The following is a 57671-nucleotide window of genomic DNA, read 5'->3' as shown; positions in this document are numbered from 1 at the left end:
CATCGGTCGGGTCGATTTGCTGCCAAAATACATCCAGCAATTTATCATAGGAAAAAACGGATGGATTATATGTGATTTCGACGACCTCTAAATGACCAGAGTCGCCCTTTTTGACATCTTCATATGTAGGATTCACAACATGTCCTCCCATATAACCGGATACGACGTCGTGGATACCGTCCCACTCTTTAAATGGTTTCACCATACACCAAAAACAACCACCAGCAAATGTGGCTTTTTCAACTATTTCTTTAGTCATCGTTACCAACACCCTTTCATTGCATATAAGTAAATTGTATCATAATTAGAATAGTAGAAAATAGTTGTTTGCCTCTGTTTAGTACAATAGCAAAAAGAGCGCCTACTAAGCGCTCTTACAGTTGAGAGATGCTAATGAGCGGTTGAGATTGGATTATTTTTTATATTAATAGATGAAGCTTGCGCCAATGATTATCAATAGTATAAAAAGCACAACAAGCAAAGCAAACGAGCTACCTTCTCCACCACCATGTTCACGTCCCATATCTTACACCACCTTTCTTCACCAACATCTATGTAACATATGCAGGGATGTAATGGGGGGAGTGGGGAACTGTTGTAAATCGACCATTATAGAATAAATATTAATGGATATAACTACATTAACAGACCTAGATCCGCGCAAAAAATAGTTAAGGTTAACCTCAAGGGCCCATCGTGTTATAATTGAAATAATTAGACGCAACCAAGAGACTTCCTGTTCGTCCTAATGGAGATATCACTTTTTGGAGGAATCAATAATGGAAGAACATTATGAAGGGCCAGTACCGAAAAGAAGAAGAAAGAAAAAACTTCGCATCGGCAGGGTCATCTTTTTAATAGTCACACTCTGTTTTATCGGAGCTGGGTTGTATTCATATACTGAATACAATGCGGGGAAATCGTTGGCAAAAAACAATGGGATTGACCCGGGTCCGTTTAAAGGGGATGCTACAGATCCGAAGTATACATCCGTTGAAAATTACTTACTGCTCGGTGTGGACGATGATGGCAGTGGGAAATCGCGGACAGATACGATGATGGTGCTATCTTGGGATAAGGGTGCTGGGAAGATACGGGTGATTTCATTTATGCGTGATATTTATGCGGAGATTCCAGCATACAAGTCGTATAAGTTAAATACCGCCTATTATCTCGGCAAACTGCAGACTACGAAAGACACGATAACAGGGATGTTTGGTGTCCCTATTCATCACTATGCAATCGTTGATTTTGCTAACTTTGAATCGATTGTTGATATTGCGTTTCCAGGCGGAGTAGAGATTGATGTTAAAAAAGAAATGTCAGAAAAGATTGGCGTTACACTTATGCCAGGAAAAAAACAGTTGAACGGCAAGGAATTACTTGGCTATGCGCGTTTTCGTGCAGATGAAGAAGGTGATTTTGGTCGAGTTGCACGACAACAAGAAGTAATCTCTGCGATGAAGGACGAAGCGATGCGACCAGGAATGATTGCAAATGTGCCGAAGCTTGCAGGAGCGTTATCAGGTTTCATCAATACGGACTTAACGTCAAAAGACGAAATTTCACGTGCAATCTCCCTTATAATGAAAAAAGGTGCAGAAGTTGAAACGATGACTGTTCCAATAGAGGGATCCTATTCATTTAATTCGTATCCACACGCTGGATCTGTTATTGAAGTGGATAAAGTGAAAAATAAAGAGGCGATCTCAAAATTCCTTAATATGAAGTTGGATTAATAGCACAAACTTGACGAGAGTAGAGGATGCCCATGGAAGCTGATGAGAATAGAAATAAACCGATTTCGAATATAATTCGTTTTTTAGGTGGGCGTAGCACGTTGTTTGTTCTCATTTCACTATTATTGATTGGCTTAATCATACTTATTTTTAATCGGATTTCTTTCATTTTTTATCCGATTACTGTCTTTTTCTCGACGGTAGTATTGCCAGTCATTCTTGCAACAATTGCTTATTACTTACTAAGGCCCATCTTACGTTTATTAGAAAAAATCAAAATACCACGAATCTGGGGTATATTAATTCTATTCATCGGAGCCGTGGGTCTTATCACCTTGCTGGTCTTTATGGTATTTCCATTCTTGAAAATACAGTTTAATAACCTTGTCGAAGACTTCCCTACATATTTCAGCCAGATGGTGCTGAAAATCGATGAGTTTTTAAGAACATCGATTTTCGCTTCTTATTATGAAAGTTTGGATATTAACGTAAAAAATATCCTTGAATCTGGGCAAGGGGATATCGGAAAGTATTTCACGGATGCGGTCGGTGGAATTGCAAGTGGTCTTAGTTCTTTCATTTCTGCTTTAACTGGTTTTGTTCTTGCAATTATTACGGTGCCCTTTATTCTCTTCTATTTATTGAAAGATGGGGAGAAGCTGCCACGTTACTTTGTTCAGATGCTGCCTCCGCACATGCGTAATGACGCTAAAACCATTCTTCGCGATGCGGATCACCAAATTAGTTCTTATATCCAGGGGCAAATTCTTGTCGCGATTTGCATTGGTGTCATGGTTTCAATTGGGTTTCTTATCATCGGAATGAAATACGCGTTACTGCTCGGTGTCATTGCAATGTTTACAAGTGTCGTCCCGTACCTAGGACCGCTTATCGCAATTACTCCTGCAGTCATTATCGCTGTGGCATCGCCCTTCATGCTTATCAAGTTAGCAATCGTTTGGACAATTGTTCAACTCATCGAAGGGAAGTTTATTTCACCGCAAATTATGGGGAAATCATTGCATACACATCCGGTCACTATCATTTTTGTTTTACTCACTGCAGGATCGTTGTTCGGTGTGCCCGGTGTCGTTCTCGGAATCCCGGGATATGCACTCATTAAAGTTGGGGTAACACATTTATTTAAATTGTTCAAAATACGGTATAATAAACATGTAGCTGCTGAAGGCTTATATTATGAAGATCCGGATGGTCGAAGATTGGGGGAATAGAACATGGTAAGGCAGTTTTTATCAACGATTGAATATGGAGAAATGACCGTTAATACAAACGTCGATGGACCGAATGTCGCTTTTGGTGAAACACTTTCCGGCACGGTTTATATCGATGGGGATGCCAGTGATGAACTCGTCGATTTTATTGTGATTGAGTTGTTGAAACGGTCGGAAATTGATGAAGTGATTATTGCAAAACAATCTATTGAAATAATGAGTGACATCAAATCAAAAGAAACATGGATGATTTCGTTTGAAATGGTACCTGACGAGCGATGGGAGAGCGAATCGGAAACTCGAATCCAAACGCTTATTTTAAAGACCACTGTTCATCTGAAAAATGGAATTGATATCCAAGATGAAGGCGAAATTACATATACATGATATCCAACGCGTCCAACTATATGGACGCGTTTTTGCATTTCGCCAAAGCCACTCATATGCAAGGGATTGAATTTTCTATCAATACAGTTACTTATACTTTTCTTGCTGTATAATTGTAGAAAGAGTTGGTGGGGGGAATTCATTAATGGAAAAAATTATTCCTATTTTTCACTCGTTATCTAAAAGCATGCGTGGCATTCATAAGTCGAGCTGCAATGTGATTTCAATCGTTCAAAGTTCAATACTTTATGAGATTTCATTAATGAATAAACCGTCCATGCAAATGGTGGCTGAAGCTGTCGGTATGGACATCACGACGTTTTCCAGACAGATTGGTACGTTGGAGAAGAAAGAGCTGGTCGTCCGAACTCCTTATGAAGGAGACCGGAGAATATATTTATTGTCGTTAACTGGAAAGGGCAGTGACATGGTGGTGGCCATCAATGGAATCATTGCTTCCAAAATGGAGAATGCCTTGGCTTCTATGAATGATTTTGAACGTGAAACAGTCCTTCGCTCTATGCATGTATTGGAGGTAAAGCTGCGAGGGAACTAAGTAGTAATCAGGGATGAGGGGATTACTATGTGTGAAATTTGCATATTGCAAGTGATTAAATTGTCGATAAATTGCGGCATGTAAATAGATGAGGTAAATAATTTGCAAAATGCAAGTGAATAACTTCGCTTTTTTCGTGAGGGTAGGTTGGTTTTGCTAATTATTTGTAGAGTGCAACTATTCTTTATATGTATACGAGTTACTAACTACTTGGTGTTTACGTATTAAGAATAATTTATGGACAGGCCTTTTTAATAAGATTGATAAAGGAAAGGGTTCATACAGCTCTAGCCGTTCATTCATGGTCTTTTTATTAACGAAATGTGTTTAAGTGACGGTTTGAATAGCTGTCACCAAACACTATTATAAGGTTTTTATAGCTTTTGCTTTAAATCTCGCTTGCTGAATTTCGTAATAAGTTTGTGAAGAAAGAATTCGCGATTAATTTACCAGTAGTAAAAAAAGAGGGACTTCAAAAAGAATAGTAAGGGACAAATCAAGAACGTCTAATCGGGCGTTCTTTTTATTTACCCAAAATAAGGAGTGATGGAATGGCTGACGGAGACGTTAAAATGATCATCTAACGGGCATTAAGACTTTTTTAGCACAATGGTTAAAAAATGACATGACTGAAGCTTTAGAATCCGCTAATTCGGCTTATTACAAGTTCGATAAGGGGGTAAGACGATATTGTATGTTGAACGGCACAGTGACTGTAGGAGTCCACATTGTAGTAATGGTAGCTTTGTTGTGGCAAAACCTTCAATGGAAATACAGGAAATAGGCCGTTACCGAAAGGACGAGTAGTTCATAAAATAGTAGAAGGGAAAGAGGTGATTAAATGTTTGAAGTTTACGATGTAGTCTTAATTCCTCTGATATTGGGGATTGTGGAGTTGTTTAAAAGGGCTGGCGTGAGTAAAAAAGTGTTGCCGTTTATCGCTTTAGTAATCGGTATTGCTGTAGGTGTGATTTATGTGGCTGACTTTGATTTAAAACAGGGTATATTAGTTGGTGCAATGTTAGGGTTATCAGCCTCAGGATTGTATTCAAGTGCTAAAAACACTGTAGAGAAGAGTGACGAGTAATCGTTACTCTTTTTTAGGTGTAGCTTTGTTAAAATCTGATGAGAACGTACGCCCTTGCTTTGCTGGGATAAACAATAGAGAACGGAATTGTTTTGGATGATTTCCAAGGTAATGAATGTAGAAATCAGAAAGCTACTTATAGCGGGGCAATATAGGTTAAAAGAGTTTTTTTTCTTACATCATGGGCGGCATGATGTAATAAGTGCCACCAACCCTTGATATGTATGGGTTTGTGAGTAAGATAAAAGTGGTTTGCTAACAATTTGCTAACATAGAGGATTTTAATCGAGGCTTCTCATCAGTTCAGTGAACTTTTGGGAGGCTTCTTTTTTCATTTCTTGCGTGACATGGAGGTAAACATTTTTGGTGATTTGATCATCCGTATGGCCAAGACGGTCCATGATTTGTTCAAGGGAAACGCCTGCTTCAGCGAGTAGCGAGGTATGCGTATGCCTTAGTGAATGTGGTGTAAGTTTTTTATTGAGACCGGCAATTTTCAATAACCTTCCCATTCTGTTTTGACAATTTTTAATGACTATTGGATAGCCATATTGGCGTTTTGTTTTTGCGAAAATAAAATCCTTGTTGTAATAAGCATCCCCTAGCCGTTCAATTACCCGATTCTGGGCTTCTTTATGGCTTTTCAATGTGTTGATTACTTCTGCATCCACAATAATCTTTCTCCGTGATCTTTTTGTTTTTGGTGGCAGCAGTTGATATTGAAATGTATTATTTTTCTCATTGTAATAGGTTTTCGTAATACTTATTGTGTGGTTCACAAAGTCAATATCTTTCCATTTTAAAGCGACTAACTCACCGGCGCGGATGCCCGTGTAGGAAAAGATCAGAAACATCAAATAGTCAGGCTCCAGGCCATGTTCCTTGGCCGTTTTTAAAAATAGGGCCAACTCTTCTTTCTCTAGATATTTTGGAAGTTCCTCTTCCTCCAACTGTTCAATTGTTTTCTTATCCTTTTTCAGATAAGCGAATTCGGTTGGATCCTTTTTGATCATCTCCAATTCCAAAGCCTTTCGGAATATCATCCTCCCAGTACGATTCACACCACTCATTGTGCTTTCGGAGTATCCAAGGTCCTTCAGATCGTTTAAGGCATCTTGATAGCCCCGTCTGGTGATATCCTTTAGCTTGAGCCGTGCAAAGTAAGGCAATAATTTGCTGATCTCATGACGCCTTACACGAATCGTACCCGGCTTTACGTCTTTTGAGTCCGTGTAGATTTTAAGCCATTCGTTTGCAAACTCACAAAACGTTTGATCCGTTTCCTCCAAATATGTTGCTTGGTTTACCTCATGGATGAGAGCGGTTGCTGCTTCTTCCGCCTCCTGTTTAGTTTGAAAACCGCTTCTAACCTTTTGCTTTCTTTTGCCGGTGACTGGATGTATCCCAATGTCCACGGTGAAAGCCCATTTGGAACCACAAGTACACTTTTTCTTCTTGCACTTGCAACCTCTCCTGTAAAAATGTCCTTTCATTGAATGCCCTCACTTTCTTTAATATTTTTTATTGCAATATCTATTCTCTCCATTTTGAAAGCTAACAATTCAAAAGACTTGGGGTATTTGGTTTAATAAATCTAGAAAGGTAGAAGGAGAATTAGAAAGAACATGTTTAAATTCAAACACCCTTCCCGTTATTCATACTTTTCCAATACCCTTTAATGTTCTTCTGCTGGATTCAAACCAAAAATGCATTTAGGGTAATATAAGTCGCAATTGATAACGACTGCCCCACATTTCGTAGTTTGAATTCATTTATGATTTTGATTCGATAATATTACTACAATGTAGGTGTGATGGATTCAGCTTCTTCTTAGTTTCCTCGTCATTAATACTGCTCATTCCCTTTCTATAAATAAATGCAGATGTGAAATAATTTTATTGATTGTGAAAGCAGGTACATAAACTAGCGCAACAGTTTAAATCAATAATAAAATTGACCTTTAAGAAATCCTACATGGAAAGATTACTTGAACTTGAAACTTTGACTAATTTCGAACGTATTAAAGTTTAGGGAAGGGTATTGAAGGGCGTTGTTTAACTAATGTTCAACAAACAGGCTGTATTGTTGATTGATTCATAATTGTATATAAATTAGGGCCTTGAATGTGGTATAATTTGGCGAACTAGAACAAACATTAGCTAATTAATGTTAATTTGAATAACAAAGGAGGAAATTGATATGGGGATATTTGATATATTTAAAGGGAAACAGGGGGAAGAAGAGGATGTATATACAGGTGAGACTCCACCTTGTCCACAATGTGGTGAGTCATTAACTAAAAGATATGTTTATAGTGAAATGTACTGTTTAAATTGTCGCTATGGATTAGATGACGATGACGACGACAATGATGAATCTTTAAGCGTTTACGAAGCCGCAGATATATGGGTTTCACACGGAAAAGATGAAGAATACATGTTTGGGTATACTGAAAAAGAATTAGAAGATGCTCTATAAATAATAGATACTCTCCCGGCCAAAACGGCCTGGGGGTATCTATTTGTCTTGTTTTTGGAATGACGAAAAACCAATATTTTATTTAATGCGTAGTACGACCATACTATTCAATAGAAAAATGATATTCAACAATCGGATGCAATTGTGGTAGAGACTTAGATATAATTATTCACTAAAAAAACCTTTAGTTGAAAAACAGTATTTATTAGCACCGCAATTTAAAGAGTCCTTATATTTGATAGGTAGTTGGAATAAGTAATCTCGATGAAAAGTGACAGCAAAATAATATTATTTTGCTGTCACTCCTTTTATCATGCAATGCTTCTCATCAATTCACTAAACTTGTTTGAAGCTTCCTTTTTCATTTCATTTGTTACATGCAGATATACATTTCTTGTTACTTCATCATCCTGATGTCCCAAGCGGTCCATAATTTCTTCTAGTCCTACCCCAGCTTCAGCAAGAAGCGATGTATGTGTGTGGCGAAAGGAATGGGGAGTAACCCCAAGATTTAAATCAACCTTTTTTAATAACCTAGCCATCCTTGTCTCCACTAGTTTGATCAAAATAGGATAGCCCGGGTAACGATGATAATTAGCGAATACAAATTCTTCGTTGTAGTAGCTGTTACCAAAGCGTTTAATGAGTTTTTCCTGTTCCCCTTTATGTTTTCTAAATGCATCTATTACTAATTCATCCACAACGAGCCTACGTCTAGACTATTTAGTTTTAGGTGGGCCTAACTCATACTTTTTCGTATTATTTTTGGGATTGCAATACGTCTTCGTGATACTAATCATTTGTTTTTCAAAATTAATATCTTTCCATTTTAGAGCAACTAATTCGCCCACGCGGATACCTGTATAAGCTAATGTATGGAAAATCAGTGTATCCATAAAAAGACCTTTTTCTTTAACTGTATCCAAAAATAATGCGAGTTCTTCTTTTTCAAAGTAAATGGGTAGTTCGTCTTCATCGAATTCTATAATGGTCCGCGGATCACGCTTAATATAGGCACTTTCTGTTACATTTAATTTGATTATTCTCTTATCCATAGCCAATTTAAAAATCATTTTACCAGTAGTATGAACACCTTCAATTGTACTTTTGGAAAAATCCAGATCTTTTAGATCATCAAGTGCTACTTGATACATTTCCATTGTAATATCCTTGAGTTTCATATGATCAAAGTAATTTAATAATTTATTGATACTGTATTTCCTTAACCTTATAGTTCCGGGTTGAGGGGCGTTTCTTTCAGTATATGCGTGTAACCACTCATCAGCGAAATCCCTGAATAGAATATCTGATTCTTTGATGTAGGTCCCTTGATTTATTTCCGTAAATAGGGCGGCAGCTGCAACTTGAGCATCATGCTCTGTTTTAAAGCCCGCCTTAGTTGCTTGTTTCCTCTTTCCCGTTTTTGTGTCCTTCCCTGCAGGAATAACGAACGACCATGTCTTATCGCAAGTGCATTGCTTCGGATTACATGTGCAGCCTCTTTTTGTGAAATGACCTTTCATATTGTTTTCACCTTTCTAATTTAGTATTTTTTTATGAATTCAACGATTGTATTTTTCTTCTTTTTTCTGTGTAATCCAATTCTTAAAATCGGATTTTTCGACTCTTTTAGATGTACCAATTTCGAAATTTGGGATACCCCCGTGTTCTATATGAGCCTGAAATAATTCGTAGACTCTTCTTCTAGAAATCCCAAGGAATTGAGAAATATGCTGTGCTGTTAGTGTGTCAGGTAATGATTCCCAAGTTGTGTATTTGTGTGTGTTAGCCATTGTATTAGTTTCCACTCCCGGTAATTTTTTTGGATTCAAAACAAAAAACCGCAACTGAACTAACTCCACAATAAAGTAAAGTGGAATAGTTCCCGCTGCGGTTTTCGCTTGTTTTGGGGTTTATGATTGGATTCGATATTACTTAAATCATTATATCCTTGTATTTTTGTATTCGAAGGCCTTTAATAAAAAAAATTGAGTTTAATTGTTCGGTTCTTTGACCATAATTAAATTATAACATTCGGTTTCTCAACCATCGAGGAATTCCAAGATGGTTGAGAAACCGAATGACTTAGCTCTAAATCCCTTGGTATCAAGGGATTCGAGTTAAGGAGCGTTTAGGAAACTGGACTTTGGGCAATCCACTTCGGTTTCCTAACCAGTCAAATTTCCATTTCAGTTGAATTGTTCGGTAATGTAACCAATCGAATTCTCCAATGAAACAAACGGAGAAAGACGATAATTGATACTGATCTCGTTATTCTTATCAAAATTAATTGTAACCTCTTCAAAGTACATTAGGAAAAATACTCTTAGTTCAGTATCAGTGAAATTCAAAAAGCTTTGTTGCATCAGTACCCTTAGAATTTTGTCGAGATAATCATCTTCGAGTAGAGAAGCTATTTCTTCTAGCGTCCCATTCGTATAACTTAATTCATTTCTTAAATGCTGTAGGCTTGTGTCAAAAACCTCTGCCAAAAGAGTGTCATTCTGAATGTCTGTCTCCAGACTAATTTGGTTAAATTGTGTTTTTTGAAGCAGTTGTTTTATGTTGCTTTTGGTAGTAGCTAGTTTAGCAGACCAACTTCGAAGCTGTTTTTTAGATGTAGCCAAAAAGCTTGAAAGCTGTGTACTCCATTTTTTCTGCAGATCATTCAATACAGCATGATGAATGGGTATTATTGGTGCAGAACTATTGCAACCTGTGCATTTGTAAATCATGTATTGACCTTTTTTCCCTTTTGGAGAGTTATCTTTTGCAACCAAAACATCATTGCATTTTTTACACTTAATAATCGAGCGGAGGTAATAGGGTGTTTTCATGATCCCGTATTGGTTTTTCAAATCATTTACTTGTTTAGCCAAGTAAAATACGGTTGAACTGATAATTGGTTCATGTGTATGTTCAAATAAATCAATCTCTGCTTCATCCTTTGGTTTACTAGAGCTATAGCTAGTCCTAACATTCCAAGCTAGATTTCCCGAGTAAACCTTATTTGAAAGGATATAACCTACCGTGCTACTGTTCCAATACTTCACTTTTTTAGATGTAACGCCGCTCTTGTTCAGATAATCAGCTATTATTCCATGAGAGTGTCCCCAGCAAGCAAGATGGAATATTAATTGAACAACTGGGGCGTCTTCATTGGGATATAAAACCCCGTCAATCATGTCATAGCCAATAGGCGTGCGACTCCCAGGTCTTGTCGGTTGCTGACGTTCAAGTAAACTTTTTTGAGCATCTTTTGTGCGATCAGATTTTATTTCCGATTCCGCTGCAGCAAAGGTAAGCTTCGCTTGTGTCATCGGATTATCTGGATCCCATTCTGATTCAGAGTGGGTACTAAAAAATTTTACATGTGGAAATTCCTCTTTAATCGGCAAGTAAACTTCATTGTAAAAATCAGAAATGCTTCTAGTTAAACGAGACTCTTCGTAGAAGCAGACAGCCTCGGCGCCATTTTTAATATCTTCAAAAATAAGTCGAATTCCTTTTCGTTTACTAACATTACTATGAAAAGCACTAGTAGCCTTATCGGCTCTCCATTCAACGATTTCAAGATTTTCTCTATCCGCTAAAGATTGGATATGGCTCTTTTGAATTTCTAAAGAGTGATTCCCATGCTGTTTCTGGTCAGAATAACGTAAATAGCCTGTAGCTTTTAGTTTATTCATGATACGCTTTCCTCTTTTACAAATGATGAAAGAAATAACTCAGCATGTACAAAACTTTCGTGAACGATCACTTTATCGATAAGCAATTTTGAAAGTCGCTGAAGGTCATCTTGTACGAAATCTATAGTAAGATCAGATAAGAGAAATTGTAATTCTGCAATTTCTTTAGTTAGATTCTGGAGGCTTCGTAAATCCTGTTCCAGGTCGTTGCATCTTTCCCTTACTGATAGGATCTTTGCTAATAATTTTGGTATAGCTGTTTTTCCTTTTACACCAATAGTACTTAGTGTTAGTGAATCATCTAGAATTTCATGCTTTGCAATCTCCAATTCTTTTTGTAGCCTTTTATTTTCCGCTAGGATGCGTTTGGAGACGATATTTTTTAGTTGTTTGCTTGATATCGATTGGATGTGTTCCAATAATAGTTGCGTAACCAAACTATTTAACTCGTCAACTGTGATGGAAAGGCGTTTATGGCCCTGTCTGCACACAAAATAGCCAATATCGAGTGCATTTTCTTTTCGATGCTTCATTTCACATCCACACTTCTCGCAATAGGGTACAACTAATAATGAGTTGCTGGTATCATCCAAGGCTTTTAGATAATAGGTGTAATACTCATCTAGTTTATCTTTGCATGTTTGGAATAGATCCCAATCTATTATGGGTGTTACATATGCTAATTTCTGATAACCATTTTTTGATTCGGAGTGTCCAGCGTAAAATGGATTTGCCAAAATACGAAATACCTTTTCAGGATTAGTAAGATCCGGACGCTTTACCAATATGAAGCTTAAAAACTCCTTGTTATTTTGGATTTTACTAAAATCCTCAAATAACGAATGTATTACATCCTCTTTATCCTCATTAATGTCGTAACGAACTTGTTCATCTTCTTTTATTTTTGTGTAGCCAAAAAGTTTTGATGGATATTGTTTGCGGGCATCATCCGTACGTGTACGAATATTTTTACCCTCAATTTGACCAAATATCCCGTAGAATGATTCTATGGATAGTTTTTTATTAAAAGGTGATTCATCACCGCCTGTATAGACAACTTCCACATTATTTTCAATAAAAACATTCGCTATATCCACATATTCATAAAAGTTCCGCGCTAAGCGATCACGTTTATAAATGATTACCTTTTCTACATTTCCTTCTTCAATTAGGTTAATTAATTTAACCAAATTGGGTCGCTCATCCATTTTTAATTTTGTTGCGGATACATCGTGATCAGACAGAAAAATGACTGTTTCCTCGTCACCGCTTAAATTAATCGATTCAAGGCATCTTTTTGCAGCACTTTCTTGTAATTCGAGACTTTGCGCTGCCGAACTGACTCGTGTATATACAACGGTTAATTTGTTTGTGTATGTCATTGCCGAAATCCTTCCTTATCTATTAGTAAAGCATGTATTCTAAAATCATCTTTCGCTACTTGGTCTAATAGCAATTTTTCAATAAAAAGCCTAAACCATAGCTCTGATTCCGATGACAGCTCCTCAGAGTAACTCACTTTGACAACCCGATATTGTTCTTTCAATTTGTCTCCCTCCAGTGCGATATTGTAATAATCATTGACTGGATGGGAACTTTTTATACTTTAATTCTTCGACTCTAACTTTTCGTACCTATTAAAATCTAATGATAATTGCACACCAGCTGCTACTTTCGAAGATTTATTCTTTCTTGGAATCAAAACCGCCTTCGTTTGATACCCTGGAATTTGTAGTTTTCTCATTATCTTGTTCATGGCTTTCTCCCTGAAGGTGGAACAATAAATTAATAATATTACTAGAAATACCGAAGGATTCACAATGGTTTAAGCATTGTTCATGCCATGTAGCCTTTATAAGATAATCTATGTCCTCCACCCGAAGGACCTCCTTTCTAATCTAAGATGTGTTGTTAAAAAATACTCTTGGTTTTGAGTAGAAACAGTTTAGCTAGTGATGGGTATTATTCTAATAGGTATAAGTACTTATTTTATGGATAACTTAAATTTTTTTTTTGAAAGGAGTGGAGTAAATCCCAATTCCGATGGCAATTCTTCCGAGTAACTAACCTTTACGACGAGATACAGTTCGGCCATACATTCCCACCCAATTAGAAAAAAGGTCAGACTGTAATTAATCGAACATACGCACATGAAATATATGGCTTCAAATGACCGATTTGCGTCTCCGTGATAAGGTGGGAGGTAGATAAAAGAAAAACATTTTTCATTCGTAGAAAATACGATGGAGTTTCAGTATGAAAGGTCATTTTAATTTGAATGATGGTAGGGGGACGATTAAGCAAGCTTGGTAAGATTGCGCTTGGGCGAGCGTTTAAGGGATTGAGTGTGGAAAGTTAGCAAGGATTAGGGAACTAATGGAGAATTGAAAGGGTTGATACTAATGGCTTGCTAACTTTATGAGCAAGCCTAGGTTGTTAAAAAATATGCTGTTTAGCCATGTCAGCTTGCTCACGGGGAACGGCGGTGATTCAGGGGACAAGCTTGATGCTTTATAGACAAAAAAAAGCAGATAAGGATAAATTTCAAAACTATTAAATTGATTGTCTTTCATAAATGGTTTAAAACAGATATAGTGAATGTTAAAACTATTGGATCAGATTAATAAGGTAATATCAAAAATTTAAATGAAATGAGGTGGAAGGTAATGGCGGATACTATAAATTCTACCGAATTATTAACTCCGTATACGACCGATGCTAGTCCAAGTTGGAATGGTTACAATCATCAAGGAAAAGTTGGTATTTATGTGGTTTTGCAGATGATGAAGGATATAAAAAAAGAGGATATGACCCAATATGAATTGGAATTAGAGTGGTTTGAGGACTTTTCTATTAAAAAGAATGGGGAATATAAGTCGATACATCAGGTTAAAACATATGCAGACACAGCTACTTCCAAATATAAGGATGCAATATGGCTTTTATTAGCGAAACTATTGGATTTTAAAGAATTAGAATCTGCTCATCTGCATGTAACCCAAAAGCTTACCAATATCAAGGACTTAGAGACAAATTTATTAACATACGTCATGGGGAATGCGGAAAAGGAAGAAGAAAAAGATTTAAAAAGTCATAAAATAAAAAAATACGCCACTCCCAAAGAATGCCATGATCATGTTAAGGCATCTGGAGAATACCACGAGTTATTTTTGAAATTTTCGTTATATAATTATGATACGCTACAATGTTGGTGTTCACAGGAAGACATCGAGGAAAAAATAAAAAGACAATTAAAGGCGTTAATTAATGAAGAGGCAACTACGGATGTAAGGATAGACAGGGCCTACTATCATCTACTTGGTCTCGTGGATAATAATATTAGAAGAAGGCACTTGGATATTCAGGAAGGTAACAAGGAAGTTAAGGTTCCTATTAACTTTCAAGCCATTTATAATGTAGTTTATCAAAACTTTGAATTAATGAGTAAGGAATATGCTGCTTACTTTTTGAGAAATGAATTTCATAGAATTTCCTTGGCCCTTTTGGAGGATTTGAAATTTGAGTCTGCGGAAGGGCTAATATCGGAAGAAGCAATTTGGGGAGTAAACAATACCCTTGGATACATTAATGAGTTAAATGAATCCGAGTTTATAGAGTTCTGCCTAAAGATTACACCAGATAATGAAGTCAGTCAGGAAATACCGGAACACATTCTGAAAACAATCAAGAAATGTTTAAATGAAACTGGCTTAAATGAAAGTTTTTTTGAAGCAATCAAACAAATAGGTAGAGAATTGGAATACAAAAAGTTTACTTACAGTAAAAGGGGACAAGACGGGGTGAATACCACATATTTACCCTCGACTATTATAGAATCCCAACATCCTTCTAGAACAAGAAGATTGGTAAATAGAATTCTTGATAATGCCCAACCAGATATGTTAAGTGAGGTTGATAAAATTATCACTAAGTCCATAAACTTATCGACTTTAGGAGATTACAAAGTGTATTCTGACGTTCCGGAACCCGAAGAAGATAATAGTAAAGAAAGTACAGATTACTATAATAGGATTACAAAAATCAAAAGAATTAGTTTGATTGACATAGAAGCCGCGAAAGGAGATTTATCGAATTGAGGAACATAATACAAAGGATATTCACAGACAATGGATTTGTGGAACTTACGATCCAGGATGATTTTCAAGGTGGTAAAATTGCGTTCTATGCCAATTACAGTAGCAATGCGACCAATTTTTATTTAGTTGTTTACCCGGAATATATAAATACGGATTTTTTGTCTGAACATGTCCCATCCTACTTTAGGGCGATAAAAGAAATTGAAATTGGATATGATGAAAGAATGGATAAAAACCTTTCTATGCTTGTTTGCGTTAAAGCTGATAACTTTGATGAAGAAAGTCTGTCCGGGATAACCTTTGAAATTGAAGAGGATCCGTATTTCTTTAAAAAGTATGTCATCGTGTATAATGACAACAATTTAACAGAACTAAATAAAAAGTTCATTACGAAAGAGAAAGACTCCAATACTATTTTAAATGAGATAGTGAATGATACCGAAAGTTTTCTAAGCTATAAAAATGGCGAAAGTAAAAATGAAAGCCTCTTATATGAGATTGGCTCCAATTTGATGATAAAAATTCCTTTTTTGAGATTGGAAAAAAAGACAGAAAAGATGGAGGATCTTTCAAAGGAAATTGCCGAAAGATTAATAGTAGAAGGAATTCAGGAATTTAATAAATCATTGCTTGGGTTGGATAATGATCTTAAGAAGTTATCGATTGAAGAAATCATGTTTGTAATGGATGGTGAAACTATTGAGTAGTAATATTAAAATAGGTAGAATCCAAATACAAAACTTTAAACATATCGAAAACCTGATTTTGGATTTCTCGAATAAGGAATTAGTAGTATTAGATGGTCCAAATGGTTTTGGAAAAACAACTATATTCGATGCGGTTGAACTGGTATTAACGGGTAAGATAAGTAGGATTAAGAATACTGCAGATGGGCGTTATGGATATAGTGATATACTGTTTTCCAATAAAAGCGATAGTGATACTGAAATTAGGGTAGAATTTATTGGAGATAGTGATAAATTTGCAATTGTCAAAAGGATCAATTCCCAAAAGGAATTAACCTCTTCTGAAAGGAAACCGGATAACTGGGAAATATTTGATACATATATTTTGTCTGATTTTGATACGCCTATAAATAAGGGGAAATCTATTACGGTGGAGGAAATAGGTCAAAGGTTATCCTTAGACAACTTAAACAGATACTTTAGTCTTTTTTATTATGTGCAACAAGAAGAAAACACTTTATTCCTAAAACAATCTGCCAAAGAAAGAATGGATGAGATATCACAACTTTTTGATACATACAATGAAGAAGTTGAATTAAAAAAGCTAAAGGATATTAAGTCAAAAGTAGATGTTGAAACTAGGCGGTTGGGTGGCCAAACGGGCGTAATAGCCGAAAAAAGGAAAATTTTAAATACTTTTACTGCTGGAATTAAGGATATTAATCAGAAGGATTTGAAAGAAGCGGAGTATTTCCGCCTTATCCCAAAGGAAAATAATGTGGAAGAGTGGGACAAACAGGAAGTTAGTTTAAATAAGGATAGTAGGGATAAGTTTTTAAAGGAACTTCGTGAGATATATGTCTTGGTAAGAGATTTAAAAAGTTTCACCAATACTAATTTTAACGACGCCTTGTATAAATATATTGAAAATAGGGATCTGATATATAATACTGTTTTGACGTATAAGTTAATCGGGGATTATGAACGAATTAAAAGGTTAAAGGATAAAGAAAAGAAACTAGTAAAAATGCAAAAGACAATTTCTAAAGATAATCTGGGAAAAAGTTTAACTGTAACCCATTTCAAGGAAATTGAAAAACTATTGGATGTAAATTTAGATATTTCTACCATGGAAAAATTTCTGGACGACCTTGTCAGCTATAAAATGAGAATGGGAGAAGTTTCGGAGATTGTACAAAATTTAAATTCAACGAGAGAAACGTTTGTTTCCCAATTTAATAAAATAAAAGGCGAATCAGATGAGGGAGACTGTCCGCTATGCGGTACACACTTCAAATCGTACGTAGAATTGATAGAAGCCATCGATCAAAAGAGCAAAAAGTTTTCGACGATGTACGATGAAACTACTAAAAGGTATGAAACTTTATATAATAGCTTTTTTTCTTCCCACGTTAATATTATATTACTAGAAATTGAAAAATACTTGGCTAATGGCGAAAATATAATTGATGATGTTTTTTATAAAAGGTTTATTAGTGCGATGGAAAATAAGAACGCAATTCTTGAATTTTTTAAATGGTGTACAGATAGTAAATTGAATATTGACCCCTTTTTAAACAGTGGGATTGAAATGGCGGATGGGTTGGATAACAGGGTGCAAGGTATTGTGGAATATTTGCTATTACAAATAAGACCTGTTGATGAAACCTATTTAAATCATGAAATCAATAATTCAACTTTTAACAGGATATTTAATAGTGATTTAAATAAAGTAAGTAAAATTACGTTGGAGCAGATTGTAAACAAGGTTGGGTATATAAATTACAAATATTATTATCGAAGTTCCGAAAATATAAAAGCCTTAGAAAAAGAAATTCATGACCTGGCTATAAAGTTGGATAAAATGAAACTCTTTACTAAAAAGATTAAAATATCAATTGATGTATATGAGCAGGAAATAATTGACCATTGGAAAAAAATAATTACGGATATAGAAATACCGTTTTTTATATACAGCGGGAAAATACTTCAGGCATATCAAAGGGGATGCGGACTTTTTATATATGAAAATGAAAGTTTCGGGCAGAAGAGTATAAGGTTCGTATCTGATATAAAATCGAATCATGATGCAATAAATTATCTTTCTTCTGGTCAACTTTCTGGGCTAGTAATCGCATTTACGTTAGCCTTAAATAAAGTATATGAAGAAAGTTCCATTGATGTACTAATGATTGATGACCCTGTACAAACGATGGATGAAATAAATATAGCCTCATTGGTCGAGTTATTAAGAAACGAATTTGGGCAAAAGCAGATTATCTTGTCTACACATGAGCAGGAAACATCAAGATACATCCGCTATAAATTTTCAAAGTACAATTTGAATACGATGAAGGTTAACATGAAAGATGCAGTATACCGTAATGCTCTTGATAAATAATCATGCATTTTTAACTGTATAAACATATGATTGGTTACCAGTTGGGGGAATAGGGATCACTTTTTTACATTGCAAACAAAACATAAAAATGGGTAAGGCAAATGTTAATGGTATTGCATAATTCCAGCTCATGAGTAATGGAATGCGCGAAGAGAATTATATGAGCTAATCGCTACATGGAAATAGGTAAGGTAAACACTGCCACACCCATATTTCACTGCCATCACTATCCAGCCCATATGGTGTGTTGAATATTATTAGTTAGATGCTAACACTTTGCTAACGCAATCCCATAAAAAGCGGTAAATCCCCGTTAAAGATGTTACAGTAAGAAACATCCAAAACGTTGATTTACCGCGCTTTTTGCACCTCTCGTTAACGATGTTACACACTTTCAACTCACGGGCGGCATGATGTTAATGAACCCGTATTTAAAGAAGTACCCAAAAGAAAACCTACGAACGGATATACTCACCGTTTTAATGGTGTCGCTAGGTAAACTTAGACTATCGTAGCTTTAGAAAATCAATAAACGCTTTTCATCAAACGGAGAGTTAGCCTCAGAGTTAGTTGAAGCATGGATAATAAATGAATAAGAAGATAGCGAATCTATTTGTTTTAAAGAAGGGGACAAGAAAGAGCAATGATGATTGTAAGTTTTCTTTTAATCGTTTGATATTAAGTTAGTTTAAGTTTAATTCGTTGTTTATTCAGGCATCCAAAGAACTGTTTAACAATGAAATCACGATTGCAAGTTATTATGTTGTGTTTTTTTGTTGGTACACTTGGCGATTTGATTTTATTTTTTAATGGAGCCTATAATGTTTATTTTTACAAATCGTATCTTCAACTAATAAGGAACTTTAGTTGAAGGTGGGCGTGAGATCATATACGGGCCATCTATTCGCATTGAAATCCGGTGGTCCAAAATATTCCGCAGCTGTAACTGTATGGGTGTTAGCGGTTAATATACTTGTTGGGATAAATAAGTAAGATAAAGTAAAAGCGACCCATCCACAGATTAGCGGATAGGTCGCATTTTGATTAATTACAGTCATCTATTTAATATAAACATGAACTACTCGTTTTGCTAAGCTTTCCGTACCATTTCCAGTAACATATGCGCTAATGTGTGTTGCGCTTCTTTAGAACCGGAATTCCAAAGTTCCATTAGCATTTTTTCCTCCCTATTGCGGGGCTCTTCGTGTTTGGCGAGATAATTTGCAACTAATTCTGTAGTTTTGGCAAGTTTTTCTTCACTCAAGCCCATGTTTTCCCCTAACTCAACTTTCTCCGAAAGATACTGTTTGAATCGATTAAAGTTTTCTAAAATTTCGTCCTTTTTCTCGACGTCAATTTGAGATAATTCTTTTTGTACTTTATCCTTCATATCCACTAAAAACACTCCCTTTTTTGTTTGAACTTATAGTGTTCACTTAAACTCAGTGCTATAAACAGGAAAATAATTACTTCGATTTCTTAGTGGAAATGAGTTTTTTATTTATAATACAAACAATAACTCGGTATGGTGAATCAAAAGGGGAAGCAAGTGTGTGCAATTAATAAGTTACGTCTGTTGAATATAACGAGTCATTGTAAAGGATGTACATGGCGAAAGACTATTTAATCGGTAAATTGAATATGAAGTTTTTATAGAAGAATCCGAAGACGTGTGGGATAAAGTCAGCAATATACTTGGAAATAAAAGCAGTCACCTTCTCAATCGAGATGGTAGCTGTTTTTTCGTTATGGGTTGTGCGCCTATCAGCGTTTTTAAAAATCCTCCCCAACCATCCTGTTTTATATCACTTCTTTTACAAAGCTGTATAATGTGAAGAAGCGCTAAACGCTGATATTACTGGGTTAGTAATTAATAAATACCTTCATTTGATAACCGTTGTTTATATTGAGTTTACATGTATCTATTAAAATGAATTAATTGTTGAGCAAAGAAAGAAGGTGTTCAAGCATGGCAAAGGTATTAATTGTAGATGATGATCCACATATGCGCGAGTTGGTGGGACTTTTCTTACGTCCAGACGGCCTTGAAATTGTTGAAGCATGTGATGGTGTTGAAGCTTTGGCAGCACTGGAGTCATTTAAGGCAGACCTAGTTATATTAGATATAATGATGCCAAACATGGATGGATGGGAGTTATGCCGAGAAATTAGAAAGCAGTATGATATCCCGTTGCTGATGCTGACAGCCAAAGGAGATACGACACAGAAAGTCAAAGGGTTTGAGTTGGGTACAGACGATTATCTTGTGAAACCATTTGAGCCAGCTGAACTTGTTGCACGGGTAAAAGCGCTACTTAAACGCTATCGAATTGCAATTTCGCAGACGGTTCAGGTAGGCGAACTGATGATGAATCGCAAAACATATGAAGTGTTCTTGGAAAATCGAAACGTGGAGCTACCGCTGAAAGAATTTGAATTGCTGTTTAAATTAGCGAGCTATCCAGGTAAAACCTTTTCGCGGGAGCAGTTGATTGAGGATATATGGGGGTATGATTACGAAGGTACAGATCGAACGGTTGACGTGCATATTAATCGATTGCGCGAGCGTTTTTCCGATCACTGTGATTCCTTTAAGATTAGCACCATTCGCGGATTAGGTTATCGCCTAGAGGTAGAAGGTTGAGAAAAGTGCTGCGTATTGGAACGGCTGTAATTGCGTGGTTAATCGTCACTGTTTGCTACTGGTCGCTAGCTTACTTAGGAACTTCGTTCATTCATAAGAAATGGGATTTGCATATCAGTGACTTCTCAAGAGGGTTGATTACATTGTTTGCGATGATTTTTCTGTTCATTGTCACTAGCTGGATTTTTTCGAGGTTTGTTTCTCCACGCCGAATGGATTTTTTCACAATGATGATAGATGCCATGCGAAGAATTTCCAAGGGCGATTATGATGTCAAGTTGGCGAATCAATTTAAACATAAAAAGAATCATCCTTTTGGAAAAATAGTAGAGAGCATTAATGAGATGGCGGTAGAGCTGAATCAAATAGAGCAAATGCGTCAAGAGTTTATCTCCAATGTCTCGCATGAAATTCAATCGCCACTTGCCTCGATTAGTGGTTTTGCTACTGTCTTAAAGCAAAGCGATTTAACGTTAAAGGAACGGGAACATTATCTTGGGATTATTGAAACCGAGAGTAGGCGATTAGCCAATCTAAGCGATAATTTACTGAAGCTAACATCCATAGAATCTCAACATCACCCTTTTGAGCCAGTAGCGTATCGTTTGGATAAACAAATTCGTGAAATCATTCTATCTTGTGAACCTCAATGGGTTGCTAAATCGTTGGAGTTGGATATTTCATTAGATGAAGTGGAAATCATCGCTGACGAAGAGCTGATGAGTCAGGTATGGATTAATCTCATTAACAATAGTATCAAGTTCACACCTAGTGGTAGTAGTCTGAAAATAGTTCTATATCAGCGTGCGCAGGAAGCAGTTGTGACCATTGCGGATACAGGAATGGGTATAGCTGAGGAAGATCAAGCGCATATATTTGAGCGCTTCTATAAAGTGGATAAATCACGTAATCGTATGCTAGGTGGAAGCGGTTTAGGTTTGTCCATTACGAAGAAAATCATCGACATGCATGATGGTTCTATTCAAGTACAAAGTAAATTGAATGAAGGCACCATTTTTACAGTTACTTTGCTAATTTAAGAAAGTGATTGTCAGGAAGTCTATAGAACAAGGAGAATCTGTGGAATGTTAAAATTGTTAAAAAATTTATCCGTCTACAAATGGATTGTACTAGCGATATTAGGACTTGTTTTCATTCAATCGATGTCGGATCTATTTTTGCCGACGCTAATGGCGGATATTATCGACAAAGGAGTCGTTATTGGTGATATCCCGTATATTTGGAAGATTGGAGGAATCATGCTCTTGGTTGCTGCACTTGGGGCGATTGCATCTATTGTTGCAAGTTACTACTCTTCAAAAGCGGCAATGGGATTAGGTCGGGATATTCGCCGAAAAGTATTTGATCATGTGGAGAACTTTTCACTTCAAGATTTTGATGAAATTGGTACGGCATCACTGATTACAAGAACGACAAATGATATTACGCAAGTGCAGCAAGTGGTCATTATGATGCTTCGGATGGTAGTAAGTGCCCCGCTTATGTTGGTTGGCGGTATAATTATGGCTGTTTCAAAGGATGCAAAGTTATCGTTAATTATTGTTGCGGCGATGCCTATATTAATCGGTTCAGTGTTACTTATTCTTTATAAAGGAGTACCTCTGTTCCAAACAGTGCAAACGCGATTGGACCGGCTAAACCTTGTTTTACGTGAGAACTTAACAGGCATTCGTGTGATTCGTGCGTTTAACCGTGAAAAACAAGAGCAGGTTCGCCTAAAGAAAGCGAATAAAGATTTGACTGATGTATCAATCAAGGTTAACAAGATGATGGCATTTTTAATGCCTGTCATGATGCTCGTTATGAACCTAACCGTTGTTGGTGTAATTTGGTTTGGTGGACTTCGAATTGATAATGGTGCCATGCAAATTGGGGATTTGATGGCATTTATACAATACGTCATGCAGATTATGTTCGCACTTGTTATGGCATCGATGATGTTTGTTATGATACCTCGAGCCGCTGTTTCAGCAAAACGGATTAACGAAGTTCTTGCGATGCAACCAACGTTTCTGGATGAAGGTACTAAAAAAGCGGACAAAGAGCCGGGAACACTTGAATTTGACAGTGTATCATTTAGCTACCCGGGTGCCGAGGCGCTAGCATTATCGGATATTAGCTTTACGGCAAAATCGGGTAAAGTGACCGCTATTATTGGCGGAACAGGCGCGGGAAAAACAACGCTTATTAACTTGATTCCACGCTTTTATGACGTTACTTCCGGTACGATTCGCGTCAATGGTGTTGATATTCGCGAATCATCACAAGAAGAAGTACGATCGAAAATCGGCTTCGTTCCACAAAAAGCGCTGCTCTTTTCCGGTACGATTGCTGAAAACATTCGTTTCGGCAAACAAGATGCAACGCAAGCTGAAATCGAGCATGCTGCTCGTATTGCGCAAGCTGAAGATTTCATTTCTAGGATGGATGACGGCTACGATGCTGTTATATCCCAAGGTGGATCGAATGTGTCAGGAGGTCAGAAGCAGCGGTTATCCATTGCACGTGCGTTAATTCGTAAACCAGATATTTATATTTTCGATGATAGTTTCTCCGCACTTGATTACAAAACGGATGCAAATTTACGTGCTGCTTTAAAAGATGAAACGGGGCAAGCGACTGTCCTCATCGTTGCACAACGTGTTAGTACCGTTATCGATGCGGATCAGATCATCGTTATAGACAACGGTGGAATTGCCGGCATTGGTACGCACGAGGAACTTCTTGAACATAATCAGGTCTATCGTGAAATTGTCGAATCACAGATCTCGGAGGAGGAAATCGCATGAGTGAACAAAAACAGTCACGACCTCAAGGCGGAGCCCCAATGGGACCTGGCGGAGGAAATATGATGATGATGACAGGGAAAAAGGCCAAGGACTTTAAAGGTACATTACGCCGCCTGATAGGTTATTTAAAACCCCGTCGCAATTCATTAATCGCTGTATTTTTTGCAGCAATTTTAAGTACAGTCTTTATGATTGTAGGACCTAAAATAATGGGGAATGCGATTACCGAATTATTTGAAGGTGCTTATGGCAAGGCCACAGGTGTGCCTGGAGCAGGAATCGATTTTGAGGCAATCGGTAAGTTACTCCTTTTACTCGCAGGTTTATATATCATCAGTAGCCTATTTAGCTATATTCAACAATACATCATGTCGAGTGTGGCACAAAAAACGGTGTATGATTTACGGGAAGATGTCAACGGCAAGCTTAAGAAACTACCGCTTAAATATTACGACGGCCGCCCGGTTGGCGAAACACTTAGCCGGGTAACGAATGATATTGATACAATTGGAAGCACATTGCAACAGAGTTTGACGCAATTTATCACATCAGTTGTTACAATTGTTGGGATTCTTATCATGATGTTAACGATCAGCCCTGTGTTAACACTTATTGCGCTCGTCAGTTTACCCCTATCGCTGTTTGGCATTCGGCCAATTTTGAAGAGGTCACAAAAGCATTTTGCTGCCCAACAACGTACGCTTGGTCAATTGAATAGCCATGTTGAAGAGATGTACACAGGCCACCAAGTCGTCAAAGCATTCGGCCACGAGCGAAAGTCCGTTGCCGAATTTGATGAGGTGAATGAACAATTATATGATGCTGGCCGTAAAGCCCAATTCATTTCCGGGATTATCATGCCAGTGATGTCTTTGATTGGCAACCTCAGCTATGTCGTTATCTGTGTAGTTGGTGGTATTTTAGTAACACAGCGTGCTATTTCAATCGGGGATATTCAAGCGTTCATTACGTATACACGTCAATTCACACAACCGATTATGCAAACGGCAAATATCGCGAACATCATTCAGTCGACTGTCGCTGCAGCGGAGCGGGTCTTTGAACTACTTGATGAGGAAGAAGAAATAAAAGAAGTGACGATAGCGAGTTTAACGCGTGCAGAAGGTACAGTGACATTTGAACACGTCGACTTTGGTTACGGGGACGATTTGTTAATTGAAGATATGAACATTGACGTGAGTCCAGGTCAAACAGTCGCCATTGTAGGGCCAACTGGTGCCGGGAAAACGACATTGATTAATGTATTAATGCGTTTTTACGAACTGAACGGCGGGAAGATTACAATTGACGGACTCGACACACGTGATATGTCACGTGAAGATCTTCGAACGACTTTTGGAATGGTTCTCCAAGATACATGGCTCTTTAATGGGACGATTAAAGACAATATCGCTTTCGGAAAAGAGGGCGCAACGGATGATGAGATTTTCGCTGCATCCAAAATGGCTCATGCCGATCACTTTATTCGAACATTGCCGGAGGGCTATGATACAGTCTTGAATGAGGAAGCATCTAACATTTCACAAGGACAAAAGCAACTTATTACGATAGCTCGTGCCGTTCTGGCAAATCCTCCTGTTATGATTTTGGATGAAGCGACTTCGAGTGTAGATACACGGACAGAGCTCCTCATTCAACAGGCGATGAACCGCTTAATGGAAGGGAGAACGAGCTTCGTCATTGCTCACCGACTTTCAACGATCCGGGATGCTGATCTAATCATCGTAATGGATCAAGGGAAGGTAATTGAACAAGGAACACATAACGAGCTGTTGGAAGAGAACGGCTTTTACGCAGATTTGTACAACAGCCAGTTTTCCAATAAACCTGCAATGTAACAGCAAAAGCGGAAGCGCCTGTTCTGCCCCGACAAGCACTGGAAGGCTTGAAGATAAAGGCGCCCTTTGCCTTTATCAGCAAGACTGAAGTGACTCGAGGGGCAAGGCGTTGGAGTCTGGACGAGACAGGCGCTTTAGTCTAGACAAGTTAGGTAAACCCCATCCACGAGTTGGTTTCTTGGATGGGGTATTTTTTATGCCTTGCGAAAGGTCCGCTTGAGGTGCATACTATTTTAGTAGCTTATTATACGTATAGGAGTTAATAAAAAATGAAAACTGATGTAGCAACACTCAAAAAAATGACGCCTGCTTACGATCCATGGGAAGCATACTTGGATGTACAGGAGCATGGCAAACTGACATTGTCGAGCATTGAATTCACGACGACGTATTTATGCAATATGCGTTGTGAACATTGTGCAGTCGGGTATATGTTACAGCATAAAGATCCTGACGCATTACAAGTAGCATTGCTACTGTCTCGCCTAGATGAAATTCCACAATTAAGAACTATAAGTATCACAGGCGGAGAGCCGATGTTCTCTAAAAAGTCGGTAGAGAACTATGTTCTACCGTTATTGAAGTATGCGCATGAACGTGGAGTCCGTACACAAATGAATTCGAACTTAACGATGCCACTCGACCGCTATATGGCAATTGCACCCTATTTGGACGTCTTACATATTTCACATAACTGGGGCACAGTCGACGACTTCGTGGACGGTGGATTCGCCAATATGGAACGTAAACCACCTCGGGAACGCCGAGCTGAGCAATTCCAGCGGATGATCGATAACAGCCGAGCATTGGCTGAAGCAGGTGTCATGGTTTCAGCGGAAACGATGTTGAATAAACGAACGTTGCCGCATCTAGAACATATTCACCGACAAGTCGTAGAGGAAATGAAATGTGCGCGCCACGAGGTGCACCCAATGTATCCAAGTGATTTCGCTTCTCAGCTTGAAGTGCTTTCATTAGATGAAACGCGGAAAGCGATTCATGAGTTACTGGATCATCGTGACGAAGATGTCTGGATGCTGTTTGGTACATTGCCATTTTATGCGTGCAGTGATAACGAAGAGGATTTGGTGCTGTTAAAACGAATTTACAACAGTAAAAACGTATCAGTACGTAATGACCCAGATGGCAGATCCCGTCTGAACGTCAATATTTTCACTGGCGATGTGATTGTCACGGATTTTGGTGATACACCGCCAATGGGCAATATTCAGACTGAATCGCTTCCTGTAATGCTCGACCGCTGGCTTGAGCGCCCACTTGCAAAAACGATTGGTTGCCATTGTCCCGCGGTTAACTGCTTAGGGCCGAATCTATTGGTTAAAGAAGCGTATTATCCTGAGGTGGACTTCACGAAAAAGAAAGCAAATATATCGATATAAAACAAATTTAAAACGACATCGCTATGAGAAATTAAGTTCTCATGGTGGTGTCGTTTTTACGTTTTAGTTTTGTTAATTCAATAATGAGGTTGAATTGGACAAAAATGAAGCATCGTAGAATGTAGTCTTTCGTAATCCTTTATAGTTAATAGATTCAAGTTTATGTCGATTTCTTTTTCGTTTTTTAATATCAAGATCAGTTTGCTTGCGCTAACACGCCCTTGTTCAATTTCTGATAGATCTACTCTTTTTCTTCGAAAAACTAACCCTTTATGAATAGAAAGCGAGTTGTCTTTTAACCTGAGATAATCGATTGTTTGTAATTTGAAGTAATATACGGCCAGCATAGTAGACAATAAAATGTTCAATAGGAGTATAGGGCCCACTACTAAACCAAATGCACCATTACTACCATTCAAAAGAAAAAATATCAAACCTACGTTCAATACAGCAACTATCGACCATATAAACCCAGTGATAGTCCACATGTGATTATTTTTATATGTAAGCTTCAGTTAAATCATCCCCTATCAGATAGATTGCTTTTATATCGCAAGTGTTTATTCACCAAAATCAACCAGTAAATTACTAGTTACTCTTGTGATTAAATCCCAGGCGCTCTATGTATAGGTACTTTTGAATCGCTTTGGACTGAACGGCTACTACACCATTAGCGAGGTTTCTCACTACACAGTTTTTTCGAAAACGTATGTGTGGTCTTTCGTCCGCCGCTCTCCGCTGTTACAGATACACTAAGTGCTAAAGCACCTGGGAAAGAAGTGATTTTATATCTCTCTATGTGATTGTTTTCGCCACTAAAGCTCCTTATTCCTCTATCTTGGTACCACTATGTAAATTGATGAATAGTTTTCTTATGAAGTGCATGATAATGCTAATATAAGAGGGAGTTAAGCAACGAATTCACTAAATTTAGTTGAACTCGTTTTTTATTGAAAAAAATAAAATGAACGATTTACCAGTTTGAACTGTCTAATAGGTAACAGGGGGTGGGAGTATGGAGCTGGATTTGGCGAAAAGGACCATTGCGGGTGATGAACGGGCGTTGGTGAAGCTGTTGGCACAACATGAAGATACGCTCTATCGTACGGCTTATGCGTATTTGAAAAATGAGCATGATGCTATTGAAGCTATGCAAGAGCTGACGTATCGAGCTTTAAAAAAGATACATACCGTCAAAGAACCAACGTACATAGCAACCTGGCTTGTCCGAATTATCATCAATATTTGCCTAGATATGAAAAAGAAACAAGAGAAATTAGTCTACAATCATGAAATTGAACTAGCGTCGACAGATCATCAACCATTTGAAATGGCCGATATTATCACAAGTCTGCCAACAGAACAACAAGAACTTATCTATTTAAAATACTTCCAGGATTTGAAGAACGGAGAAATTGCACACTTGAAGCAAATTCCCGAAGGTACTGTGAAATCGAGGCTACATAAGACGTTAAAAAGATTACGCGTACTCATTGCAAAGGAGGAACTATAATGACCAACTTGAATGAGCAGGACTGGCAGAAGTTGACGGAGGAATTAGAAGCGGTTGAAATCCCAAAAGAAGAATTGCATCAAGCACGTGTAACTGCCGTGCATCAGCATCGGTTGACTAAGAAGAGAAAGCGCGGTCTGTATTCAGTCGCCAGTGTAGCTGCTATTGTACTGCTACTATTTGTGACGTCGATTCGCGTTTCCCCTGTGTTTGCACAAGCTGTGGCCAAAATTCCAGGGTTTTCTCCTATCGTTGGCATGATTGCTTATGATAAAGGAATCAGCGACATTGTTGAAAATAATTACTATGAAGAACTCGGAATTGTAGTAACGCAGGGCGACTATACCTTGACTTTACAGAATGTCGTAGCTGATCATTCGGGCATGACGATATTTTATAAGCTTGAATCCCCCTTTGATCTTTCCAAAGTGAGTATAACTTCTTTAGAGGTGTCTCAACAAGGTATTCCATTTGGTGTCGCAAGTTCATACAATGTCTCTAGATCGGGTGAAAGAACTGTACAGGAAGACAAAGTTGAAATTACGTCTGCTGATGAATTATCGTATGCTAATATGTCATTTGAATTTAATTTGTTCTTGAGTGATCCAGCAGAGACAAAGTTCGCCGTGCCATTCACACTCACCAAGCCCATTAAACAACCAAAAGTATATGAAGTGAACCAATCTGTTGTCGTAGATGGTCAAAAAATTGACATTAAACAGTTGAAAATTTCGCCGTTACGCGCAGAAATCCGACTAACTACTGACGAACAAAACACAATGCATTTACTAAAGTTTACATCGGTTCGTTTGATTGATGAGAATGGTGAAGATTGGGGTCAACCGAGAAATGGAGATGGCGGTCTATTGCGTGATGGCGAAGTAAGTCTATTCATGCAGAGCAATTACTTCAGGCAGCCGAAAAAACTAACGTTAGTGATGGAGAGGATCGAAGCACTTCCAAAAGGCTCGGATTATATCGAGGTCGATTTTGAGCAACAGAAAGTGCTGTATGTGCCGAGTGGACTGGATATTGCTGTGCAAGTGCCATCCCGCAATACATTGGAAGTCACTTATCGACCTGGCGGTTGGCTACTATTGGCTGGAATATTTGACAAAGAAGGCGATGATTTAAGTAATAGTTTAATCGAAATGCATGCTAGCAGAGAAGCACCTTATGTCACAACAGTCTCTACATTTGATTTTGAGAATGAAGTGAATCCAATTCGTCTGAATATTAATAGCTATCCTCTGTATTTAGACGGCAAGGTAGAAGTGGATATTCCACTTGAGTAATAAGTTTTCGAATCCTACCTTTCAATTGAATATTGGCTATCAATTCATCAGGTTTTAAAAAATAATGAAAACGATGTCTCTATGAGTAAATGAAATCTCATAAAGGCATCGTTTTTAATTTTCAATTAATGAAATGAATAGGTTGTTAGTAACGTATTAATGATAAAAGATACTTTTAGCAGAGTTAGTTATCTGAACAGAAATAAACCACTATTATTACAAGGAGTGCTGATGTGAAAAAGCGATTATCGTTAATTGTTCTGATCCTTCTATTAACTGGGTGTAATTCGGATTTTTCATTTTCAGAAATAAGCATAGGTAATGCAAATGATGCTGTACAGGAATTTATTGAATATGCTGAAGTGAAGAATGGTAATTATCTCTACCTTGATGGTGAAAAAAATATGTATGTATTTATAAATGGAATTTACGTTAATCAAGGAAATGATGCCGTTTATTTTAGTGACTTTAACGTAAGTGCTCAACAAGACACATTGAACGTGTTTATCAATCAAGAATATGATTCTGACTACTCAAACACCAAATTAAAATATCAAGTATTATATAAAATCAAAACGGTAGAGAAATATGATACGATAAACCTTTTTATCAATGGAAAACCCGTTTCGTTCGATGAAATATTCGGCAATGAACAGTTAATCGTGTATGGAATGTAGATACGCGTAATTGCTAACGACAATATGAACGGCCCAATTTTGAAAGCTATTCATAAGAGTCAAAAAAACATATTGAAGGATCCGGAGAAGTCTTTGGATACATGAATGCTACGCCTAGCATTCAACTTGCAACTTCGAGTATTTCAATGGTTTTCCTGTCGACATAAAGGTATCTTGCATAAAGATAGCCTATCCGGAATCAGCAAAAACGTATAAAATGGATAATAAGGTCGGGAAAGTGGATATTGTTTATAAATCAAGATAAAAGGACTTACAGAAACGGGGTACAAGGATGGCTGGCTATAGTGAACCTTCCTTCTTATTATTTTCAATGGAGCATGTGGCGGCAATAGGCGTGTTGTGCCTATCCATCTTATTGTTATTTATTTTAAGAAGGCGATGGTCGGTGTCGTCGAAGTATGAACGCCTTTTTGCGTTGACTTTATTGGTAATGGAAGTCCTTTATCATGTTGGGATGATTGTAACTGGGAGATGGGGACTTAGCGATTCGTTGCCGCTAGAATTATGCAGCATTAGTTTACTTGTTGCGATTGTTCTCTTATGGACAGGGAATAGGCATTTGTATGATTTCATCTTTTTTGCAGGTATTGGAGGGGCGCTTCAAGCGATGGCGACTCCTGTATTAGATGTTGGATTCCCGCATTTCAGGTATTTCCACTTTTTTTACACGCATATTGGAATCATAATAACGGCACTATACTTTACGTGGATGAAAGGATACAGACCTACTTTTATAGGAATCATCAAGACAATGATTATTTTAAACTTGTTGTTGCCACTTATATTTGCGGTTAATGTGTTTTTCCAAGGCAACTATATGTTCTTAAGGGAAAAACCAGTCAACGGAAGTTTGCTTGACTACTTAGGACCCTATCCGTGGTACATTTTAGCGCTCGAAGGAGTAGCATTTTTGATCTTCGTCTGTTTGTGGCTACTATTTAGAAAGTGGCATTTTCGTGATGGGTCACGTTAACTACATCTTAAGACTGAGTTGCAATCACTTCTCAGGTCCATTTGAATTAAAATCCTATCCATTATACTAAATTGTAATCAGTGAATTGATTGCAACAGAGAGAAGGGTACAGAATTATGGTTGACTATACGATGAAAGTTCAAGAGGAGTTGCATTTTTGGAAGCGGAAAATGACAAAGCGATCAGGCATTATTAGCCGTACGTCAAAAAAAGCGCAAATGAAAGTGAATGGTCTTATTCCAGAAAAGTTTCATCAGGTAATGACAGAGAGCATAAAAAACATGGTGAAAGCCACTTTGGTCGGCTCTACTATCACGACGAAAAAAAGGCAATCAACCGTGCTAAGTCTATATGAGAGGGATGAGTTATTTAAGGAAAAGCTTTCGTCATTCCGCAAAACTGCTGTTATTGAAGGTGCAGGAACTGGAGCAGGGGGAATAATGCTAGGCCTTGTCGACTTTCCGCTTCTATTATCCATTAAAATGAAGTTTCTGTTTGAAGCCGCTGCGGTTTATGGATTTGATACGAATGAATATGAAGAGCGATTGTTCATTTTACATGTGTTCCAGCTTGCATTTTCAAGTGAGGAAACAAGGAAAGAGACATTATCTATTATTGAGAATTGGGAAGAAGAGAAACTTCTGATTGCTGATATGGATTGGAGGGACTTTCAGCAAGAATACCGAGATTACATTGATTTAGTGAAAATGTTTCAATTAATTCCTGGCTTCGGCGCGATTGTCGGCGCGTTTGCCAACTATAATCTGCTTGACCAGCTCGGGGAAGCGGCTATGAATTCATATCGGCTTCGTTTAATGCAAAGAATCTCGGATACAGAAAAAACTTGAAATCATAAATAAGGAGGTTTGGCATAAAATGTTTATTAGAAATAAAGTGTTCATTATCGTAGCGTTGGTATTGCTTATTGTTGGTGGAATTGCATTGATGTTCAATTCCGGGAATCACTTTGAAAATAACGCCAAGAAAAAAGTGATTGATGATCAATCATTTACCAGTATTGAAATTTTGACGACCAATGCAATGGTCGAGATTGTGCCAACCAAAGATTCGATAACGACAGTGTCGTATTCAGGGAAGACAAAGAAAAGGTCGAAATTCATTTTCGAGGCTGTTGTAAAAGAAAACACACTATCTGTTCAGTTCAAAGAAAAGCGGCGAAGTTTCATTAACTTTGGCTTATCCTCGTTAAACTTAAAGCTAATCGTGAAAGTGCCTGAAAAACAGTATGATCGAATTCAAGCGGAAAGCAATAACGGGCGGATCAAAGTGGAGAATATTCAAACGAAAGAGTTGGCACTGGAGACAGACAATGGCACGATTGAGTTAAAAACCATTGATGCTACAGCTGTCAATGTTAAAACTGATAACGGAGCAATTATACTAGATCATGTTGATGGTACGATTGTCGGAAGAACAGATAACGGGAGAATTTCCCTTGTAACAAACAATTTAGATCGACCGATTGAATTAACGACAGATAACGGTAAAATCGAGATTCAAACTGAAAAGGAACCGACGAATGCTACGATTGACGTTAAAACGGACAACGGAAGAATCAATGTTTTTGGATATGAAAACAAACATACGAAGTTCGGAAATGGTGAGAATTTAATTAAATTAAGAACGGATAATGGAAGAATAACGATAACGAAATGATAGGATACATTCTATCATTTCGTTTTTTCTATTAATTGGAGTGCTTCGTAATCAGCCTCTGTATCGACATCGAATACTAGCCTCTTATCAGCACAGGGTAATAGCTTTCCCTTTTGGAGAAAATCACCTTGTAAAATTGCTTTTGCTCCTTTATCTCCACGTAACTCCATCAGTTCGTTGTACATGGAAGACGAAAAAAGGACAGGCGGCATGATTGTCTGTTCATATGTGGTAGCGACGAATCTGCACATCTGGTTGTTCTTCGTGCACGCAATCATTTCTTCGAGCATTTGGACGGTGATAAAAGGTTGATCCGCCAATATGACGATGATGGCATCCATGCGATCAGTTTGTGCCTGTTGAATGCCGTAGCGCAATGATTCGGATTGGCCATGATGTGCAGTTGGACATTTTATGAATGAACATTTCGCATCTAGTTTCATTTCAGCGGGAAGCCAATCTGCATCGTCCTTATCCTTTGTAATGATATAGACTTTATCGAGCGATGATTTCAAAGCTGTTTCAAGCGCTAAGCTACCTACTGTCATGGTTCCAACAGGTAGTGCTAATTTATTACTCCCCATACGGCTGCTGTTTCCAGCGGCAAGATAAATACCTGCGATTTTCATGAAATTCCCCCGCGTCTAACTGCTATAAGTTCTGCTACAATACTAACAGCAATTTCCTCAGGTCCATCTGCACCAATAGAAAGCCCTATAGGTGAATGAATCCAATTGGGAATTTCTTCGCCTAGTAAACGTTCAGTTCGTTTTTTTGACCCTAAAATACCAAGGTACAATAATTGATGGTCGCGGAGTCTATGCATTAGTTTCGCATCCAACTGGAAATCATGCGTCATAATGACAACTGAATCGAGTGGACTTAAAGAGATATTGTCAATTAGTTTCTCGGTGTCGCCAACCTGAAAAGATACTGCAGTAGGAAAATGAATTTCATTACAAAGTGCACTCCGAGAATCAAGCAGATGAACCGCATACCCAACGTTTCCAGCAAGTCGTGCAAGCGGCCGTGCATCAACGCCTGCACCGATTATATAAAGGGCAGGTTGAGGCCATATAAGTTGAAAATACATCATTTCGTCTTCGTCGTCCTTACTTTTTTGTCCTACTTTGTTTTGAAACGGAGTGAAGGCATCTAGTTCGAAGGGGATTTCACTTTGCCAGTGGTCGAGGCAGTTTTTGCTTTCATTTAAAAATGCATAGTTGTCAAACTCACTTATTGATTGGATAAATAAAACGGGTTCCATGGCCAAGAACTGTTTGTGCATTAAGGTTAGAAAGTGCCGGAAATCATTATCGATATCGCGCACAAATATTGAGACAACTCCATTGCATCCCGCACCACGCCCCCAACCAAGGTCATCTTTAGCACTTAAGTCATAGTGAACAATTTCTACTTTTCCTGTATTAAACATTTCTATGGCACGATTATGTAAATCACTTTCAAGACAACCACCGCTGATGATACCTGTATGTGTACCATCCTCTTGAATGAGCATCCAAGTACCTTCTTTCCGGTAAGCTGATCCTTCCACCTGAATAATCATCGCAAGTACAACGGGTTGGGTATCAATCAAAACAATTTCAATCATTTGCTGAATCGATTGCAAATCCACACCTCATTTCTTTCCACCCACTGTCGCCATTTAGCTAACCTTCTATTCATTCTCTAATATCGTTACCACATTATAATCTGTCGTTGTTTTGGTTAGAATGCGAGAGAAGTATATAACTTTTCGGGGGTGTAGTATTTGGATAACTATTTACTTCCGGTCGTAGTCGGAATTGTTTTTGGATTTGTGGCACGAACACTCTTGTTACGTACTGATTTTCGGCAATACCCAACGTATCCGACAGGGCGAATCATTCACCTTTCCTTTGGTTTCATTGCGGCATTCATCGGTGCCGTAGCGATTCCAGCAGTGTTGGAATCTGATTGGACTGCCGTGACATTCCTTGGTCTTGCTGCTACACAGTTTCGTGAAGTTCGGAAGATGGAAAGGGAGTCACTTCAAAATATCGATAACTTCGAACTTGTAGAGCGTGGGACGCCATTTATTGAGGGGATGGCACAAGCGTTTGAAAGTCGGAATTATTTAGTGATGTTCACGGCTCTTATCACAACATTGTGTGCTGTGTTTTCCTTCTGGTTGGGAATTATCGGTGGGATTGTCATGCTAGTCATGGTGAAGTTCAATATGTCAGGACAGTTATTGAATGCAATCGCGGATGTTACAGAAGCAGAGATTCGTTTTGAAGGTCCGACGCTTTTTGTGGGTGATATCCTTATTAAAAATGTAGGACTGGAAGATACAAGAAAAATAATTACCGAAAAGGCAGTTGGTGCAATTATCATCCCGAAAAATCAAAACAGTATTGTCACTTTGTCCTTCCTAGGGCAGCGACAAGCAATGTTGCACCATGTTGCTACTGTACTGGGCAGTTATCTAGATTCCGGTGAACCGGCATTGATTCCACTTACGAAAAGAGATATGGAGGACGGGCGAATCGCATTGTTCTTTTTGCCGCGGGAAAAAGATTTCCATCAAATCAAGGCCGTATTAGACAATGTCCCCGTATTGGATAGTGCAATCCGGATGCCTAAAGAAGCGGATAAAGGAAAATAGGGGAACTAAATCTAAAATGCGTGACGTTTAAAGGACAGTAATCTGGAGTCTGTACTATAAGGAGTTGAGTGGTTTGGAAAATCAGCATGCAAAGATTGTCGCTATCATCACGATAAAACCAGAATCACTACAGGGCGGCGGCGCGCCTGTTTTCATTGTGAAAGATCAAAAGGAATTACAGAAAATCAGCATGACACTAGAGAAGATAATGGATGCTTCAGCGCATGAAGTTGACACGGATACACTTGTTATTGTTGCACGTTAAATTTTGTCCAGGAGGCGTTTGTGAATGACGAATAAAATATGGACAACGGTTGGCAAGTCTGAACAACGAATTGATGTGGTAGAAAAATCGACGGGCAAAGTTAGATATGTTGGGGATTATTCGGTACCTGGCCTAATGCACGCGAAACTTGTGAAAAGCACTCAAGCACATGCCTTGATCAAATCCATTGACACGACTGAAGCGTGGAAAATGCCTGGCGTGCGTGCAATCGTGACAGGAGAGGTTTTCCCATTTCATATTGGCCCGATTCTTGCAGACCGCCCACCATTGGCATTCGGCAAGGTGCGGTATTATGGGGAGCCGATAGCAATTGTTGTGGCGGATTCTGAACATCAAGGAAAACTGGCGGCAAACAAGGTAAAAGTAGAATACGAACCGCTCCCCGTCGTGAATTCAGTCCAGCAGGCATTCCAAGCTGACGCACCATTAGTACATGACAATTCCGGAGACTATACAAAAATAATCGATAACGTCTATCCTGTTCCTGGTACAAATATCGGCAGTCACATTAAAATCCGTAAAGGAGATATCGGACCTATCTGGGCGAATTGTGCAGAAACGATATCGGCTTCTTATTCAATCATCCTTTCCGATCATGCCGCGATGGAAACACGAAGTACCCGGGTGGAGATCAATCCGGACGGGAAAGTGATTATCCATTCCTGTTCTCAATCCCCCTATATGATTAAAAAGGTATTTAACCAGTTTTTTAATATTGAAGTAGGCAATGTTATCGTCCACATCCCGTTGATTGGTGGTGCTTTCGGTGGAAAAGGAGCTATTCAATTAGAGCCACTTGCTTATTTGGCATCGAAAGCTGTCGGTGGGAAAATGGTCAAGCTACAGTATGAGCGGGAAGAGGATATGATAACCGCCCCGTGTCATATCGGACTTGATGCAACGATAAAACTGGGTGTGACGAAAGAAGGGAAATTGATGGCGGGGCAGTATACCTTCCTCGTTGATTCAGGTGCTTATACAGACCATGGGGCGGGTATAACGCAGGCGATTGCACTCGATTGCACGGGGCCATATAATGTTCCAAATGTATGGTGTGACTCCTACTGCATGTATACGAATCATCCGTTCGCAACGTCATACCGAGGCTATGGGCATCCCGAGCTGACTTTTGCTGTTGAGAGAACGATGGACATATTAGCTAAGCAATTGAATATGGATCCGATTGAATTACGAATATTGAATGTGATTAAACCTGGAGACACAACACCTACCCAAACAGTACTCACTACAAATAATATAGGGGATACTGAAAAATGTATTATTCGAGTAAAAGAATTGATTGGTTGGGATGAAGGGCAAAGAATCGCAGTTGGTGAAAATTTAGTGCGCGCAAAGGGAATCAGTTTGTTTTGGAAAACGTCGAAGACTGCGACGAATGCCCAAGCAGGAGCAGTTATCACATTTGAACCAGATGGAGCTGTGAATTTAAACTGTGCTGCGATTGAGCTTGGACAAGGAACGAAAACCACCCTTGCACAGATTCTTGCTGAAAAGTTGAATATGCCGATGGATAAAATTCACGTGATCATGGAAGTGAATACACAGTATGATCCACATCAATGGAGCACCGTAGCGAGCAGCACGACATTCTTGGCGGGACGTGCAGTACTAGCTGCCGCTGAAAGTGCAATTAAGCAAATGAAAAAAACGGCTTCCATCGTATTGCAATGTTCTGAAGAGGATTTGGAAGTGGGAGGCGGACGCGTCTATTTAGTACCTGACCCCGCTTACGGAGTCGAAATAAAGGACATTGCTTTAGGTTACACATTACCTAGCGGCCATGCGGTAGGCGCGCAGATTATAGGAACTGGTTCTTATATTCAGCGCCATTTGACACCGATGGATAAGGAGACTGGTTTCGGGAAACCGGGGTCATGGTGGTCTGTCGGTTCACAGGCGGTAGAAGTCGAATTGGATGAACGTAATTTCACGTACAAAATACTTAAAGCTGTCACGGTGCTTGACGGCGGTACCATTATTAATCCCATGATGGCGACGCAGCAAATGCGGGGCGGCATGTATTTAGGGTTAAGTTTTGCTAGCAGTGAATCGTTTCATTTTGATGAAAATGGGGTAGTAGAAAACGCGGATCTGCGCACTTATCATATGCTTCGTTACGGGGAACAGCCGGTAGAGTATTTGGTCGATTTTATCGAAACACCATTTGCGGACGGACCGTATGGTGCACGGGGAATCGGGGAACACGGAGTAATCGGTATGGCACCGGCGTTAGCGAATGGACTTTCCGAGGCTGCGCAAGTTGAATTGAACGAACTACCGCTCATTCCAGAATTAATATGGAAAACAAAGAAGGAGAGCGGACAGTGATTGCATTCGATTTTAACTACTATAAGCCTTCAACCATTGCGGAAGCTATAGAGACGTATATTACAGCGACTAGTCTCCGGAAAAAAGTTATCTATTATTCAGGAGGAACAGAATTCATTACGTTCGCACGGACGAATAAAATGCATGCCGATGTGGTAATTGATATTAAAGGGATTCCTGAATGCAATATATGTGAAATCCAGGGAGGGCAGCTTATTATTGGTGCGGCGATTTCGTTAAATAAACTGGTGGAAACAAATCTGTTTCCCTTATTAAGCCAAACTGTTAAGCAAATTGCCAATCATTCTTCACGAAACAAAATTACGATAGGCGGTAATATAAATAGTCAATTGATATATCGGGAAGGCGTTTTACCATTTCTATTAGCGGATGCAAAGGTGAAGATCGCCTCACAGGGAGAAGAAAAAGTTGTTTCATTGAAAAAAATATTCGATCGAAAGATGACTTTAGATGAAGGCACATTCCTTGTTCAAATTATCGTCGATGCATCATTTATCGATTTGCCTTATCTTAGTTTGAAACGGACTCAAATGACTAAAGTGGGTTATCCTGTCGTCACTTTGGCGGCTTTGTTGAAAGAGAACCAAATCCGAGTCGCTTTTAGCGGGTTGTGTAGTTTTCCATTTCGTTCAAAGAAGATAGAAGCGATTGTTAATGATGATTCATTATCTGAGAGGGAGAGAATAGAACAAATAGCCTCTCATCTTCCAGCATCAATTGTGGATGACTCGCATGCATCCGCAGCTTACTGTGGATTCGTGTTAAAAAACCTGTTAGTAGATACGTTTGAAGTTTTGGAGGGGAAAAAGTGATCAATTCCATTGATACAACAAAAACAATTATTCAACTTCTTGTGAATGGTGAAACCCATGACGCGGTCATCCGGTCTGCCGATACGCTTTTGCATACATTACGCGAGCAACTTGGCTTAACTGGTGCAAAAAAAGCATGTGAAAACGGCGATTGTGGGGCTTGTACAGTCCTTGTAAACGGGGAACCAATGCATTCATGTCTATCCTTGTCAGTTGAAGCGGTAAATGAACCAATTATAACAATCGAGGGGTTGTTGGATTCTCCGGTTCAAAAAGCATTCATTGAGAAATGGGCCATTCAATGCGGCTACTGCACGTCAGGGGTTATCGTCAATGCACATGCCCTTATTGAAAAGCATCCTGACGCTGAAGATGAGACGATTGAAGAGTGGCTTCAGTCGAATTTATGCAGGTGTACGGGCTATCAGGAGATTAAAGAAGCAGTAAAAGCGGCGTTACTTGAAAAGAAAAACCTGCCTTCGACTGGTTGAATGAGTCGATGGCAGGTTTTTAACCTTTTTTGAAGCTATTATTTCCACTATTTAGCGAGTGGATAAGCTGTAAGGTTTGCGCAGCCTGTTCGATTTGTTGCCGAACTTGCTCCAATTGTTGCTGAACTGCGGTAGTCGATTTGGTAACCGCAGTCCCTTGCATTTGATCCAGCAGCTGTGATGCTTGTTGAAGTTGATGCTGTGCTTGTTGCAACAATTGGAAGTCAGTCGTAGAAGTGCTCAACTGAATCGTTTGCATTGCCTGTTGCATTGCTTGTAGTGCTTGTTTCTTTTGACCTTGGAATTGTTGCTCCGTATGTGCTTGGTTCTTATCAGACTGTTGTTTCAAGAGGAAGACTCCTTTCGTTTGAAATAGACTTGTCCTCGTTAGTGTTAGTGAAATCAGTCCTTTTTAATCAATGATTATAGGGACAGATTTGACAATTCAAAACGATATAAAAATAACCCATCCCTGAGTAAATAGCTCATTAGGATGGGTTATTTAAGCTTATTGGTAAGCAGTTGTTACGCTGATTGAGTGGTCTTTTTTATTCTAATCAATCTAATTTCGCGTGAATTATGTCCGGAATACAAAAAAGATTCCTCAACCTTACCACTTTAATGTCATTAGTAAATGACAACATTCACCTGGATTTTCATCGTTGTTTAATTCAATACGAATTCCAGTTGGACTAAAATATGTTTTGATTTTTAATGTGATGCCTGTTGATACAATTAATTCATCTACCTTTTTTGTATTTGATAGTTGTGCTGCTTCCATTAACTCATGTGCGAATTCTTTAGAGTTAACGATCTTGCTTGCTAATAAATCCGCTTGTTTCAATAGATCTTGAAATCTTAGGGCCGAAGTATTCAACACTTGCGTATTTATAGATGGAAAAGGACTTGGCGGTCTTAAAATGGTCTGTGGTTGAACATGCTCGTTGTACAGCCACCGTGGATTAGAATAAGGATTGGCCCAGTGTGGATAAGGGTTATAGTGCATAAGAGTGCCTCCATTCCAAGTATCGGGTATCCTATCCTATGTTCAGTGACTCTGTACGGTTAAGGTTATTGGAAGTATCGATAATGAAAACTAGCGTATTTTTCGGATAGTAAAGTTGTCTTCCAGTAACAACCAATTTTGTGGGAATGGGTAACCAAGAACCCAGTAACTAATTCCGCGTAAATTATAGTCCTTTACCACATCAAACTTTGCCTGTGCACTGCGGGCATCTTCGAACCAGACTTCGTGGTTACGCCCCTCTGCATCCGTGTAGCGATAAAATGGTGACTGCGCTATTGGGTCATATTGAATGGCCACCCCATATTGAATAGCCCGGCGAATTGCTTCCTGTTGGCTAAATGTTTCTGCCTCTTGTCCTTGCACATGAGGAAGTAACCAGTCGCGCGCATAGATTTGAAAACCAAACAAGATTTTGTTTCTTGGTATTACGGTAACAGCGTAATCCAGCACCCTTTTTATTTCATTTAGCGGTGAAATTGCCTGTGGAGGACCTAATCGATAACCCCATTCATAGGTCATCAATACGACGAAATCGACAATTCTTCCGTGTTCTGCGTAATCATGTGCTTCATATAACAACCCTTTTTGCTCATCGCTAATCTTTGGAGCAAGGGCTGTTGAGACGGAATAACCTTCCGGATGCAAGCGATCCACTGCACGCTGCAAAAATTGGTTATAGTTTTCACGGTCGGCCGGCAACACATTTTCAAAGTCAATATTTAATCCTTGAAAGCCTTTTTCTTTCATGACTTTTAAAATATTTGTTAATAAAACATCCTGAATATCAGTACTTGCAAGGACTGAATGCGCCAGACTAGATCCAGCGGCCGTGGCACTGAAATTTGTAATGGCCATCACAGGAACAACTCTTTCGGCAGCGGCAGATTGAAGCATAGCGGTATCGTCGATGGTACTTAGCCCACCATCTTCACGAATCGTATAAACAAAAGGCATCCAATAGGTTAAATATTGGCCTACTTCTTGAATTTCCCTAGCGCCTGTTTCCCCAGTATTGATTGTGTAGGCATTCACATCAATAACTGGTTTATGGGCGGGGATGGTTAAAATAGTTTCGGATAAAATCATATTGGGATTTTGAACTTGATTTATCTTACTAATTTCTTCGACAGTTGTACCATAACGCTGTGCAATTTGTGTTAAATTCTCACCAGGTTGTACAGTATGTGTCTGAGTAGGTGTTGGAACGACTAGAGCCAGCCCACTTACTAGTTTGCTTGGACTTTCCAACTGGTTGGCTGTCACGATTTGAGTTACGGTGACGCCGTAACGTTGTGCAATCAACCATAATGTTTCCCCTGGATGTACTACATGAATTTGCATATAGTTCTCTCCTCATATATTCATCTCTTTTATGATATTCAAAAGGGACGGGGGATAGTATTGCAAGAGTGTGAAATACCTCTTTTTGTATTTTTGCAGGTATTATTCCCGCTGTTAAATGATTGAATATATATATGTCACTACTTGTAGATAATCTCAGTAAAAAAGGACGGACTATGGCAATTAACGGACTTCCTAATCATGATATCTAATTACCAAGAATAGTTTTTCATAAATAAATTATTAAAATACCCATAAGATCTCCCCATGCCATCATTAGATAAAGAGAAAGAAGAATTTTCATTCTGGAGGTGGATGGTCATGGCGAAAAGAAACCGAGGAAAAGCAATAAAAAAGCTCCCTTCAAAAGGAAGAGGAGACTGTCCGTTGTGTACTCGAAATAGAATTAAGTTATTATACAATCATAAAACGGAAGCGAAAGAACTCATTAAAGTATGTAAAAACTGCAGGGATAGATAAGCTTACAAGGCTACTTTAAACGACTTTTTCATTTTAAATGTAAGGCATCTTTTTAGATGCCTTTATATTTACATAAAAATGATGATAGAGGTATAAATCTTTCATACAGGAATTGTGGAATTTGGGTTTGGAGGAACGTATGTATGGTATAATAGAAGAGTAATAGAATAGGTGACTCAAGGGTGGTCGGCTCACTTCCGTACGAAAGGGGGTGGTGCCAATGACAGTATTCGAATCGTTAATGTTTGCAATTTCTTTTGCAACATTGATCGTATTGGTACTTGCATTTAACCATAAAAAATAACCCATCCTTGAGTTAAAGGCTCGATGGGTTATCCCTGTCATTTTGCCAATCCCCTTGTAGGGAACCTGCTTATTACATTGACCGTTTGGTGTTAGCGCACCAAGCGGTCTTTTTTATTGTATTCTAATCTTATTCTTATTATACGTTTGAGGGGTTTAACTTTCAAGTGTTTGATTCGAATAAGCTTTTGGATATTTGTATTCTCGAATGAGCTCGGCAAACAATTTAATCATGTTGCGATGAAACCGCATGGTATATTAATGAAAAAGGGGTTGCTGTGTGTGAGGAATGAATTAACGATTAAGGAGCTTCAAACACGTAATGAAATTGTTGAAGCATATCCGATTATGAGGCAGTTGCGAACACATTTGGATGAAGATACCTACTTGGAATTAGTCTGTGAAGCACAGAGAAAGATCGTTACCAACTGTCTGTGTACAAAGTGAAAGGGATATCGTTGCAGTAATCGGTTTCAAGCCAATAATCACACTTTATTATGGTCGATTCATTTGGATTTGTGATTTGGTGACGGATACCACGAAACGGTCTAGTGGGTATGGGGAGAAGTTACTTACCTATGTCCATAAGTGGGCAAAAGACAACGGCTATGAAAGTGTTGCGCTGTCATCAGGCTTGCAACGAACAGCGCACATAGGTTCTATGAAGAGAAAATGGAGTATGACAAAGTGAGTTATGTATTAAAAAAGTCGTTAGAATAGATATTTAAGATAAACAGGGAAGTTAGGTGGTGTATTACTTGGATAACGAATGGTTAGTCAACTGGTTTAATAACAGCGGGACGGTATGAAGTATGAAATCTGAAGAGACTATCGTTGGGGAAGTACTGGCAGACAAAAGTGGAAGAGTTATTTCATCATGAACTATTAGTTAATCTAAGAACGTCTGTATGGTATAATTAAGAGGTAATAGAATAGGTGACTCAAGGGTGGTCGGCTCACTCCCCATGAAAGGGGGTGATGTCGATGTCAGTTTTTGAAACGTTAATGTTTGCTGTAGCTTTCGCAACTTTAATTGTGTTGATTCTGTCATTTAACCATAAAAAATAACCCATCCTTGAGTTAACGGCTCATAGGGATGGGTTATTCTCACTCCGTAAGTGCTGATCCCCTTGTAGGGAACCGACTATTGCATTGATTGATGCGACAACATCGATCAATCTTTTTTTATTCTAGTCAAGCTATATCCTCATTATACGTTTGAATTGCGCCCCTGACAACTTATTAGTATATTTGGATTTAAGTAAATAGCTTAAAGGGAATAGTTCCGATCTTTACCACCCTAGAAACTCACTTATTATTTTACATCGCTTACTAGCCGACTTCCAAATTTTTCTATACTCGAATTGGCTTCTTGTTAAAATCTACTTGAGTTTTCAGCTTCACGCAAGTTGACGAGGCAGGCGGTGTTATCACCCATGAATCAATGAAAAAATAAGGAGTGATTTAATTGAAGGTCGCATTTTTTGATAGGGATGGGACTATTATTGAAGACTATCCTGACCACAAGTGGACGGATATAAAGAATCCTGTGTTTTTAGCCGATTCAGTTCAGACTTTAAAGAGCGTTGACCAAAGAGGCTATGAAATAATTATCATCACGAACCAATATCTAATAAACGAAGGATTTATATCATTAGAGCAGTACCATGACATTACAGCAAAGATGCTATATGAATTATCATGTCATAAAATAAAAATCCTGGATGTATTTCACTGTCCTCACAGTAGGGATGAAGGTTGTGATTGTATAAAACCTCAAACCGGGATGATTATGAATGCAATACTGAAATACCCAAATATAAATATTGATCAATCATTTATGATTGGCGACTCAATCGTTGATGTAGAACTAGCTATCAACATGAAGATGAAGGGGTTTGGAATAGGGGTAGGTTCATCTTCCAATATGAAAAACATTTACGTTCTGGACAATCTCAAAGAGGTACTCGCTTATATATAAATTCACTCCTTATAAGATATGTAATCGCTTATCCTCTTTATCAGCCATCATTTCGTATTCTTAACCAGTGATGACTCTAAGAGGCGAGACGAAACTACAACTTCGAGTGAGGAAATTGTATAATTAGACAAAAGCGTAGGAAAGCATTTTAGGAATTGTCTATTGGAATAATAATAATCCTATCTGATCCAACGGGAAAAGGGGTTATAAAATTGAACGCTATGAATAATGAATCAATTCCAATCAACTTAGTAGCTGATTTTGATGAGTTTGTTAGCTATATAAGCGGACATGTAGTTCAGCTAACAAAGGCAAAAGAGTACATATCAAGAAAGCATCTGCCCGCGATTAATGAACGTATGACCATAAGAACCAAGGATTGTACATCGTATACTGAACAGGCCTATTATTCTTTCATCCATTTCATCTATCACTTGGCTTTAAGCGGATGTTTGCTGGAAAAGGTGTCGGTAAAATCGGGACCGCTCCAACTGAAAGTAACAGAAAGAATGGATTTGTATAAAGAATTAACAGATGTAGAAAAATACTTTTTTTACTCGAAACGTTCTGGGTCGATGTGAATTGGGCGAGACTTCAGGATAAACAACATAATTCAATAGCTTTAACGCTCCCCGAAGTGTTTTCTATATTAAGTCGGGATGAGCCAGGACGAACTTGGGTAGTGAAGAACCCAAAACCGATGTCGGGCGGATACTAGCAAGTTGTACATATGATTGGTATTACTTCAATCTCTATTTTGAGTGGTTGGGTTTATGGATTTGCGAAGAGGATGTAGAACGTAAAGAACAACGTGATAGCAAAAGTGTATATTACGCCAAAAAGATTGAGGTTACGCAGTTCGGTACTCAAATGATGCCTATTTTACTTATTTCGCGAAACGTATGTGCATGGAATATCGCGTTGCGTCGGGAAGATGGAGAGTTCAATGTTATACCAGGTTCAATATTAGATGGGAGATTCGGTGCGTATTTATCCGATGAAGACCAAAGCGCCCAGCCATTTTTTCAACCTTTTATAAATTTATTTTCAAAAGATGAATTGATGCATACCTTGCCTAGAAACCGAAAGCAATTCATTGATGGTCGTTACACGTTTAAGGTTTCACTAACAAATAAAATATGGAGAAAACTAACTTTTTCAGCTAAGCATACAATGGACGATTTCCATCAAATCATTATCAAAGCATTTGAATTTGACGATGATCATCTGTATTCTTTTTTCATGGATGGTGAAAAATGGTCACATGATTGTATCGCATCTCCTAATGATGACTTTGGTCATGCGGATGCTTCTAAAATACAAATTGGTGCTGTTGGTTTTATCACGAGGCAAAAGTTTCTGTATATTTACGATTATGGTGACGAATGGACATTTTTAATAGAAGTAGATGACATAAACGAGAATGCTGAACAAATACTTAATCCTTATGTGCAAGAGACAAGGGGAGAGGCACCAGAGCAATACAGTGACTTCTACTAATTAAAGTAATTAATGAGTAATCACTAACACCATGGAGAAAGGCGAGTGTTTTCAAATGACTATACCAATTAACCAAAGAAAATCAGAGCATATTCAAATCACGTTGAATGAGCAAGTAACGGGTGACACTATCACAACCGGCTTCGAGAAGGTTAAATTTATCCATAATGCGTTGCCTGAAATCAATTTCAATGATATCGCAATCGATACGACATTTTTAGGTCATGATTGCAAAACACCATTTATTATCAGTTCGATGACGGGCGGGGCTGCATTTGCAGAAACAATTAATCGGAATCTTGCCGAAGCTGCAGAACAAAGAGGCTGGGGATTAGCTTTGGGTTCGACACGAGCGCTGATAGAAAGTGCGGAACATCGAGCTTCTTTTCAAGTAAGGAAATATGCACCGAGCATCCCGATAATCGCTAATTTAGGCGCGGTTCAGCTTAACTATGGCTTTGGCGTAGATGAATGTCGCCGAATCATTGACATAACAGAGGCGAATGCACTTGTCCTCCATTTGAACAGTATTCAGGAAGTGATTCAACCAGAAGGAAATACGGATTTCAAAGATTTATTGGAGAAAATTGAACGACTTTGCAGTGAGTTGGGAGTGCCAGTTGGTGTGAAGGAAGTTGGGTGGGGAATTGACGGGGCCACAGCTAAACGTTTATGCGATGCAGGCATTTCCTTTATCGACGTAGCGGGGGCAGGCGGCACATCATGGAGTCAGGTCGAAAAGTTTCGTTCAACATCTACAGTAAAGAGAAAAGCAGCTGAAGCGTTCAGTGATTGGGGCATCCCAACAGTCGAATGCATTACTTCGGTAAGGGGTAAAATTGTGGAGCAACCAATAATCGCAAGCGGTGGAATGCATACTGGCCTAGATGGAGCCAAAGCCATTGCACTTGGTGCAGACATGGTCGGATTCGGCAGATCGATTCTGAAGGAAGCCACGCAGTCTATGGAGGATGTCTTGGAAGTGATGGAAACGAGGGAATTGGAACTACGGATGGCAATGTTCGGTATAGGGTCGGCTTCGCTGGCTGAGTTGAAAGAGACGGATAGAGTCAGTTACCAGATCCGTTAACATCTAGAATACTATGTGGATAGTGAGTTATGGCAGACTTCGATGCGCTGTGGGATTACAATCACCCTGAAGAAACCGAGCGGGAAATTTGCCAAATAATCTACTGAATACATTGCAGGTGATTTTCAAAGAAGAAGACATGGTCAATGAGTGTATATGCAGAAGAGGCACTGTGAGAGAAGATTGAAAGGCAAGAGAAGACAGAATGATAGTTACCCTATAAAGAAAAAGAGCTGAATTTAAGCTCTTTTTTTGCTTTAATGAGATTAAAGCGAAGAAATGTCTCAAAATCCATAGGTATTCCAATTGAATCTAATAATTTATTACTAAAATGTTTAGCTGTGATAGGACTTGGAGTCATTACTTATAGTATATCTGTTTTACGAGATGGGTTACTCGACTAATTATATATGCTATAATTTTCTGAAATGTTAAATGTAGGAATGATTAATTGTCTAAAGAGGATAAATTTATAGCTATTGACGGACAAGCAGCTTACATTAAATAACCAAAAAATCCGAATTATATGCGTTATTTTTTAAGTGGTTGTTGTGCTTTTGTGTTGGAGAATAGTAGTGAATGGGATGAGAATATAAAAAAAGAATTATTTAGTGATTTATTAGACGGAAGGTATAACTAGTAGACTAATAGAGCCCAGTAGTAATCAAATTGAGGAAGGGTGTGTCAGGTGTGAATCTTATATTGACTAAAGGACTAGCTGAAAAAATAGAACAATCCGAAGTTGATGCACTGCTTTCAAGGCTGACTGCTGTACAAGAAATAAAAGGTAACCCTATGGGAGTCGACATACAAAGGTTTGGAAATGCCACAGCATTTTCAGTCAAAAATATTCCAGGGCCATCTTTTAATACGATTAAAGGGTTAAAAGATGGCGATGAGCAGTTTGTAGATCAACTAATCGAATTTTATAATGACAGAGAAATTCCTGTGCGTTTTGAGTTGACTCCTGCACACGTTTCTTCAGATTTCCTTACTTATCTCAATAAGGCAGGATTTTATCAGTCAGACTTTCATACAACTCTATATGCTTCGCTGTCCCAAGACTTAGCGCCAATTAATCCAAAGATTTTAATCCGCAGGTTGGAGAAAAATGAATTTGATACGTTTGCAGAAATTTATGCAAAAGGATTTCAAATGCCTGGATTTTTACAAAGTGGGATTGCTCAAAATAATGAAATCTTATATGACAATGAAGATTGGACTTTTTATCTTGCAATTGTTGAAAATGAACCCGCTGGAATTGGTGTGTTGTTCATTAAAGACGGGATAGCTACTCTTGCGGCGGCAGCTACTGTTCCACACTTAAGATATAAAGGAGTACAAAATGCTTTGATTAGAGAACGTATTCGTCATGCTAATACACTAAACAGCAAGTTAGTTGTAGGGCAAGCCAGATTCGGTTCCATTAGTCAAAACAATATGGAAAGAGTAGGAATGAAAATTGTCTATACAAAGGCAATTTGGGTAAAACAATAGTCTTCTTTCTTGAGTCGACATTCGGTGAATATGCTTGTAAACGATTGTTGGTACACACAGTTAGTGCTAAATAGGGGGGACTTGATAACTTAGACTCTATCTACGGAATGACTCAGCTATTTTGATTAAAGGAGAGGTTTTTATGTTTACTTATAAAATTGATGAAAAAACAAAATTGAAAATGCTAAATCTAAATGACACAGAGCCATTATTTATGTTAACAAATCAATCCAAAGATAGTTTGAGAGAATGGTTACCATTCATTGATAGTACTAAATCCTCGGCAGATACGGAGGCCTTTATCAGGGGAACCATGAAACAATTTAGTGATAATAATGGGTTTCAAGCAGGAATTTGGTTTGAAGAACAAATTGCTGGTGTAATTGGATTTCACAAAATTGATTGGAACAACAAATCGACGAGTTTGGGGTACTGGTTAGGAAAAGGGTATGAAGGCTCAGGATTAATGACTAAATCGGTTAGGGCTTTTGTGAATCATGCGATCGGTGAGTTGGGTTTAAACAGAGTCGAGATCCGGGCGGCTGAAGAAAACACGAAGAGTAGAGCTATTCCAGAGAGATTGAATTTCACAGAGGAAGGCCGTGTTCGAGAAGCCGAATGGCTATGTGACCATTACGTGGACCATATTATTTATGGAATGCTAGCTAAGGATTGGAACAAGAGTAATAAATAATGAGGTTTTATTTGAACAGTTGAAAATCTTTAAGGGTTCTTATAGTAAAAGAACCCTTAAAGAATGGATGATAGGTTTCAATGTGATAAAACTTGAGTGGAGGTTAATTTAATGGGAAAAGAATTTCCAATAATTGGAACTAGAAGATTAATCTTAAGAGAAGTAACAGCGAAGGATGCTAATGATGTGTTTAAATATCTATCGGATAAAGAGGTTGTGACACCTATGGGGTTAGCACCTTGCCAAACAGTAGAAGATGCTCAGGATGAAATAAGGTGGTATAAATCGATATACGAAGATGGTACAGGAATTAGATGGGGGATTACGCTAAAAGACTCTGGTGAGGTTATAGGAAGTTGTGGCTTTCTTAATATGCTTACCAAACATCATCGAGCTGAAGTCGGATATGAATTAAGCAAAGATCACTGGGGTACAGGGATTGCTAGTGAAGCATTGGAAGCCGTTGTTAAGTATGGCTATCAACACTATCAGTTAGAAAGAATTGAGGCTTTGATTGAACCGACGAATCTCCCGTCACAAAAGCTAGTAGAAAAGCAAGGATTTAGAAGAGAGGGATTACTGAGACATTATGAATTTACTTGTGGTAAATTCGATGATTTATATATGTACTCAATCATAAAAGCAGATCTCAATATTGACTACATAGATACTAAGTAATAGTGAGGAAATACAAATGGCGGCGGAAGAGAATGCGCTTATTAAGGAATTCCGCTTTATTGTCAATTACTTAGGTCAAATCGGTAAAAGCATTATAAAAGAAAGAAGGTCCATTGCTAATAAAATAGCAATGGACCTTCTTTTCATGGGAAATGTACTCAATAAATTGGAAACCCCATATATAAAATATTGATCAATGAGCTATTGTGAGTTTAAGTAAGTCGATAATAGTTCATACAATCCAACGCCTTAATTGGTAATGGCACGTAAGACAATCGAGAAGACGCTTTTGGGCAATTAAAATGAATTTTGATAAGGCGGCCTAACAGACTCTTTATGAAGTCTCGAAGTCGATCAATTAAGTGCACCTTAACTCTATTAACATCATCATAAAAAATAAGGCGCTTAGTTCGGTAAACAATCAAAATGCGCATTGATATTGTGAAGACCACGATATAGTGGGGGCGGAAATGAAAATAGGGGAGCATACAGCGTTTATCCAACTAACACCAATTATTTAACATTTCCAATGCAGTAAACGTTTGTTATATTAGCGAATTAAAAGAACACTAATTAAAAACACAAAGTGACTGAACGGCAGAAGAAAAACAACTATTGTTTAATGAGGTTGAAAGTAAGTTAACTGTTGAGGAAATTTAAGTTTTGAAGGTTTTAACTAACAATGTGTTCAAACGATGTTAAATCTTCATCGCAGACCAGCGTACAAGCTCGTATAAGCAGGCAATCTCGAAAAAGGATATAGTTAGCCTATTACGAAGAATCAGATGCTCTACAGCTCGTAGGAGTACAAATTAATGAGAAGGCGGCGGAAGCGAAAGTCGTCCGTAATAACGAAGCAGAATTGTTAAATAAGGGAATGCTATTTTTTTTAGCAATCCTAATGCAGGCGAAAACATTGGTCTATACGGCTATTCATTGTGGAAAAACCAAGAGCACACGTGGTTTTGGTTTTGGGGTAAATTGGATTATTCTAATTTAAGTGCCGAAATCACGAGGGTTGAACGTATGTTCCTATCGGTAGGAACATAATTGAGAGGTAAGAAACCATGTTCGAAATTTATTGTGGAAACAAAACGATATTTTAAACAAAACCAGTCTATATTATCCAAGTAAAAAAGTTATTTTAGATTCTTTTGTTTAAAAACTCGTAATTTGGGTATATATAGCCCGAATAGAACACTAGTTCTATACCCTGTAAATGAGCATATTTTGTTGAGGGTATTGAATGTAATCAACGAAAAATCGTTCATTTATTAAGAAATGGCTCATCTATCAAGCTAATAGGAGGGAAGTGAAGGCTGTGTCGAGAAATCCAGGTATGACAGACGAAGCCATTATTAAAATGTATAAAAGTGGCATGTCGTTTAAAGAAATGGGTCCAATCGTCGGCCTGTCCGATCCGGCAATTCGGAATGTGATGTATAAGCATGGGATTTCAATGAATCGAGAACAATACTCTGGCCAACCTAGAAAGCATAAAGTGAATGAAGACTATTTTAAAGTATGGACACACGAAATGGCTTGGGTGTTAGGTTTATTCGTGACAGATGGACATGTGAATAAACAACTCCATAGCATGTACTTTTCTCAAAAAGATGAACGTATTCTTCAATTGATTGCCAAGTACATGGAGGCAGACTATGTGCTTGCAGCTACAGGGCCAACAAAAACTACACCAACTTTAATCATTAATTCTAAAGAGATTAAAAAGGATCTTAAAATGTTGGGGATAATTTCTAATAAATCATTATCAGTTCCATTTCCCAATGTGCCAGAAGAATATTTAGCGTCGTTTGTAAGAGGCGTTATTGATGGGGATGGCTGGGTACAAAAATCAGGTTACGTTATGAATGTTACGTCAGGCAGTCAGGATTTTGCAGCTAGGCTCTTGTTCGTATTTCAATCATGGCAATTACGTTCAGAAATCACGATAACAGTAAGTCCGGCTGGAAATTATATTTATCGTATTTGGGTAAAAGGCAAATACGAGCTTCCAAAACTTGCGGAAATTATATATAATAATGCAGCATCTGATAATTTTATCTTACACAAAAGACAGCGAATGTCACAACGTTATTTCATATAGTAAGTAAAGAGTCCAGAATTAAATTTGAAATTTGATAAGGAGTGAATTAATTATGTGGAAGCTTGTAGATGGCAGATTGATTCAAACGACGGATACAGCAAGGACCAATTTTGTCACTAATATTAGTCAATCAATATTGGAAGATCTTAGATCCGTTGCAAAAGAAAATAACACGCACGTTAACTATTTAATTGAAAGTGGATTACAGTCATTATTGTCTGAAAATCAAATCTCATATAATAAAGATACTCGGCCAAAAGATCGAATAGCATTCAATAACAGCTGTGATAAAGAATTGCTTAATGAGGTTAAGCAGTTTGCCAAAGCGCATAAGTTATTCCTAAATGATGTGATAGAATATAGCGTTCAGTTCATAGATGTTGAAGATGCAAAGAAATCTAGTCATAGATACAGGATAGAGCTATGAATTTACGAGTTCATAGAACTACATGGTCATAATATATATTATCGGTAGTTGCGTTTCATTCGATAAGTATACTTGAAACAGTGAGATAAAACGGAAATTGTACAATGACAAGAATGTTTAAACTAACTAAACAAGAAAACCTATACTAATTAGACTTTCTTGTTTAGTTTATTTGTACAAAACCCTATGGATTCATTGGTTAACACTTATTTATTCAGGCATCTAATAAATATTAGCTAATCCATTTAATTTTCAATCGTCTTTCGTCATCTTAATTACAAGACCCTGATAATTACTAACGCTACCCATTTGTCATCCATACAGCAAAAACACTGTACCACAGACTGTTACGAGAGTTTTCATGAAAGTTGAAAATGTTAAAGTATTACGCCTGAAAAGTCCCCTTTTAATACTTCTTTTTCATCCTGATTTTCACATACAAAAGATGCAGTAATAGCTGTTCTATTGTTTTTATTTTCTTGCCTTTCGTATTTTTCGATTTTAACTTCACAAATTATTGTATCACCAGTAAAAACAGGCCTTAAAAACTCAAAATTCATCGTACGAGCTAGCACATTATTGTCTCCACCTACTTTTGTTGGCAAAGTTGCCGTTAGTAACCCTTGAACTACAAGTCTTCCTTGTTCATCTGGGGTCAAGTGATGAATCCCTTCATCACCTGAAATCTCTATAAATAATTCAACATCCCTTACTGTAAATGACCGTTCAAACGTAATTATATCTCCTACTTTTAATGGCATATAAATTTCCCCCCTGAAGGTTTTATACTGTGTCGTTTATTAGGTGTGAATATTATGACTATTGAGAGCGGTATTCAACTATCCTTCTTCGTTATAAAAAGAGACTATTACTATCAGGTAAGATTCAACAGTTTTCCATCCACTTCCCACCTATTTTATTTATGTGAGAAAGTAATGGGGTTCCCAATCTTTAGGTTTTATGTTCTTATTCATCCATTTCTCTTGTGGTGCTTGGTATGGCGCGGTAGCGATTAAATAATTGTTGTGCCAGCTAGCTGCACCGGAACGAATCATTTCATCGAGCAGGATTTGAATAAATTCTTCTGGCTGAACCTGGAAAGAGTAGCGTGCAAAATCTTGGAACCAGCCACATTTTAGTAGATAGTTACCGATATCTTCTTTTGCCAATCCGTTTTTAATGATTAGTGTGAATGAAAAAATCCTCTTGCAGGCATGCCATGAAACTTTGTCTGGCATACTAAGCCACTTTTCAAACCGTTTCCTCGCTGCATCAATGGCGGCCAGGGGATTCTCCATTTGAGGTCCATGCCCTGAATATGCCTGCTGAATCCGGAGCATAGACAATCGATCCAAACTTTCTAGTGATCGTTGGATAGATGAAACACCTTCGCGAAAGATATTCAACCATCCGATATCATTTTTGTGAAAGAGATCCCCGCAAATTAATATCTCTTCTTCAGGTTCATATAAAGAAATATGCCCTAACGTATGTCCAGGTGTATGCAGGACATTGAAGGTTCTCCTTCCCGTATTAATCTCATCGTTATCCAAGAGCCTTAGATCGACCCGATAAGGTTCCACAGGCTGATCTAACCATTCTGAACCGCATGCTTCAGTATCACAAGAATTAATTAAATCGGCTTCCCATTTATGAGCAGCAATCTTAACGCCATAATTTTTTTGAAGTTGATAATTGCCGCCTACATGGTCACTATGATAGTGCGTGTTAACGATGAGATGTAATTCTTCTGGTGAAACACCTTCTTCTTTAATTAATAGCTCAGTATCTTTCACATCACTTCCAAAACCAGTATCAATAAGAATCGGGAGCTGATCCTTAATAAGAATCATATTTGCACTTGGAAATTTTCTTTCAAAGAAAATAATATTGGATTTTTTCAGAAGCCATTCCTCCTTAAATTCAATGACTAAACAATTCTTTCTGCCACATCTATCAGATTTGAATTAACCTTATTTACACACCGACCTGACAAGAACCAAGTCTAACAATATGATATCTGTCTAGTAGTATTTCAGCATGCTATTCCATTAACATTGGTGATGAAATAATAATTAATACGAAAATCTTTTCTTTAATTTAAATGAGACATATATTCAAATGCCGTTATTCCATAGACGCTTTTAAAGTGTCTATTAAAATGGGTTAAATCAACAAAACCACATTCAGCTACTGCTGAATAAATATCTCCATTTTTACCTAATAACTGCTTTGCATGTTCTATCTTGCAGTTAAGAAAGTATTGGTATGGTGTGATACCAGTATGAGCCTTGAATAACCTGATAAACTGGAACTTCGATATATTAAGCTCTGCACAGATCTCGTCAAGTTTAATGACAGTTTCCAAGTTGGTATGCAGCATATCCTTTGCTATTCTAATTAGAGAGTCGTCTTTTTTAGTGTCCGTGGAAAGATTAGTTTGAATTAGGCTATCTGTGAGGGATATTAGTAATTCACTGCACAAAGTCTCGTCTTTTTCATTTAATATCGCATGGGATAGACGTAATACTCTTTGTTCAAGTCCATGATCATACACAATGGGGGTTGAAAAACGCACCAAATCCTTTTTCTCAATGACCTCCAACAGCAGTTGTTGTTCAATATAGAGCATGACATAATCAAGGCCTGTCTCATCATGTGCCATTCCGTCGTGTGCCTGTTCTGGATTAAAAAGCATCACACCATTTTGATAGGATAATTGTAAACTGCCATCTAAATTGTACTCTTGAATACCACGCAATGTTACCCCTATTGCATACTCCTGGTGAGAGTGCTTTTTATATGTAAAGTCAGTGATACTTGCAGCCAACGCAGTAATACCCGCCGATTTTTTATAGATAAATTTGTCCATTTAATTCACCTCAACATTAGCATTCCTACAACCATATCATGATTGCAGCATAAACTAAAAATAATGCCATAATAATATTAACAACTTTTTCATGCTTCTGTAAAAACTTCTTGAAGATTGTACCGAAAAGAACCCATGTCATAAATGCTAAAAACCCAATAAGTGTTATAACTATAACACTTATTGTTACCGCAGGAATTGCGGTATAATAGGGCAAAATAAAGCTAGGAAATACAGTCATTGTAAATGTTACTACTTTTGGATTTAAAAACTGCATGAGAAATCCTGACATAAAGGTCCCAGTCTGGTTTACGGTTTGTTTTGATTTATCCGTTTTACAGATTTGATAAGCAAGAAAGAGCATATAAATGCTTCCGATTATCTGCATAACAATCAAAATTTTCGGAATTACCGTTATAAGCATTGTATTCAACATAGCAGATAGGGCAAGCAATAAACCAAAAGCAATCGTTGCTCCATATGTATACTGCATTGCCCTTTTTGTCCCATGCTTATTCACAGTGGATAGTATGTCGATATTAGTCGGTCCTGGTGTGAAAGTAATAATAAAACAGTATATTAAAAAAGATGTAATATTCATGAGTAAACTCCTTTCACGTTTTCTCATGTAACTATACATCTTTATATTTAGTGGCTATAGTATGTTATTGCAGGATTAAAGCTTCTGTAATGTTAACTCTACAAATTCAGGATGCCGATATGTTGTATTTCATTCTGTAGCACAGATTAAAAGATGGATTTTACTAGTCATTGGGGAATATATGTGGTGAACTCGGACCTCGTGTCCAAGTGTTTAGAGGTTCCTGTCCTTGTAAAAAAACTTAAAAAACGTTCATCAAGCATTTACCGATGCTTGATGAACGTTTTTTAAGTCACTCTATGCTGATTTAAAAAAGTAAATCAGCTGAACTTCATTACAAATCCTGTACTTTTAGCAGTAAAACCATTTTTCAAATAAAATGAGTGAGCATCTTCCCTTTCAGCTCTATTTCCGCTATTTAAAGTGATTGCACTTCCACCTTTTTCAATAATGATTTCTTTTGCTCTTGCGATGAGCTGTTTACCAATACCATTTTTTCTATAGTGTTGATTCACTATTAAGCAGACAACTCTACCGTAACAACCACTAAATTCATATGATAGCCCAATGTATAATCCCAGTAGTCCTACTACTTGATTATCAATTTCCGCAACAAGAGTATGATAATCAGGATTGCAATTTAACTTCGATAATCTTTTAGTTACTTCCCTTTCGGTTGTTTCATACCCTAATTCAGACATAAGAGAAGTTATATCAGCTAAATCTGTTCCATGTGCATATCGTATTAATACCATGTAATCACCCCTTTCAAAGTAAAGTAACCTGCACCTATTACATCGATAAATACCAACATAAATCTCTTCTTCCCTATTGATTAAGTTACATTACTTAGTTCCCTCAATCTGCTTCTTCATAATAATGTTTATGCTGCTGACTAAAGACTTGAATACAAAGCAACAGCGTCATGACTACTGCGATACTAGCGAATCCAATAGCTGCCGTTTGTAGTGAGAACCACTCAGAAATCAGTCCTAGGGTAAAGGTAAATACAATTTGCATAAAGCTTTGGAACATCGACGCCAAACTACCAAAACGTCCCATGATCGCTGTCGGTACATTACTCTGGTAAAAAGTATCATAGCCTGCATTGCAAAATGCCATAAAGAATCCTAAAAAGATAAAAGCCACTGTTGCCGTCAAAAAATCAACTGTACTGTAGAACAACAAATAGCCGACTGCTGTTAAGACCATTCCAATACCTAAATACAATTGCAATGAGAAGCGC

General features: G+C 38.0%; 58 protein-coding genes (2 of these 58 running past the window's edge). 36 read left to right on the top strand and 22 right to left on the bottom strand.

Annotated features, from left to right (window positions below):
* Positions 1–259, bottom strand: partial view of a peptide-methionine (S)-S-oxide reductase MsrA gene (gene msrA / locus MKX62_RS19665; RefSeq protein WP_338656621.1) — the beginning only. 272 nt of this gene lie to the left of the window's left edge; 259 of the gene's 531 nt are visible here — the first part of the coding sequence; its start codon is at positions 257–259; the stop codon falls past the left edge of the window.
* Between the two features lie 165 nt (positions 260–424).
* Positions 425–523, bottom strand: a complete 99-nt coding sequence (locus MKX62_RS19660) for a YjcZ family sporulation protein (protein ID WP_082786576.1) — start codon at positions 521–523, stop codon at positions 425–427.
* Positions 524–779: 256 nt separating this feature from the next.
* Here MKX62_RS19660 and MKX62_RS19655 point away from each other — a divergent pair, with 256 nt between their 5' ends.
* The 5 genes from MKX62_RS19655 (at position 780) to MKX62_RS19635 (ending at position 5001) form a co-directional block, all read left to right on the top strand.
* Positions 780–1739 carry an LCP family protein gene (locus MKX62_RS19655; protein ID WP_067209453.1) on the top strand — a complete coding sequence of 320 codons (960 nt, stop codon included), beginning with the start codon at positions 780–782 and terminating at the stop codon, positions 1737–1739.
* Positions 1740–1765: 26 nt separating this feature from the next.
* A complete protein-coding gene (locus tag MKX62_RS19650; RefSeq protein ID WP_338656624.1) occupies positions 1766–2971 on the top strand; it encodes an AI-2E family transporter in 1206 nt (401 codons plus the stop codon).
* 3 nt (positions 2972–2974) lie between these two features.
* Positions 2975–3358 carry a sporulation protein gene (locus MKX62_RS19645; RefSeq protein ID WP_067209440.1) on the top strand — a complete coding sequence of 128 codons (384 nt, stop codon included), beginning with the start codon at positions 2975–2977 and terminating at the stop codon, positions 3356–3358.
* Positions 3359–3503: 145 nt separating this feature from the next.
* Positions 3504–3914, top strand: coding sequence for a MarR family winged helix-turn-helix transcriptional regulator (locus MKX62_RS19640; protein WP_067209437.1), 411 nt, complete (start codon positions 3504–3506; stop codon positions 3912–3914).
* An 841-nt stretch (positions 3915–4755) separates the two neighbouring features.
* Positions 4756–5001 (top strand): hypothetical protein, encoded by a 246-nt coding sequence (locus tag MKX62_RS19635; RefSeq protein ID WP_067209436.1) that lies wholly within the window; start codon positions 4756–4758, stop codon positions 4999–5001.
* A gap of 281 nt (positions 5002–5282) precedes the next feature.
* Here the strand turns inward: MKX62_RS19635 and MKX62_RS19630 are convergent, their stop codons facing one another.
* On the bottom strand, positions 5283–6494 hold the full coding sequence (locus MKX62_RS19630; protein ID WP_338656628.1) for a site-specific integrase: 1212 nt from the start codon (positions 6492–6494) through the stop codon (positions 5283–5285).
* Positions 6495–7200: 706 nt separating this feature from the next.
* Here MKX62_RS19630 and MKX62_RS19625 point away from each other — a divergent pair.
* Positions 7201–7479, top strand: coding sequence for a hypothetical protein (locus MKX62_RS19625; protein WP_338656629.1), 279 nt, complete (start codon positions 7201–7203; stop codon positions 7477–7479).
* A 311-nt stretch (positions 7480–7790) separates the two neighbouring features.
* Here MKX62_RS19625 and MKX62_RS19620 read toward each other — a convergent pair whose 3' ends face one another.
* From MKX62_RS19620 to MKX62_RS19590, 7 genes are all read right to left on the bottom strand, one after another.
* Positions 7791–8180, bottom strand: a complete 390-nt coding sequence (locus MKX62_RS19620) for a tyrosine-type recombinase/integrase (RefSeq protein ID WP_338656631.1) — start codon at positions 8178–8180, stop codon at positions 7791–7793.
* A gap of 18 nt (positions 8181–8198) precedes the next feature.
* A complete protein-coding gene (locus MKX62_RS19615) occupies positions 8199–9002 on the bottom strand; it encodes a site-specific integrase (RefSeq protein ID WP_338656632.1) in 804 nt (267 codons plus the stop codon).
* A 39-nt stretch (positions 9003–9041) separates the two neighbouring features.
* Positions 9042–9272 (bottom strand): helix-turn-helix domain-containing protein, encoded by a 231-nt coding sequence (locus MKX62_RS19610; protein WP_340742141.1) that lies wholly within the window; start codon positions 9270–9272, stop codon positions 9042–9044.
* A gap of 396 nt (positions 9273–9668) precedes the next feature.
* Positions 9669–11168 carry a recombinase family protein gene (locus MKX62_RS19605; protein ID WP_340742140.1) on the bottom strand — a complete coding sequence of 500 codons (1500 nt, stop codon included), beginning with the start codon at positions 11166–11168 and terminating at the stop codon, positions 9669–9671.
* Positions 11165–12550 (bottom strand): recombinase family protein, encoded by a 1386-nt coding sequence (locus MKX62_RS19600; protein WP_338656637.1) that lies wholly within the window; start codon positions 12548–12550, stop codon positions 11165–11167. The genes MKX62_RS19605 and MKX62_RS19600 overlap by 4 nt, the downstream gene beginning before the upstream one ends.
* A complete protein-coding gene (locus MKX62_RS19595; protein WP_338656638.1) occupies positions 12547–12714 on the bottom strand; it encodes a hypothetical protein in 168 nt (55 codons plus the stop codon). Before MKX62_RS19595 ends, MKX62_RS19600 begins: the two co-directional genes overlap by 4 nt.
* A 136-nt stretch (positions 12715–12850) precedes the next feature.
* Complete coding sequence (locus MKX62_RS19590) at positions 12851–13045, bottom strand: hypothetical protein (protein ID WP_338656639.1); 195 nt, start codon at positions 13043–13045, stop codon at positions 12851–12853.
* Between the two features lie 789 nt (positions 13046–13834).
* On the opposite strand from MKX62_RS19590, the gene MKX62_RS19585 reads away from it, so the two are divergent.
* Genes MKX62_RS19585 through MKX62_RS19575 form a run of 3 tightly spaced genes read left to right on the top strand, consistent with a single transcriptional unit; the run spans position 13835 to position 18352 of the window.
* Positions 13835–15265: an ABC-three component system protein gene (locus tag MKX62_RS19585; RefSeq protein WP_338656640.1), complete on the top strand. Its 1431-nt coding sequence runs from the start codon at positions 13835–13837 to the stop codon at positions 15263–15265.
* Entirely contained in the window at positions 15262–15972 is a 711-nt protein-coding gene (locus tag MKX62_RS19580) for an ABC-three component system middle component 1 (RefSeq protein ID WP_338656642.1), read from the top strand. Before MKX62_RS19585 ends, MKX62_RS19580 begins: the two co-directional genes overlap by 4 nt.
* The gene (locus MKX62_RS19575; protein WP_340742139.1) at positions 15965–18352 is read left to right on the top strand and encodes an ATP-binding protein; all 2388 of its coding nucleotides are present in this window, start codon (positions 15965–15967) and stop codon (positions 18350–18352) included. Before MKX62_RS19580 ends, MKX62_RS19575 begins: the two co-directional genes overlap by 8 nt.
* 1090 nt (positions 18353–19442) lie before the next feature.
* Here MKX62_RS19575 and MKX62_RS19570 read toward each other — a convergent pair.
* Positions 19443–19742, bottom strand: a complete 300-nt coding sequence (locus MKX62_RS19570) for a DUF3243 domain-containing protein (protein ID WP_067213947.1) — start codon at positions 19740–19742, stop codon at positions 19443–19445.
* Positions 19743–20321: 579 nt separating this feature from the next.
* On the opposite strand from MKX62_RS19570, the gene MKX62_RS19565 reads away from it, so the two are divergent.
* From MKX62_RS19565 to MKX62_RS19515, 11 genes are all read left to right on the top strand, one after another.
* Positions 20322–20996 carry a response regulator transcription factor gene (locus MKX62_RS19565; RefSeq protein ID WP_067209392.1) on the top strand — a complete coding sequence of 225 codons (675 nt, stop codon included), beginning with the start codon at positions 20322–20324 and terminating at the stop codon, positions 20994–20996.
* A gap of 5 nt (positions 20997–21001) precedes the next feature.
* Positions 21002–22036, top strand: coding sequence for a HAMP domain-containing sensor histidine kinase (locus MKX62_RS19560; protein ID WP_338656848.1), 1035 nt, complete (start codon positions 21002–21004; stop codon positions 22034–22036).
* Between the two features lie 45 nt (positions 22037–22081).
* Entirely contained in the window at positions 22082–23806 is a 1725-nt protein-coding gene (locus tag MKX62_RS19555; RefSeq protein ID WP_338656647.1) for an ABC transporter ATP-binding protein, read from the top strand.
* A complete protein-coding gene (locus MKX62_RS19550) occupies positions 23803–25665 on the top strand; it encodes an ABC transporter ATP-binding protein (protein ID WP_340742138.1) in 1863 nt (620 codons plus the stop codon). The genes MKX62_RS19555 and MKX62_RS19550 overlap by 4 nt, the downstream gene beginning before the upstream one ends.
* Before the next feature lie 269 nt (positions 25666–25934).
* Positions 25935–27065, top strand: coding sequence for a radical SAM/CxCxxxxC motif protein YfkAB (yfkAB, locus tag MKX62_RS19545; protein ID WP_338656650.1), 1131 nt, complete (start codon positions 25935–25937; stop codon positions 27063–27065).
* 1015 nt (positions 27066–28080) lie between these two features.
* On the top strand, positions 28081–28578 hold the full coding sequence (locus MKX62_RS19540) for a sigma-70 family RNA polymerase sigma factor (RefSeq protein WP_338656651.1): 498 nt from the start codon (positions 28081–28083) through the stop codon (positions 28576–28578).
* A complete protein-coding gene (locus MKX62_RS19535) occupies positions 28578–29873 on the top strand; it encodes a DUF4179 domain-containing protein (protein ID WP_338656653.1) in 1296 nt (431 codons plus the stop codon). Before MKX62_RS19540 ends, MKX62_RS19535 begins: the two co-directional genes overlap by 1 nt.
* Before the next feature lie 233 nt (positions 29874–30106).
* The gene (locus MKX62_RS19530) at positions 30107–30550 is read left to right on the top strand and encodes a lipoprotein (protein ID WP_338656655.1); all 444 of its coding nucleotides are present in this window, start codon (positions 30107–30109) and stop codon (positions 30548–30550) included.
* A gap of 292 nt (positions 30551–30842) precedes the next feature.
* Positions 30843–31544, top strand: a complete 702-nt coding sequence (locus MKX62_RS19525; protein WP_340742137.1) for a YwaF family protein — start codon at positions 30843–30845, stop codon at positions 31542–31544.
* Between the two features lie 116 nt (positions 31545–31660).
* Positions 31661–32392, top strand: coding sequence for an EcsC family protein (locus MKX62_RS19520; protein ID WP_340742136.1), 732 nt, complete (start codon positions 31661–31663; stop codon positions 32390–32392).
* A 28-nt stretch (positions 32393–32420) separates the two neighbouring features.
* Positions 32421–33221 carry a DUF4097 family beta strand repeat-containing protein gene (locus MKX62_RS19515; RefSeq protein ID WP_340742135.1) on the top strand — a complete coding sequence of 267 codons (801 nt, stop codon included), beginning with the start codon at positions 32421–32423 and terminating at the stop codon, positions 33219–33221.
* Positions 33222–33235: 14 nt separating this feature from the next.
* Here MKX62_RS19515 and MKX62_RS19510 read toward each other — a convergent pair whose 3' ends face one another.
* Positions 33236–33850: a nucleotidyltransferase family protein gene (locus MKX62_RS19510; protein ID WP_067209363.1), complete on the bottom strand. Its 615-nt coding sequence runs from the start codon at positions 33848–33850 to the stop codon at positions 33236–33238.
* Positions 33847–34851, bottom strand: a complete 1005-nt coding sequence (locus tag MKX62_RS19505) for an XdhC family protein (RefSeq protein ID WP_187044855.1) — start codon at positions 34849–34851, stop codon at positions 33847–33849. The genes MKX62_RS19510 and MKX62_RS19505 overlap by 4 nt, the downstream gene beginning before the upstream one ends.
* Positions 34852–34992: 141 nt before the next feature.
* On the opposite strand from MKX62_RS19505, the gene MKX62_RS19500 reads away from it, so the two are divergent.
* From MKX62_RS19500 to MKX62_RS19480, 5 genes are all read left to right on the top strand, one after another.
* Positions 34993–35868 (top strand): YIEGIA family protein, encoded by an 876-nt coding sequence (locus tag MKX62_RS19500; protein ID WP_067209359.1) that lies wholly within the window; start codon positions 34993–34995, stop codon positions 35866–35868.
* Between the two features lie 73 nt (positions 35869–35941).
* Complete coding sequence (locus MKX62_RS19495; protein ID WP_340742134.1) at positions 35942–36133, top strand: capping complex subunit for YIEGIA; 192 nt, start codon at positions 35942–35944, stop codon at positions 36131–36133.
* Positions 36134–36157: 24 nt separating this feature from the next.
* Positions 36158–38503 carry a xanthine dehydrogenase family protein molybdopterin-binding subunit gene (locus tag MKX62_RS19490; protein ID WP_340742133.1) on the top strand — a complete coding sequence of 782 codons (2346 nt, stop codon included), beginning with the start codon at positions 36158–36160 and terminating at the stop codon, positions 38501–38503.
* Complete coding sequence (locus MKX62_RS19485; protein ID WP_340742132.1) at positions 38500–39336, top strand: FAD binding domain-containing protein; 837 nt, start codon at positions 38500–38502, stop codon at positions 39334–39336. The genes MKX62_RS19490 and MKX62_RS19485 overlap by 4 nt, the downstream gene beginning before the upstream one ends.
* Positions 39333–39827 (top strand): (2Fe-2S)-binding protein, encoded by a 495-nt coding sequence (locus MKX62_RS19480; RefSeq protein WP_445683539.1) that lies wholly within the window; start codon positions 39333–39335, stop codon positions 39825–39827. Before MKX62_RS19485 ends, MKX62_RS19480 begins: the two co-directional genes overlap by 4 nt.
* Positions 39828–39846: 19 nt before the next feature.
* Here MKX62_RS19480 and MKX62_RS19475 read toward each other — a convergent pair whose 3' ends face one another.
* The 3 genes from MKX62_RS19475 to MKX62_RS19465 all read right to left on the bottom strand — a co-directional run bounded on the left by MKX62_RS19475 (position 39847) and on the right by MKX62_RS19465 (position 42195).
* Entirely contained in the window at positions 39847–40176 is a 330-nt protein-coding gene (locus MKX62_RS19475) for a hypothetical protein (RefSeq protein ID WP_340742131.1), read from the bottom strand.
* Positions 40177–40437: 261 nt separating this feature from the next.
* On the bottom strand, positions 40438–40833 hold the full coding sequence (locus MKX62_RS19470; protein ID WP_231885665.1) for a hypothetical protein: 396 nt from the start codon (positions 40831–40833) through the stop codon (positions 40438–40440).
* Between the two features lie 90 nt (positions 40834–40923).
* Positions 40924–42195 (bottom strand): glycosyl hydrolase family 18 protein, encoded by a 1272-nt coding sequence (locus MKX62_RS19465; protein ID WP_340742130.1) that lies wholly within the window; start codon positions 42193–42195, stop codon positions 40924–40926.
* Positions 42196–43378: 1183 nt separating this feature from the next.
* On the opposite strand from MKX62_RS19465, the gene MKX62_RS24485 reads away from it, so the two are divergent.
* The 11 genes from MKX62_RS24485 to MKX62_RS19410 all read left to right on the top strand — a co-directional run bounded on the left by MKX62_RS24485 (position 43379) and on the right by MKX62_RS19410 (position 52952).
* Positions 43379–43669, top strand: a complete 291-nt coding sequence (locus tag MKX62_RS24485; RefSeq protein ID WP_445683538.1) for a GNAT family N-acetyltransferase — start codon at positions 43379–43381, stop codon at positions 43667–43669.
* 777 nt (positions 43670–44446) lie between these two features.
* A complete protein-coding gene (locus MKX62_RS19455; protein WP_067209342.1) occupies positions 44447–44959 on the top strand; it encodes a D-glycero-alpha-D-manno-heptose-1,7-bisphosphate 7-phosphatase in 513 nt (170 codons plus the stop codon).
* A gap of 212 nt (positions 44960–45171) precedes the next feature.
* A complete protein-coding gene (locus MKX62_RS19450; RefSeq protein WP_187044852.1) occupies positions 45172–45540 on the top strand; it encodes a hypothetical protein in 369 nt (122 codons plus the stop codon).
* A gap of 94 nt (positions 45541–45634) precedes the next feature.
* On the top strand, positions 45635–46459 hold the full coding sequence (locus tag MKX62_RS19445) for a plasmid pRiA4b ORF-3 family protein (protein ID WP_340742129.1): 825 nt from the start codon (positions 45635–45637) through the stop codon (positions 46457–46459).
* Positions 46460–46514: 55 nt separating this feature from the next.
* A complete protein-coding gene (gene fni, locus MKX62_RS19440) occupies positions 46515–47549 on the top strand; it encodes a type 2 isopentenyl-diphosphate Delta-isomerase (RefSeq protein WP_156476023.1) in 1035 nt (344 codons plus the stop codon).
* 690 nt (positions 47550–48239) lie between these two features.
* A complete protein-coding gene (locus tag MKX62_RS19435; protein WP_340742128.1) occupies positions 48240–49046 on the top strand; it encodes a GNAT family N-acetyltransferase in 807 nt (268 codons plus the stop codon).
* Positions 49047–49188: 142 nt separating this feature from the next.
* Positions 49189–49740 (top strand): GNAT family N-acetyltransferase, encoded by a 552-nt coding sequence (locus MKX62_RS19430; protein WP_340742127.1) that lies wholly within the window; start codon positions 49189–49191, stop codon positions 49738–49740.
* A 111-nt stretch (positions 49741–49851) separates the two neighbouring features.
* Complete coding sequence (locus tag MKX62_RS19425; protein WP_340742126.1) at positions 49852–50418, top strand: GNAT family N-acetyltransferase; 567 nt, start codon at positions 49852–49854, stop codon at positions 50416–50418.
* A gap of 16 nt (positions 50419–50434) precedes the next feature.
* Complete coding sequence (locus tag MKX62_RS19420) at positions 50435–50611, top strand: hypothetical protein (protein WP_156476021.1); 177 nt, start codon at positions 50435–50437, stop codon at positions 50609–50611.
* Positions 50612–51739: 1128 nt separating this feature from the next.
* A complete protein-coding gene (locus MKX62_RS19415) occupies positions 51740–52525 on the top strand; it encodes an LAGLIDADG family homing endonuclease (protein ID WP_340742125.1) in 786 nt (261 codons plus the stop codon).
* A gap of 52 nt (positions 52526–52577) precedes the next feature.
* Complete coding sequence (locus MKX62_RS19410; protein WP_067209323.1) at positions 52578–52952, top strand: rRNA methyltransferase; 375 nt, start codon at positions 52578–52580, stop codon at positions 52950–52952.
* Positions 52953–53329: 377 nt separating this feature from the next.
* Here MKX62_RS19410 and MKX62_RS19405 read toward each other — a convergent pair whose 3' ends face one another.
* From MKX62_RS19405 to MKX62_RS19380, 6 genes are all read right to left on the bottom strand, one after another.
* The gene (locus tag MKX62_RS19405) at positions 53330–53713 is read right to left on the bottom strand and encodes an FAS1-like dehydratase domain-containing protein (protein ID WP_187044846.1); all 384 of its coding nucleotides are present in this window, start codon (positions 53711–53713) and stop codon (positions 53330–53332) included.
* A 159-nt stretch (positions 53714–53872) separates the two neighbouring features.
* On the bottom strand, positions 53873–54805 hold the full coding sequence (locus MKX62_RS19400; protein ID WP_338656691.1) for an MBL fold metallo-hydrolase: 933 nt from the start codon (positions 54803–54805) through the stop codon (positions 53873–53875).
* Between the two features lie 242 nt (positions 54806–55047).
* Positions 55048–55824, bottom strand: a complete 777-nt coding sequence (locus MKX62_RS19395; protein ID WP_187044844.1) for a helix-turn-helix transcriptional regulator — start codon at positions 55822–55824, stop codon at positions 55048–55050.
* Positions 55825–55849: 25 nt separating this feature from the next.
* Entirely contained in the window at positions 55850–56425 is a 576-nt protein-coding gene (locus MKX62_RS19390) for a LysE family translocator (protein ID WP_187044843.1), read from the bottom strand.
* Between the two features lie 320 nt (positions 56426–56745).
* Positions 56746–57180: a GNAT family N-acetyltransferase gene (locus MKX62_RS19385; RefSeq protein WP_187044842.1), complete on the bottom strand. Its 435-nt coding sequence runs from the start codon at positions 57178–57180 to the stop codon at positions 56746–56748.
* A gap of 103 nt (positions 57181–57283) precedes the next feature.
* A protein-coding gene (locus MKX62_RS19380; RefSeq protein ID WP_187044841.1) for an MFS transporter crosses the window boundary here: on the bottom strand, positions 57284–57671 show its final stretch. It continues 821 nt past the right edge of the window; only the last 388 of its 1209 coding nucleotides appear in the window; its start codon lies off the right edge, out of view; its stop codon occupies positions 57284–57286.

The organism is Sporosarcina sp. FSL K6-5500, assembly GCF_038005665.1.
In the GTDB taxonomy this organism is placed as follows: domain Bacteria; phylum Bacillota; class Bacilli; order Bacillales_A; family Planococcaceae; genus Sporosarcina; species Sporosarcina psychrophila.
Note: the sequence above shows the minus strand (reverse complement) of the source record. Positions and strands in the feature narration are given on the sequence as shown.

Excerpts from the sequence above, each read along its gene's own strand:
- MKX62_RS19660 (WP_082786576.1), bottom strand. The coding sequence starts at position 523 with ATGGGACGTGAACATGGTGGTGGAGAAGGTAGCTCGTTTGCTTTGCTT.
- MKX62_RS19655 (WP_067209453.1), top strand. The coding sequence starts at position 780 with ATGGAAGAACATTATGAAGGGCCAGTACCGAAAAGAAGAAGAAAGAAA.
- MKX62_RS19650 (WP_338656624.1), top strand. The coding sequence starts at position 1,766 with ATGCCCATGGAAGCTGATGAGAATAGAAATAAACCGATTTCGAATATA.
- MKX62_RS19645 (WP_067209440.1), top strand. The coding sequence starts at position 2,975 with ATGGTAAGGCAGTTTTTATCAACGATTGAATATGGAGAAATGACCGTT.
- MKX62_RS19640 (WP_067209437.1), top strand. The coding sequence starts at position 3,504 with ATGGAAAAAATTATTCCTATTTTTCACTCGTTATCTAAAAGCATGCGT.
- MKX62_RS19635 (WP_067209436.1), top strand. The coding sequence starts at position 4,756 with ATGTTTGAAGTTTACGATGTAGTCTTAATTCCTCTGATATTGGGGATT.
- MKX62_RS19630 (WP_338656628.1), bottom strand. The coding sequence starts at position 6,494 with ATGAAAGGACATTTTTACAGGAGAGGTTGCAAGTGCAAGAAGAAAAAG.
- MKX62_RS19625 (WP_338656629.1), top strand. The coding sequence starts at position 7,201 with ATGGGGATATTTGATATATTTAAAGGGAAACAGGGGGAAGAAGAGGAT.
- MKX62_RS19615 (WP_338656632.1), bottom strand. The coding sequence starts at position 9,002 with ATGAAAGGTCATTTCACAAAAAGAGGCTGCACATGTAATCCGAAGCAA.
- MKX62_RS19610 (WP_340742141.1), bottom strand. The coding sequence starts at position 9,272 with ATGGCTAACACACACAAATACACAACTTGGGAATCATTACCTGACACA.
- MKX62_RS19605 (WP_340742140.1), bottom strand. The coding sequence starts at position 11,168 with ATGAATAAACTAAAAGCTACAGGCTATTTACGTTATTCTGACCAGAAA.
- MKX62_RS19600 (WP_338656637.1), bottom strand. The coding sequence starts at position 12,550 with ATGACATACACAAACAAATTAACCGTTGTATATACACGAGTCAGTTCG.
- MKX62_RS19585 (WP_338656640.1), top strand. The coding sequence starts at position 13,835 with ATGGCGGATACTATAAATTCTACCGAATTATTAACTCCGTATACGACC.
- MKX62_RS19570 (WP_067213947.1), bottom strand. The coding sequence starts at position 19,742 with ATGAAGGATAAAGTACAAAAAGAATTATCTCAAATTGACGTCGAGAAA.
- MKX62_RS19565 (WP_067209392.1), top strand. The coding sequence starts at position 20,322 with ATGGCAAAGGTATTAATTGTAGATGATGATCCACATATGCGCGAGTTG.
- MKX62_RS19555 (WP_338656647.1), top strand. The coding sequence starts at position 22,082 with ATGTTAAAATTGTTAAAAAATTTATCCGTCTACAAATGGATTGTACTA.
- MKX62_RS19550 (WP_340742138.1), top strand. The coding sequence starts at position 23,803 with ATGAGTGAACAAAAACAGTCACGACCTCAAGGCGGAGCCCCAATGGGA.
- yfkAB (WP_338656650.1), top strand. The coding sequence starts at position 25,935 with ATGAAAACTGATGTAGCAACACTCAAAAAAATGACGCCTGCTTACGAT.
- MKX62_RS19540 (WP_338656651.1), top strand. The coding sequence starts at position 28,081 with ATGGAGCTGGATTTGGCGAAAAGGACCATTGCGGGTGATGAACGGGCG.
- MKX62_RS19535 (WP_338656653.1), top strand. The coding sequence starts at position 28,578 with ATGACCAACTTGAATGAGCAGGACTGGCAGAAGTTGACGGAGGAATTA.
- MKX62_RS19525 (WP_340742137.1), top strand. The coding sequence starts at position 30,843 with ATGGCTGGCTATAGTGAACCTTCCTTCTTATTATTTTCAATGGAGCAT.
- MKX62_RS19520 (WP_340742136.1), top strand. The coding sequence starts at position 31,661 with ATGGTTGACTATACGATGAAAGTTCAAGAGGAGTTGCATTTTTGGAAG.
- MKX62_RS19515 (WP_340742135.1), top strand. The coding sequence starts at position 32,421 with ATGTTTATTAGAAATAAAGTGTTCATTATCGTAGCGTTGGTATTGCTT.
- MKX62_RS19510 (WP_067209363.1), bottom strand. The coding sequence starts at position 33,850 with ATGAAAATCGCAGGTATTTATCTTGCCGCTGGAAACAGCAGCCGTATG.
- MKX62_RS19490 (WP_340742133.1), top strand. The coding sequence starts at position 36,158 with ATGACGAATAAAATATGGACAACGGTTGGCAAGTCTGAACAACGAATT.
- MKX62_RS19470 (WP_231885665.1), bottom strand. The coding sequence starts at position 40,833 with ATGCACTATAACCCTTATCCACACTGGGCCAATCCTTATTCTAATCCA.
- MKX62_RS19465 (WP_340742130.1), bottom strand. The coding sequence starts at position 42,195 with ATGCAAATTCATGTAGTACATCCAGGGGAAACATTATGGTTGATTGCA.
- fni (WP_156476023.1), top strand. The coding sequence starts at position 46,515 with ATGACTATACCAATTAACCAAAGAAAATCAGAGCATATTCAAATCACG.
- MKX62_RS19430 (WP_340742127.1), top strand. The coding sequence starts at position 49,189 with ATGTTTACTTATAAAATTGATGAAAAAACAAAATTGAAAATGCTAAAT.
- MKX62_RS19425 (WP_340742126.1), top strand. The coding sequence starts at position 49,852 with ATGGGAAAAGAATTTCCAATAATTGGAACTAGAAGATTAATCTTAAGA.
- MKX62_RS19420 (WP_156476021.1), top strand. The coding sequence starts at position 50,435 with ATGGCGGCGGAAGAGAATGCGCTTATTAAGGAATTCCGCTTTATTGTC.
- MKX62_RS19410 (WP_067209323.1), top strand. The coding sequence starts at position 52,578 with ATGTGGAAGCTTGTAGATGGCAGATTGATTCAAACGACGGATACAGCA.
- MKX62_RS19405 (WP_187044846.1), bottom strand. The coding sequence starts at position 53,713 with ATGCCATTAAAAGTAGGAGATATAATTACGTTTGAACGGTCATTTACA.
- MKX62_RS19400 (WP_338656691.1), bottom strand. The coding sequence starts at position 54,805 with ATGATTCTTATTAAGGATCAGCTCCCGATTCTTATTGATACTGGTTTT.
- MKX62_RS19395 (WP_187044844.1), bottom strand. The coding sequence starts at position 55,824 with ATGGACAAATTTATCTATAAAAAATCGGCGGGTATTACTGCGTTGGCT.
- MKX62_RS19390 (WP_187044843.1), bottom strand. The coding sequence starts at position 56,425 with ATGAATATTACATCTTTTTTAATATACTGTTTTATTATTACTTTCACA.
- MKX62_RS19385 (WP_187044842.1), bottom strand. The coding sequence starts at position 57,180 with ATGGTATTAATACGATATGCACATGGAACAGATTTAGCTGATATAACT.